This is a genomic window from Acrocarpospora macrocephala, from assembly GCF_009687865.1.
Taxonomy (GTDB): domain Bacteria; phylum Actinomycetota; class Actinomycetes; order Streptosporangiales; family Streptosporangiaceae; genus Acrocarpospora; species Acrocarpospora macrocephala.
Map to the genome: position 1 here is coordinate 1 of NZ_BLAE01000059.1, position 57,671 is coordinate 57,671.

The 57,671-nt window shown below is 69.2% G+C and carries 47 protein-coding genes and 1 tRNA gene (1 of these 48 running past the window's edge); 19 read left to right on the forward strand and 29 right to left on the reverse strand.

Annotation, left to right across the window (positions count from 1 at the left end; translation table 11 throughout):
• From Amac_RS39720 to Amac_RS39730, 3 genes are all read right to left on the reverse strand, one after another.
• A partial coding sequence (locus Amac_RS39720) for a hypothetical protein (protein WP_218041573.1) occupies positions 1-1,040 on the reverse strand: 1,040 nt, incomplete at its 3' end.
• Between the two features lie 215 nt (positions 1,041-1,255).
• Positions 1,256-1,417, reverse strand: coding sequence for an integrase core domain-containing protein (locus tag Amac_RS58175; RefSeq protein WP_155359639.1), 162 nt, complete (start codon positions 1,415-1,417; stop codon positions 1,256-1,258).
• A 69-nt stretch (positions 1,418-1,486) separates the two neighbouring features.
• A complete protein-coding gene (locus Amac_RS39730) occupies positions 1,487-1,909 on the reverse strand; it encodes a hypothetical protein (RefSeq protein WP_155359588.1) in 423 nt (140 codons plus the stop codon).
• 216 nt (positions 1,910-2,125) lie between these two features.
• Here Amac_RS39730 and Amac_RS39735 point away from each other — a divergent pair, with 216 nt between their 5' ends.
• Positions 2,126-2,800: a hypothetical protein gene (locus tag Amac_RS39735; protein WP_155359589.1), complete on the forward strand. Its 675-nt coding sequence runs from the start codon at positions 2,126-2,128 to the stop codon at positions 2,798-2,800.
• Between the two features lie 50 nt (positions 2,801-2,850).
• Here Amac_RS39735 and Amac_RS39740 read toward each other — a convergent pair whose 3' ends face one another.
• The 5 genes from Amac_RS39740 to Amac_RS39760 all read right to left on the reverse strand — a co-directional run bounded on the left by Amac_RS39740 (position 2,851) and on the right by Amac_RS39760 (position 8,547).
• Complete coding sequence (locus Amac_RS39740) at positions 2,851-4,728, reverse strand: ricin-type beta-trefoil lectin domain protein (protein WP_218041574.1); 1,878 nt, start codon at positions 4,726-4,728, stop codon at positions 2,851-2,853.
• A 186-nt stretch (positions 4,729-4,914) separates the two neighbouring features.
• Entirely contained in the window at positions 4,915-5,928 is a 1,014-nt protein-coding gene (locus tag Amac_RS39745; RefSeq protein ID WP_155359591.1) for a LacI family DNA-binding transcriptional regulator, read from the reverse strand.
• An 84-nt stretch (positions 5,929-6,012) separates the two neighbouring features.
• On the reverse strand, positions 6,013-6,867 hold the full coding sequence (locus Amac_RS39750) for an alpha/beta fold hydrolase (protein WP_155359592.1): 855 nt from the start codon (positions 6,865-6,867) through the stop codon (positions 6,013-6,015).
• Positions 6,857-7,894 carry a hypothetical protein gene (locus tag Amac_RS39755; protein ID WP_155359593.1) on the reverse strand — a complete coding sequence of 346 codons (1,038 nt, stop codon included), beginning with the start codon at positions 7,892-7,894 and terminating at the stop codon, positions 6,857-6,859. Before Amac_RS39755 ends, Amac_RS39750 begins: the two co-directional genes overlap by 11 nt.
• Before the next feature lie 332 nt (positions 7,895-8,226).
• Positions 8,227-8,547 carry a sporulation protein gene (locus Amac_RS39760; RefSeq protein ID WP_155359594.1) on the reverse strand — a complete coding sequence of 107 codons (321 nt, stop codon included), beginning with the start codon at positions 8,545-8,547 and terminating at the stop codon, positions 8,227-8,229.
• Between the two features lie 63 nt (positions 8,548-8,610).
• Between Amac_RS39760 and Amac_RS39765 the strand changes: the two genes are divergently transcribed.
• Positions 8,611-9,504 carry a GNAT family N-acetyltransferase gene (locus tag Amac_RS39765; protein ID WP_155359595.1) on the forward strand — a complete coding sequence of 298 codons (894 nt, stop codon included), beginning with the start codon at positions 8,611-8,613 and terminating at the stop codon, positions 9,502-9,504.
• Between the two features lie 5 nt (positions 9,505-9,509).
• Here Amac_RS39765 and Amac_RS39770 read toward each other — a convergent pair whose 3' ends face one another.
• The 4 genes from Amac_RS39770 to Amac_RS39785 all read right to left on the reverse strand — a co-directional run bounded on the left by Amac_RS39770 (position 9,510) and on the right by Amac_RS39785 (position 12,659).
• Positions 9,510-10,361: a PrsW family intramembrane metalloprotease gene (locus Amac_RS39770; RefSeq protein WP_155359596.1), complete on the reverse strand. Its 852-nt coding sequence runs from the start codon at positions 10,359-10,361 to the stop codon at positions 9,510-9,512.
• Positions 10,358-10,918, reverse strand: coding sequence for a hypothetical protein (locus Amac_RS39775; RefSeq protein WP_155359597.1), 561 nt, complete (start codon positions 10,916-10,918; stop codon positions 10,358-10,360). The genes Amac_RS39770 and Amac_RS39775 overlap by 4 nt, the downstream gene beginning before the upstream one ends.
• A 63-nt stretch (positions 10,919-10,981) precedes the next feature.
• Complete coding sequence (locus tag Amac_RS39780) at positions 10,982-11,170, reverse strand: hypothetical protein (protein ID WP_155359598.1); 189 nt, start codon at positions 11,168-11,170, stop codon at positions 10,982-10,984.
• 73 nt (positions 11,171-11,243) lie between these two features.
• Positions 11,244-12,659, reverse strand: coding sequence for a pentapeptide repeat-containing protein (locus tag Amac_RS39785; RefSeq protein ID WP_170322897.1), 1,416 nt, complete (start codon positions 12,657-12,659; stop codon positions 11,244-11,246).
• Positions 12,660-12,815: 156 nt separating this feature from the next.
• Here Amac_RS39785 and Amac_RS39790 point away from each other — a divergent pair, with 156 nt between their 5' ends.
• Positions 12,816-13,175: a DUF2203 domain-containing protein gene (locus Amac_RS39790; protein WP_155359600.1), complete on the forward strand. Its 360-nt coding sequence runs from the start codon at positions 12,816-12,818 to the stop codon at positions 13,173-13,175.
• Between the two features lie 195 nt (positions 13,176-13,370).
• On the opposite strand, the gene Amac_RS39795 is transcribed toward Amac_RS39790, so the two are convergent.
• Entirely contained in the window at positions 13,371-14,285 is a 915-nt protein-coding gene (locus Amac_RS39795; protein WP_174900281.1) for a sirohydrochlorin chelatase, read from the reverse strand.
• A 79-nt stretch (positions 14,286-14,364) separates the two neighbouring features.
• Here Amac_RS39795 and Amac_RS39800 point away from each other — a divergent pair, with 79 nt between their 5' ends.
• Positions 14,365-15,261, forward strand: coding sequence for a ribokinase (locus tag Amac_RS39800; RefSeq protein ID WP_174900282.1), 897 nt, complete (start codon positions 14,365-14,367; stop codon positions 15,259-15,261).
• Here Amac_RS39800 and Amac_RS39805 read toward each other — a convergent pair.
• Positions 15,240-15,542 carry a diol dehydratase reactivase ATPase-like domain-containing protein gene (locus tag Amac_RS39805; protein WP_155359602.1) on the reverse strand — a complete coding sequence of 101 codons (303 nt, stop codon included), beginning with the start codon at positions 15,540-15,542 and terminating at the stop codon, positions 15,240-15,242. The two genes, Amac_RS39800 and Amac_RS39805, sit on opposite strands and share 22 nt — an antisense overlap.
• Positions 15,543-15,705: 163 nt before the next feature.
• On the opposite strand from Amac_RS39805, the gene tnpB reads away from it, so the two are divergent.
• Complete coding sequence (tnpB, locus tag Amac_RS39810) at positions 15,706-17,088, forward strand: IS607 family element RNA-guided endonuclease TnpB (RefSeq protein WP_155359603.1); 1,383 nt, start codon at positions 15,706-15,708, stop codon at positions 17,086-17,088.
• Here tnpB and Amac_RS39815 read toward each other — a convergent pair.
• Positions 17,003-17,344, reverse strand: coding sequence for a propanediol/glycerol family dehydratase large subunit (locus Amac_RS39815; protein ID WP_155359604.1), 342 nt, complete (start codon positions 17,342-17,344; stop codon positions 17,003-17,005). The genes tnpB and Amac_RS39815 overlap by 86 nt on opposite strands.
• A 159-nt stretch (positions 17,345-17,503) precedes the next feature.
• Between Amac_RS39815 and Amac_RS39820 the strand changes: the two genes are divergently transcribed.
• Entirely contained in the window at positions 17,504-18,697 is a 1,194-nt protein-coding gene (locus Amac_RS39820; protein WP_155359605.1) for a DNA polymerase domain-containing protein, read from the forward strand.
• On the opposite strand, the gene Amac_RS39825 is transcribed toward Amac_RS39820, so the two are convergent.
• The 3 genes from Amac_RS39825 to Amac_RS39835 form a co-directional block, all read right to left on the reverse strand.
• Complete coding sequence (locus tag Amac_RS39825; RefSeq protein WP_155359606.1) at positions 18,694-20,847, reverse strand: GMC oxidoreductase; 2,154 nt, start codon at positions 20,845-20,847, stop codon at positions 18,694-18,696. The genes Amac_RS39820 and Amac_RS39825 overlap by 4 nt on opposite strands.
• Positions 20,834-21,934 carry an alpha/beta fold hydrolase gene (locus Amac_RS39830; protein WP_155359607.1) on the reverse strand — a complete coding sequence of 367 codons (1,101 nt, stop codon included), beginning with the start codon at positions 21,932-21,934 and terminating at the stop codon, positions 20,834-20,836. Before Amac_RS39830 ends, Amac_RS39825 begins: the two co-directional genes overlap by 14 nt.
• A gap of 81 nt (positions 21,935-22,015) precedes the next feature.
• Complete coding sequence (locus Amac_RS39835; RefSeq protein WP_155359608.1) at positions 22,016-24,751, reverse strand: helix-turn-helix transcriptional regulator; 2,736 nt, start codon at positions 24,749-24,751, stop codon at positions 22,016-22,018.
• Between the two features lie 231 nt (positions 24,752-24,982).
• Between Amac_RS39835 and Amac_RS39840 the strand changes: the two genes are divergently transcribed.
• Positions 24,983-25,753 carry a VOC family protein gene (locus tag Amac_RS39840; RefSeq protein ID WP_155359609.1) on the forward strand — a complete coding sequence of 257 codons (771 nt, stop codon included), beginning with the start codon at positions 24,983-24,985 and terminating at the stop codon, positions 25,751-25,753.
• A gap of 26 nt (positions 25,754-25,779) precedes the next feature.
• On the opposite strand, the gene Amac_RS39845 is transcribed toward Amac_RS39840, so the two are convergent.
• On the reverse strand, positions 25,780-26,898 hold the full coding sequence (locus Amac_RS39845; protein WP_155359610.1) for a 5-methyltetrahydropteroyltriglutamate--homocysteine S-methyltransferase: 1,119 nt from the start codon (positions 26,896-26,898) through the stop codon (positions 25,780-25,782).
• A gap of 281 nt (positions 26,899-27,179) precedes the next feature.
• Here Amac_RS39845 and glnII point away from each other — a divergent pair, with 281 nt between their 5' ends.
• The 7 genes from glnII to Amac_RS39880 all read left to right on the forward strand — a co-directional run bounded on the left by glnII (position 27,180) and on the right by Amac_RS39880 (position 34,511).
• A complete protein-coding gene (gene glnII / locus Amac_RS39850) occupies positions 27,180-28,199 on the forward strand; it encodes a glutamine synthetase (protein ID WP_155359611.1) in 1,020 nt (339 codons plus the stop codon).
• 212 nt (positions 28,200-28,411) lie between these two features.
• Positions 28,412-29,314 (forward strand): MurR/RpiR family transcriptional regulator, encoded by a 903-nt coding sequence (locus Amac_RS39855; protein WP_170322898.1) that lies wholly within the window; start codon positions 28,412-28,414, stop codon positions 29,312-29,314.
• A 206-nt stretch (positions 29,315-29,520) separates the two neighbouring features.
• On the forward strand, positions 29,521-30,429 hold the full coding sequence (locus Amac_RS39860) for a carbohydrate ABC transporter permease (protein ID WP_155359613.1): 909 nt from the start codon (positions 29,521-29,523) through the stop codon (positions 30,427-30,429).
• The gene (locus tag Amac_RS39865; RefSeq protein ID WP_155359614.1) at positions 30,426-31,244 is read left to right on the forward strand and encodes a carbohydrate ABC transporter permease; all 819 of its coding nucleotides are present in this window, start codon (positions 30,426-30,428) and stop codon (positions 31,242-31,244) included. Before Amac_RS39860 ends, Amac_RS39865 begins: the two co-directional genes overlap by 4 nt.
• 28 nt (positions 31,245-31,272) lie before the next feature.
• Positions 31,273-32,571: an extracellular solute-binding protein gene (locus tag Amac_RS39870; protein WP_155359615.1), complete on the forward strand. Its 1,299-nt coding sequence runs from the start codon at positions 31,273-31,275 to the stop codon at positions 32,569-32,571.
• A complete protein-coding gene (locus Amac_RS39875; protein ID WP_155359616.1) occupies positions 32,568-33,704 on the forward strand; it encodes an ABC transporter ATP-binding protein in 1,137 nt (378 codons plus the stop codon). Before Amac_RS39870 ends, Amac_RS39875 begins: the two co-directional genes overlap by 4 nt.
• A 27-nt stretch (positions 33,705-33,731) precedes the next feature.
• Entirely contained in the window at positions 33,732-34,511 is a 780-nt protein-coding gene (locus tag Amac_RS39880) for an HpcH/HpaI aldolase family protein (protein ID WP_155359617.1), read from the forward strand.
• 256 nt (positions 34,512-34,767) lie between these two features.
• Here Amac_RS39880 and Amac_RS39885 read toward each other — a convergent pair whose 3' ends face one another.
• The 4 genes from Amac_RS39885 to Amac_RS39900 all read right to left on the reverse strand — a co-directional run bounded on the left by Amac_RS39885 (position 34,768) and on the right by Amac_RS39900 (position 39,745).
• Entirely contained in the window at positions 34,768-35,328 is a 561-nt protein-coding gene (locus Amac_RS39885) for an HNH endonuclease family protein (protein ID WP_155359618.1), read from the reverse strand.
• Positions 35,325-36,668 (reverse strand): AAA family ATPase, encoded by a 1,344-nt coding sequence (locus tag Amac_RS39890; RefSeq protein WP_155359619.1) that lies wholly within the window; start codon positions 36,666-36,668, stop codon positions 35,325-35,327. Before Amac_RS39890 ends, Amac_RS39885 begins: the two co-directional genes overlap by 4 nt.
• Before the next feature lie 86 nt (positions 36,669-36,754).
• Positions 36,755-38,398, reverse strand: a complete 1,644-nt coding sequence (locus Amac_RS39895) for an FG-GAP repeat protein (protein WP_155359620.1) — start codon at positions 38,396-38,398, stop codon at positions 36,755-36,757.
• Positions 38,399-38,506: 108 nt separating this feature from the next.
• The gene (locus Amac_RS39900; protein WP_155359621.1) at positions 38,507-39,745 is read right to left on the reverse strand and encodes an FAD-binding protein; all 1,239 of its coding nucleotides are present in this window, start codon (positions 39,743-39,745) and stop codon (positions 38,507-38,509) included.
• Positions 39,746-40,117: 372 nt separating this feature from the next.
• On the opposite strand from Amac_RS39900, the gene Amac_RS39905 reads away from it, so the two are divergent.
• Complete coding sequence (locus Amac_RS39905) at positions 40,118-41,266, forward strand: methyltransferase (RefSeq protein WP_155359622.1); 1,149 nt, start codon at positions 40,118-40,120, stop codon at positions 41,264-41,266.
• 115 nt (positions 41,267-41,381) lie between these two features.
• Positions 41,382-41,594, forward strand: a complete 213-nt coding sequence (locus tag Amac_RS39910) for a propanediol/glycerol family dehydratase large subunit (RefSeq protein WP_155359623.1) — start codon at positions 41,382-41,384, stop codon at positions 41,592-41,594.
• Here the strand turns inward: Amac_RS39910 and Amac_RS39915 are convergent.
• From Amac_RS39915 to Amac_RS39935, 5 genes are read right to left on the reverse strand one after another with little or no spacing between them, the layout of a single operon-like run.
• Complete coding sequence (locus tag Amac_RS39915; RefSeq protein ID WP_155359624.1) at positions 41,552-42,913, reverse strand: condensation domain-containing protein; 1,362 nt, start codon at positions 42,911-42,913, stop codon at positions 41,552-41,554. The genes Amac_RS39910 and Amac_RS39915 overlap by 43 nt on opposite strands.
• Entirely contained in the window at positions 42,910-45,825 is a 2,916-nt protein-coding gene (locus tag Amac_RS39920) for a condensation domain-containing protein (protein ID WP_155359625.1), read from the reverse strand. Before Amac_RS39920 ends, Amac_RS39915 begins: the two co-directional genes overlap by 4 nt.
• Positions 45,822-47,636, reverse strand: coding sequence for a non-ribosomal peptide synthetase (locus Amac_RS39925; RefSeq protein WP_155359626.1), 1,815 nt, complete (start codon positions 47,634-47,636; stop codon positions 45,822-45,824). The genes Amac_RS39920 and Amac_RS39925 overlap by 4 nt, the downstream gene beginning before the upstream one ends.
• A 1-nt stretch (position 47,637) precedes the next feature.
• Entirely contained in the window at positions 47,638-49,020 is a 1,383-nt protein-coding gene (locus Amac_RS39930; protein WP_155359627.1) for a condensation domain-containing protein, read from the reverse strand.
• Positions 49,017-54,302 carry a non-ribosomal peptide synthetase/MFS transporter gene (locus Amac_RS39935; protein ID WP_155359628.1) on the reverse strand — a complete coding sequence of 1,762 codons (5,286 nt, stop codon included), beginning with the start codon at positions 54,300-54,302 and terminating at the stop codon, positions 49,017-49,019. The genes Amac_RS39930 and Amac_RS39935 overlap by 4 nt, the downstream gene beginning before the upstream one ends.
• 439 nt (positions 54,303-54,741) lie before the next feature.
• On the opposite strand from Amac_RS39935, the gene Amac_RS39940 reads away from it, so the two are divergent.
• Together Amac_RS39940 and Amac_RS39945 are read left to right on the forward strand one after the other, a co-directional pair.
• Positions 54,742-55,197 (forward strand): hypothetical protein, encoded by a 456-nt coding sequence (locus Amac_RS39940; RefSeq protein WP_155359629.1) that lies wholly within the window; start codon positions 54,742-54,744, stop codon positions 55,195-55,197.
• A gap of 125 nt (positions 55,198-55,322) precedes the next feature.
• The gene (locus Amac_RS39945; RefSeq protein ID WP_170322899.1) at positions 55,323-56,804 is read left to right on the forward strand and encodes a serine/threonine-protein kinase; all 1,482 of its coding nucleotides are present in this window, start codon (positions 55,323-55,325) and stop codon (positions 56,802-56,804) included.
• Between the two features lie 9 nt (positions 56,805-56,813).
• Here the strand turns inward: Amac_RS39945 and Amac_RS39950 are convergent.
• Positions 56,814-56,886, reverse strand: a tRNA-Met gene (locus Amac_RS39950).
• 303 nt (positions 56,887-57,189) lie between these two features.
• Here Amac_RS39950 and Amac_RS39955 point away from each other — a divergent pair.
• Positions 57,190-57,671, forward strand: partial view of a vWA domain-containing protein gene (locus tag Amac_RS39955; RefSeq protein WP_170322900.1) — the 5' portion only. Its footprint extends 244 nt past the window's final position; only the first 482 of its 726 coding nucleotides appear in the window; it begins with the start codon at positions 57,190-57,192; its stop codon lies off the right edge, out of view.

Sequence of the window (57,671 nt, forward strand, 5' to 3'; positions counted from 1 at the left end):
ACCCTGGGCAGATAGGTCTCCTGGAGATGCCCGTTCGAGGCGTTGATGGTCAAGACGCTGGTGTAACCCTCATGCACCACCACGGCAGGCGTCACATTGGCCGCGGCCGGAGTGCCGGCGCCGGCGCTGAGGTCCTGGGTCACCCAGGCCGCGCCAACCCTGGGCAGATAGGTCTCCTGGAGATGCCCGTTCGAGGCGTTAATGGTCAAGACGCTGGTGTAACCCTCATGCACGACCGCGACCGGCTTGGTCGCGGAAGCCGGAGTGCCGGCGTCGGCGCTGATGTCCTGGCTGTACCAGGGAGAGCCGATCCCCGGCAGGTACGTCTCCTGGATATGACCATCGGCGGCGTTCCGCGTGAACATGCTGACGAAGCCCTCGTGCACCACCGCCGGACCGCCGGAAGGACTGCCAGGGAGAGGGTCGTCCGTGGTGTTGTTGTAGTGGATCGCGTGCTCGAAATTGCTCGTGATGTCGCTCCGCGACCGGAATCCCAGGTTCCCGAAGCTGCTGTTCGCATACGGGTTGCGAACCGTCTCGCCGGTGCTGTTGAAGGAGTAGAAGTAGGCGCCCTGGGCGTGGTCGGCCGCGTTCTTCCAGCGGGCGAACACTTCGACGTGATCCGACAGGCCTTTGAAATTCACCCGCAGGACGGCGTCTCCCGCATCGAGGTCGTCGAAGCTGGACAGGCGTGTGATCCGGCTGCCGATCCAGCTCTCGTAGACGCTGGTGTCGTAGTAGCCCTCGGGTAAGTGCCAGACCATCGACACCAGCCCGGAACAGTCGCGGCGATACCTGTCGGGGCCGTCAGGGCCAGTCCGCCATGTGCTTTTGTCCGAGCTGTTTAAGTAGGTGTATCCCTGGCTGACCCAGTATTGGGCCCGGGAAAGGATTTCGGAGCGGATGATTTGGCCGCCAGGTGTGGAAGCGGCGTGGGCGGGCACGGCGGTGGTGACGGTGGTCACCGCGACGCCTGTGAAGGCAAAGGCCGCCGCCGCCATGATGCTGAGGGCGCGGGGGATCAGGCGGTTGAGTTTCATAAGTACCTTCCGGCGGAAGAGTGTTCTCGTCCTTACGCCGGAAGGTTCGAGCGGCGTGCTGAAAATCCACTGAAAATCCGTGGAGGCCGGATTTCAGCGCGCGGCCGCGTCCCGCAGGTGGCCGTCGACCAGGTGGAGCTCGCCCAGGGGGCGCAGGATCAGCCTGTCGGTGCCGAAAATCGTGTCACCTTATGCGACCTGGGAATACTCATGGATCAGTCCGCCGAGGTGGTCGCGGCGAAGAACATGCGCGGTGCCCGGATCGGATCGGTTGCCGCTGGGTGGGCTGTTCGCCCGTTGGGCGGTGTCTGATTCAGGGTTCGGTGCGGCCGGTGGCGGTTGTAATGATCAATATAGTCGGCCAGGACGGCGTGCAGATGTCCCGATGATCAGAACCTCGGCTCTCTTCGAGCAGCGGGTATACCGCGAATCGCGGGCGTAGGCCCTCAGGAATTCTTCCAGAACTGGAATAGATAGTCCTCTGGGTAGTTCGAATCGGAGGTGGGGCGGCGATGGGCCAGGACGTTCCAGACGGTGTCCTCCTCGCCGAGGAGCAGGTAGGCGGTCTGGGTGTTGAGGAAGACGTCGCTGACGCAGATTTCGCCGAATTCTGAGAACAGCTGGGACGATATCGGGTCGTCGCTCCAGTCGTCCGGGTCTACCGGATCCGGGGGCTCGGACCAGAGTTCGAGTTTGACCGACGCGTACATGCCGGATGTCATTCCGAGAATGAGTGCGCAATTGTCCATGGTCTGGAACCAGGCGTCACCGGCGAATTCGGTGATGTCGAATTCGGTGCCGACGTCGTGGATGAAGAATTGTCCGTAATCTAATCCGACGCTGTCCTCGCTGCTTTCCTGTAAGGGCATGGGTGGTTCCTCGGGGCGGGCGCTGAAGTCTGGGAGCCCACGAAACAGGACGTGGGGGACGATCGTGCCGCAACGCGTGATCGATTGGGTAACTTCGCGTGCCGATGGAACGGGGTGGAACGGGATGGAACGCCTTAAGGCAGGGCGGAGCTGTTTTCGTGATGCCTGTCCCACCGTGTTCGTCTTATCGCGAAGAGTGATCAGGGAGTTCTTCTCATGGGGATATGGCATCGGCACGCGCGAGCGGGCTTGATGATCGCCGGGGTGGCCGTCGCGGGGGTCGTGCTCAGTGGATGCGGGGCTCTCGGGCTGACTTCCACCGCGCCGAGCAATGACAGCCCGTCGACCGCGGAGGACCCGGTGGCCAAGCAGACCGAAGATGCTCCTGAGGTTCCGGCCTTCGCGACCGACCTGGAGCGCGTGTGCGCGGACGGCCTCGGGTTCTCGGGGCTGCCGGAGTATCGCCGCTCCGACAAGGGCCTTCATCCCGCCGTCCTGATGCGCAAGTCCGACGATTCCTGGACGCAGAACTCGATCTCGCCGGGGGATTACCCCAAGGGCTGGATCCTCGACTTCGGCGACGACGTGTCCAAGACCCAGCTGGTCGCCTGCTACGAGCAGACCGGCACCACCCCGGCCGGAAAGGTCTGCGACATGGAGGAGAAGGAGACGAAGAAGGCGTACAAGATGACGATGTACAACACGTCATACCTGGTCCGTGTCGTGGACGCCCGCACCGGCAAGACGATCTCCCAGCACAAGGGCAGGGCCGCCTCCACCACCTGCCCGATAATCACGTTCTTCAGCGAGGGCGACGACAAGTCGAAGTACTACACCGAGGCCTCCGCCAAGGACTACCGCATCTTCCTCAGGCGTTACATCTCCACCTGACCGGCGAATGGGTGCAGGTCCCCCCCCGAGGGACCTGCATCCGGTTTGGGTTAGGAGAGGTTCCACTTCTGGTTGGCGGTGCCGGTGCAGGTCCAGATTTGGAGGCGGGTGGCGTCGGTGCTGGTGTTGCCGGTGACGTCTAGGCACTTGTTGGCGGCGGGGTTCACCAGGTCGCGGGCGGCTGTGTAGGTCCACTGCTGGTTGGGGGCGCCGGTGCAGGTCCAGAGTTGGGCCTGGGTGCCGTTGGCGGTGCCGTGGGAGACCAGGTCGAGGCACTTGCCCAGGGCGCGGAGGGTGCCGTCGCCTGGGCGGGTCCACTGCTGGGCGGCGGTGCCGTTGCAGGTGTAGAGCTGGACGGGGGTTCCGTCGGCGCTGCTGGCGCCCGCGACGTCGATGCACTTGCCGGCCAGGCCGGTAATGGGCGTGCCGCCGCCTCCGCCGGAGCCGGGGGTGCCCGACCAGGTGAAGGTCGCGGTCGTACGGGCGGGCAAGTTGTACACGAAGGACTGGTTGCCCCAGTTCACCCGTACAGACTGGGCGGATGTGCCGCCGTTGTGGGCGATCAGGGCCTTGGAGCCGTCGGGGTTGCGCCAGGCGACGTTCTGGATGGTGGCGTTGTTGGTGGAGTCGATCCGGAACGCGCCGGGCTTGACGAACTTGGACAGGTGGCCGGTGGTGTAGTACTCGATCGTGTAGTCGATCTGGCCCGCCCGCGCGCCGCCCTCCTGCACGGTGATCAGGCCGGTGCAGACGTCGCAGCCGCCGTTGTGCGGGCCCTGGAACTGGTTGAGCGCGAGGCTCCACTTGACCAGGCTGCCGCTCCAGTTGCGGGCGTAGGTGACGATGTCGGTCAGGTCCTCGTTGTGCTGGTTGCCGATCCAGTTGCCGCCGGAGTGCTCGGTGCTGAACTGTTTCACGGCCGGGAACTGGTTGTGGACCTGGGTGCCGACGGCGGGGTCGCCGAAGTAGCCGTGCCAGGCGACGCCGCCGAACAGGGGGTCGTTGCGCACGGCCGCGTCGTTGAGCACGCCCGAGCCCATGGTGGCCCAGTCGCCGTAGTTCCAGTCGTGGATGAGCACCTTGGTGGTGATGCCGGCCGCCCGGAACGCCGGGTAGATGTGGTTCTTGGTGAACTCGGCCAGGCCGGAGGAGTTCCAGCTCATGCCCGGGTAGTTCATCGCGGGCGGGTTGGCCGCCTGGCAGCAGTTGGGCTCGTTCTGGACGGAGATGTAGTCCACCGGGATTCCGGCGGCCTGGTAGCTCTGGATGTACTTGACGAAGTACTGGGCGTACATCGGGTAGTACGAGAACTGCAGCCAGCCCATCTGGTCCATCCGGCCGTTGTCCTTCATCCAGCCGGGCGCGCTCCACGGCACCCCCTTCACCCGGAGCGCCGGGTTGAGGGACTTGGCCTGCTGGGTCAGCAGCCGGACATTGGTGTCGTAGCCGTTGGCGCCGAAGTCGTTGAGGTTGCAGCAGGTGTCGTCCAGCGAGACGTTCCCCGGGCGGGACAGGTCGGAGGCGCCGATCGGGTTGCGCACGAAGCCGAGCCCGATGCCGTCGACCGGGTGGAACAGCTTGCGCATCGCGGCGTCGCGGGTGGTCGCGCTCACCGGGCCGCCGCGCAGCAGGTAGGCGGTGGTGTCGGTGATCGACGCCCCGGCGCCCTCGAACTGCTGGTACGTGGTGCCCTCGTTGACGGTGATCGTGTGGTTGGCGCTGCCGCCGGCGGGGCCGAACGTGATGGGGGACTGCTGCTGCAGGCCGCGGGTGACGTTGCGGCCGCCGGAGTCCGAGGTGGTGGTGAGCCAGATGTTGACCTGTTCGTTGGCGGCGTACGCGGGCGAGGCGATCACGGGCCCGGCGACCCAGACGATGGAGGCGAGGGCCACGCCGAGGGTGACGGCCCTGCGAGACGGACGGAACACGAAGGATTCCTTTCGCGACAGGCTCCGACGGGCCGGGAACCGTCGGCGTAACAAATGAAACAAGGCTTGAAACATGTCTTGTTGGAGAAGGACAACACGTGGGGAACTTGGTGTCAAGGTCCGTATATGTCGCATTCAGAGCCCGAAATAGGGTCACCATCGCCCTGTGAAACAAAATGAAACAAACTAGGCGGCCGGGCCGGTCGAGCCGCGGATGATGAGCTCGGTGCCCAGCGAGACGTGCAGGGCTTCCAGGGTGTGGCGGTCCAGCAGCCGCATCAGGAGCGTGACGGCCATGCGGCCCATTTCCTGCAACGGCTGGCGCACGGTGGTGAGCATCGGCCGGGTGGCGCGGCTCACGTCGATGTCGTCGAATCCGGCCACGGACAGGTCGCGGGGGATGCTGAGGCCGCGTTCTGCCGCTGCCCACATTGCGCCGACGGCCATCTTGTCGTTGAACCCGACCAGCGCCGTCGGGCGTTCGGGGAGATCGAGGAGTTCGCAGGCGGCGCGGTAACCGTTCTCGGTGTTCGGTTCGACGACCGTGCGCAGCAGCTGGGCGGCGGGCAGCACGCCCGCGTCGGCGAGGGATGCGGCATATCCGGCGAGCCGGGCGTCGCTGGCCAGCCAGTCCTCCGGGCCGCCGATGATGCCGACCCGGCGATGGCCGAGTTCCACCAGGTGGGACATGAGCTTGCGGGCCCCCGCGAAATGCGCGGCGGAGACGGCCACGATGTCCTTCGGCGGGGGCGTACGCGGATCGATCACCACGAACGGGAACTGGCGGTCGCGGAGCCTGACGAGCTCTTCCGCGGGTTCCGGCGGCAGGATGAGGATCGCGCCCGCGATGTCGGGCCGGTCGCCGAGGGTCGGCAGCACGGCGGTGCGCTGGGCGGCCTCACCCGCGCCGAGGATCAGCTGCCGCCCGTGCAGCTCCACGGTCTCGGCCACCGAGGAGACGATCAGCCCGAAGTAGTCGGTGAGCAGGTAGGGGCAGCGGACGTAGATCCCGCCCGGGACTGCGCCACGCCGCCGCGGCGCCTGGTCGCCGAGCCGGTCCACCGCGCGGAGCACGAGCTCCCGGGTGTGCGCGGCGACATTCGCCTGGCCGTTGAGCACCCGGGAAACGGTCGCGATCGACAGGCCCGTCTCGGCCGCGACATCCCGGACCGTCGCCCGATTTCCCGCCGATCTGGCCACCGCCACAGCATATTGACTCCCTCAACTTAAGCACCAGAATGAGCGGCTCCAGCGCCTGGACCTGCCTCCCGGAGGAGACGCGGGTCACCGGCGGTGGGTCAGGAAATCGCCGACCGCGGTCTGGAACTCGGCGGGTTTCTCCACCCAGGGCAGGTGGCCCGCGTTTTCCAGCACGACCCGGGAAACGCGCGGCAGCGCGTCCGCCAGCGAATTCACCGACCAGCGGGGGCGGATGTCCTGTTCGCCGTCCACGATCAGCGCGGGCACCTCGCAGGCCCGGCAGCGGTCGTGGAGTTCCGCGGTTCCCCAGGTGAGCTTGTCTTCGGCGTTGATGGCGGCGTTGTAGCCGAAATTAACGCCGAACCAGGGACTGGCCATGCCCTCGGCGTGTTCCAGCCCGTTATCGGCGAAATCCGCCGACCATTGGAGCACACACAATTCCCGCTCCTCGGCCTCCGAACGCACCCGGCCCTTCAATTCCGCCCACCGAGCCAGCCGCCCGCCCATACGCACCTGGAAATTCTTCTGGTACGGCTCCCGCCACGTGGCCACCGGATCGATTCCCGTACCCGCGATGTAGATCAACCCACTGACCTGCCCGGGATTATCAAGCGCATAACGCAACGCCAGCTGAGCTCCCCAGGAATGCCCGGCCAGCACCATCCGCTCCAACCCGAAATATCGCCGTACGGCCTCCAGGTCCGCGAGCGCCCGACCCCACGCGTACGGCCCGCGCCGATCCGATCGCCCGCATCCCCGCTGATCCCACCGATGGACCGTAGCTAAATTTTTCAACAGATCGGCCATGCCGCCGAACATGTCCCACAATCCCGGGCCACCGTGACAGAGCACCACAGGAACCCCCTGGCCGACCCGCGTCGCCCACAACCGCACGCCGTCGTCCGTCTCCACGGTTTCCCCCGGAAATTCAGAGGCCAAGATAATCCTCGATCAGATGCTGGCATCGATGCCATTTGTAGGTGATCGTCCCCACCTCCCGCCAGCGCCGGTTGAGCAGCAGCAGCCGCAGGATCGGATACGGAAATATCACCCCTTCCTGGGCCGTCAGCTCCCGCCATTCGGCCCGTGTCGGCAGGTAGACCCGCGCCCGCGCCATCCGCCCGAACCCGGGCCCCAACTCCACGATCTCCGCGTTCAGATCGGCGTGGATCGACTTGATCTCCGGCATGAGCGGCCGTAACCCCGAGAAATAGAAAGCCGCCACCGCCCCGATCGTCTGCGGAACCGACAGATCCCGATCATCAAGATCAGCGGCCTCCTCAATCAGCTCAATCAACCGATTGAAACAGCCGTTTATGCGGATAAATCGGGCGAGTTGTGGGTCATCGTGGTCGTCAGGGCCGTCATTCAGGGCGGGCAGCCTCATCCGATGCCCGAGCGTCAGCAGTTCCCGATCACCCCGCCCATCCGACCGTGCCGCCAGAACCAGCACCCCGACCACCAGCACCACCGTGACCACCGTCACCGCGATGATCAGCCACACCACGATCGTGGCGATCGCCCCCGCCACCGCGGTCAGCGCCGAGGCGTAGCTGACCGCCGTCCAGCACACGGCCACCACCGCCGCGCAGAACATCACCGCCTTGACCAGCCGCCACCCCGACTGCGTCCCGATGAAGGCGAGCACCACGGCCAGCACCAGCGCCACCAGCGGATCCCGCAGCCACCCGACCACCCCGTCCGCGCTCAGCCCGTCGACGAGCCCCGACCCCGGCGTCTCCCCGGCGGGCAGATTCACCGCCACGGCCACCAGCACCCCAGCCGCCGCCCCGAACAGCAGCACTTTCAGCAGCCGCGACGACACGAGCGCCGACAGCACGATCAGAACGATCGCCGTCACCGCTCCCGGCACCGGCTGGGTCACCCAGGCGACCACAACGCCCTCAGATATCAACCAGGTCCCATAGCCAGCCGCATAGCCGTCGACCAGGCGATTCACCGCCACGGCCGTCAGATTACGGCTTTCTCATTTACAGGAACGCCCCGAAGAAAATTGTCCGAAGGCCCCCCGGTCCTTCGCGCCTCAATTCTTGGCAAGCCACGCCCGGCGGGCAACCCGTTAACGGAAACAGTTCGTCCCGACAGCGGAGCTGGCGGAACGCGAACAGGGCGGCTGGCGATTAACCGTTCATTGCGGAGCAGGCGGAGCGTGAGCAGGGCGGCCAGCGATTGACCGTTCATTGCCGGCGGAGCGCGAGCAGGCCGGTCGGCGATTGACCGTTCATTGCTGGCGGCGGAGCAGGCGGAGCGTGAGCAGGGCGGCTGGCGATTGACCGTTCATTTCCGGCGGCGGAGCAGGCGGAACGCGAGCAGCGCGAGCAGGGCCACCAGCAATTGACCGCCGAGGACGAGCCGCCCGACATCGAGCGCCGGTTCCCAGCGGACCTCGCCGTCCTTGATGACATAGGCCCCGATCGGCCGTCCGGTGATGCCCCCGCCGCCGCCTTCGCCGGAGCCCAGCTCTCCATTGCCGTTGCCGAAGCCGCCCCCACCTCGGATGACGGCGGCGGGGATGACCGTGATTCCGTCGCGTTCGTACGGTTCGCCGTACACGCGCTGAGCGCCGGTGAGGCCGGACAGGAGCTCTCGAATATCCATACCCAAGTGTGTCCCCAATTCCATAGCAAGTGGTCGCCAAGTGGCCCGGCGTACAACGGAGGCATGGAAATCAGGCATCCGAAGCCCGCTGACGCGGACGCGATCTACGAACTGGTGGCCGAGCACGACACCCGGGTGCTCGGACGGCCGGACTTGACTCCGGCGGACGTACACGATCAGCTCACCGAGCCCGACTTCGATCCGGCCGCGGACGGCTGGCTCGCCCACGAGGGGGAGCGGCTGGTCGGCTGGGGCTGGGCCTGCCGCAAGGGGGCGAGCGACCGGGTGGACATCGACGTCCGGGCCCGCAGCGACGAAGCCGAGGAGGCGCTCTGGGAGCTGGTGCTCGGCCGGTTCAGCGGCGTCACCGCCGACATCGGCATCTACGCCCAGGACACCGCCCAGCAGGAGGCGGCCAGGGCGCGCGGGTTCGCGCCCGCGACCAGCTTCCACCGCATGCGCATCGACCACAACGGCGAGCCCGCGCCCTCGTTCCTGGCGGGCGTGACCGTCGAGACCGGCTCGGGCGACGACGAGGAACTGCTGCGCGCCGCCCACGCGATCAAGGAGGAGGCGTTCGCCGAACATTTCGGGCACGTCCCGCAGAGCTTCGAGGAGTGGGCCGACGCGCGGGAGGCCTCCAGCGCGCACGACTGGGGGCAGGTGCTCGTCGCGAAGGTGCACGGCGTTCCCGCGGCCGTGGTGGTCGGCACGAACCACTTCGTCCCCGACGAGAACTGCGGCTACGTGCTGACCCTGGCGGTCCGGCCCGCCTTCCGCGGCAAGTGGCTCGGCAAGCTGATGCTCCGCCGCGCGTTCGCGGCCGACTGGCGTCGCGGCCGCACCGGCACGATCCTGCACGTGGACTCCGGCAACACCACCCCGGCCCTGGACCTCTACCTGTCGGTCGGCATGCGCCGCATCCTCGCCATCGACATCTGGCAGAAGGCGCTCTGAACGCGTCAGGCCGCTTCCTGAACCTCGGCTTGGGCGGTGCACGGGACGCGGTGGCGCTCGTTGTGGCGGGCCAGCAGGAAGACGATCAAGGCCACCAGCAGCAGCGGGAGGCCCTTGATCAAGAAGGCGCCGGCGAGGGCGGGGGAGTCCCACCAGGCGTGCATGAGCATGGCCAGGGCGAGGCCGCCCGCGCCCACCAGGACGCGGCGCGGCATCGGCCGGCAGACGCGGCCGAAGAGATAGCCGAGGCCTGCGCCGCTGACGGCGGTCATCGCCCAGTGGCTCCACCAGGCGGAGAGCGCCACCCGGACGAACAGCGAGCTCAGGCTGTCGCTCACCTCGTGGACCCCGCCCGCGGCGGTGATCGTGTTGAAGACGTAGAGGAAGTCCTCGACGACCTGGAAGCCCAGCCCGACAAGGGCGCCGTAGCCGAATCCGGCGAGAGGCCCGCTGATGAGATGGGGAACCATCAGGGCGAGCAGCGCCACTCCGGCCACCTTGGCGAGTTCTTCGTCGATGGGGGCGACGATCATGTTGCCCCACCGGTCGGCGAACTCCAGGCCCACGGTCTTGCGCAGCAGGCTGAGGAACGCGGTGTTGGCCGCGAAGGCCACCCCGAAGGCGCCGAAGCCACCCCAGGCCACGGCCATCAACGCGTACCTCACCGGATGCGAGCGGACCGGGCGGATGCGATGGAACAGCCAGAACCCCACCAGCAGCAGGGGTACGAGCACGACCAGGCCGATCAGCGCGCCCGAGCTGAAGACGCCGGCCTGCGGCACAATGGTGATCAAGGTCGTGTACGCGCCGAGCGCGCACCCCACCGCCCACACCCAGAACGCCGGACGCCCCGTCATGCCCCGGCTCCGGCGAACCTGATCGAACGCAGCATCGCGCCGACATCCGCCCCCATGACCTCGGCGGGCGGCCCTGCCACCACGACGTCGGCCCCCAGCGCCGCGGCGGCGAAGACCGCGACCATGGCCATCCGATCCTGGAAGGTGACAGGCCCGGCCAGCCCCGGCACGCCCTGCGTGGTCGTGATGGTCACGGTCTCGCCCTGGCGGGCGTGGATGCCCCCGGCCTGCTCGATCCGGCCTAAGCCGTGCCACAGCTGCTCCGGCGTGGCCCCCTCGGACATGATGACGCTGAGCTGGAACGAGGTGGAGCCGTTGAGCAGCGCCACCGACTCCGACAGTTCCGTGGCGTCGATATCCAGCGCCCACCCGTCCGGCACCTGAACCGAGACCGGCCGCTGCTCGTCCTCCCCGAGCGGCCCCACCTGGATCCGCGCGCCCGCGGGCAACGGAACCGCGCCCGCGGAGACCCGCCGATCCGCCATCGGGAGCCCGACACCGAGCACGACCAGCACCGCGGCGACCGCCAGCGTCCCTGGCCATCCCTTGCGGTCCATCCGGTCCCCTCGGTCAGGAGGGGGATGCCTCAGTCATAGCCTGCCTGTTCCGGATCAAACGTGTTATGTCTTCCGCCGCGCCGCCCACACTGCCAGGGCCAGGCCGACAATGACCACGATCGGCCCGATGATCGCCCACGTGGTGTTGTCGCTCATGAAGCTACCGCCGATGAAGCCGAGGCCCTGCAGGGTCCAGACGGCCCCCATAAGCACCAGGAGGGCACCAAGACCGATCAAGAAGGGTTTTCCCATGCCCCCAGTCATAGCGCCTCTGAGGCGATCTTGGCGAGGTGCTGGGCGGTTTGCGGGGTCGGCGGCTTGAGAGTCAGCGGCGGACGCGGCTTCGGACGGCCAGCAGTGCCAAGGCCAGCAGGAGCGGGGCGAGCAGGCGCAGCACGAGTTCGATCCACTCGCCGGCCGGGGTGAGCGGGACGTCGGTGCCGCGCAGGAGCGAGGTCGCGGCGCGGACGCTGAAACGCACGGCGTCGCCGTACGCGAGGGGAGCGCCAGGGAAGCCCCACTGGACCAAGGCTGCGGACGTGGTGACAATGACGACCGCCAGGGCGGTCAGGGCGCGCCAGACGCGCACGCCGTAGCCGGACAGCAGCCAGTAGAGCGACACCAGCAGCCACTCGCCTAGCGTGGCTGTGACCCCGCGCCACCAGCGCTCGCGCAGCCGGACCCGGAACTCCTGCCAGAGCCCGATCCGGCGCATCTCCATCTCGCCGTAGTAGAACTCGGTGACGGCGGGCTCGTCCTTGGCCTCCTCGTGCATGCGGCGCAGGGCGTGGTAGTCCCCCTGGATGTTGCCGCTGACGGCGGCGTCCTGGTCGTCGCCGGGGATCGCCCAGCGCCGCCGGCGGCGGGCCGACCCGGTTCTGGCGCGGAAGCGGCGTTCGTCCGCCAGGGCGATCCGGCGGGTCACCCAGAGCGCGCGCGGGGTGTGGCCCCACGAGTTCCAGTCCTCGACCGCGAGCTGGTGCAGGTTGTGGGCGCCCGCGAACGAGCAGCGGGACAGGTCGACCGAGGAGAGGGTCAGGCCGGTCAGGTCCGTGCCGAGCACGCTGAGCAGCCGGGGGCGGTCGGCGGGGCGGTACTCGGTGATCGTGGCCGGGGCGGCGGCGATCGCGGAGGGCGCGCCGAAGTGCACATCGTGCAGGACGATCTCGGCCGGTCCCGACGAGGTGAGCCGGACGCCGCTCTCGAAGACGGTCCGGTCACATTTGAGCGTCCTGTCGGCCACCTCGATCCTGGCGCGGCGGCGGAACGTGCTCAGGCTGAAGTCCGTCAGGGGGGCGTCCAGGGTCAGGCTGGCGGCGCCTTCGAACAGAGCGCGGGTGAGACGGGCTCGGCTCCGGAACGTGACCCCGTCGAAGAGGACGTCCCCGTGGAAGCTCACCTGCTGGAACCAGGTCTCGCCCTCGAATTCCGCTTCGACGAAGCGCGTGTATCTGGCGAACGACGCGTCGCGAAAGGTCGCCTCGGCGCGGAAAACGGTGTTCCTGATCGTGCTGCGATGCTCGAATGTGGCGTGTGCGAACAGGGCCGGGCCGTTGAAGACCACGTTGTCCAGGGCGAACCGGTCGGCGAAGGTGGCGCCGGTGAAGTCCGCCGGGCCGTTGAAAACCAGGTCGGTCGAGTCGAATCGGCCCGTGAAGGTGCTGCCCTCGAAGGACGCGGGGCCCTCGAAGACCACCCTGCCGGATCCGAATCCGCCCAGGTCCTGGCCGCTGAGATCCACGTCGCGGACGATGGCACGGCCTTGGTCGTCATGCTCGCCCGTGCCGAAAGTATGCGCCAGGCAACCCTGGCTTCCGCGCAGTGCGTTCTCTGGACATTCGGTGCACGTCGGCATGAGAGAACAAGCTACTCGGAGGTCGCGATAACCTCCTCAGACATGGAGAGGATCTTCAGTGTCGAGGGTGCCCGTTCCCTCATGCCCGAGGCGCGCGAACTCGTCGGGGAGCTGATCGAGCTCCGCGCCGACCTGGCCGAACTCGGCTACGACCTGAAACAGTCCGGGACGTCGACGCGGGGTGGCCTGGCCGAGGCCAAGGGCCTGGAGGCCAGGATGGCCGAGATCGTCGGCTGGTTCTCCGACCAGGGCATCGAGCTCAAGGGCATCGCCCCGGTCCTGATCGACTTCCCCGCCGTCCTGGAGGGCATGTCGGTACGGCTCTGCTGGATCGAGGGCGAAGGCGAACTCGCCTGGTACCACCGCAGCGAACTGGGCTTCGCCGGGCGCCGGCCGCTCTGACCCGAGGCGGGTAACCGCAGCGGACTTCGCGGCCCAAAGGGGTAGCCGTGGTCGGGTCTGAAGGGGTGGCATTGGTCGGGTTCGCGGAACGACGGCTGTCTCTGACCTTCGGCCGGGAGCGGGGAGCCCACCAGCCAGACCTGGGTGTACTGATTCTCGGCCGGGAGCGGGGAGAGCCCGGGACGAGCTGAAGTCCTAGCCCTCCGGGTATTCCTCGCCAAACTCTCCGAGTTCCTCGAAGTCCTCGTTCAGGTTGCCCAGGATCGCGCCGTACCGGACGGTCACCATGCGGGCGACCGCCTCGTGGGCGCCCAGCGGTGACGCGCAGCCCATGCACTCCGCGGCGGCGGCCGTGATCCGGTCGGGGTCCACCTCGGGGCCGATCACGAAGGGCGCCAGCGCGATCCGGGACGCGCCGATGTTGCGCAGGCGGTCGGCCGCGTCGGCGACCGTGGGGCGGCCGTCGAAGGCGGCGGGGACGACGGGCAGGGCCAGGCGGGCGGCCAGCAGGACGGCGGTCGCGTCGGCGGCCCTGGCGGATTCGTCGCCGCCGACGGTGGCCACGATGATGCCGTCCACCGGCGAGGTCACGTTGAACAGGCGGATCCGGTCGGCGCGGGCCAGGCCGCGCTCCGACAGGCGTACGTGCAGGGCCTCGGCGAGGAAGGGGTGCGGGCCGAGCGGGTCGGTGACGGTCACCGGGGCCTCGCTCTCGGCGACCGCGTCACGGACCGAGCGCATCACGCGCGGGTGCGAGCCGGTGATCAGCGGGACCACGATGGCGGCGCGCGGGCGGGGTTCGTCGTCGGCTTCGGCGGGGAAGCCGCGGGTGGCGCGTTCGGCGGCGATGGAGGAGAACTCCTTGGCGAGGTCGGCGCCGCCGTCGGTGAGCGAGATGAGCCGGAGGTCGAGTTGCGGGTTGTCCACTCGGATGATCGAAGCCAGCTCGGTCACAACGTCGTCCACCGCCCCTGGGACCGCGAGCACCAGGGTGGGCGCGTCCGCGGGCAGGTTGACGGGCAGCGGCCTGCGATGGCGGCCGCCTCCGCCTGGGCGCGACGAGCGTTCCCGGATGGGGAGCTTCGCCGGAACGTCTTGACCTTCGTTCACACCGGCGGATTCTAGGACTAATCAGCCGAATTAGTGGAGTCGACGGGCCGATGCGTTCCCTGGGAGGAACATAGGAAGCGTGATCACGGTATTCGGCAGCGCCAACATGGACCTCGTCGCCTACGTCCCGCAAGCCCCTCACCTGGGGGAAACGGTGTCGGGAACCGAGTTTCGCACGGTTCCCGGCGGAAAAGGAGCAAACCAAGCGATCGCTGCGGCGCGGGCCGGCGCGGAGGTCGCCTTCGTGGGCGCGGTGGGGTCCGACGCGTTCGGGCCCGCGTTGCGGGCGGCGCTTGATGACGCTGGGGTGAACACCGAGGGGCTTCGGGTGGTCGACGGGCCGTCGGGGATCGCGCACATCGTGGTCGAGGAGGGCGGCGGGAACTCGATCATCGTGGTGGCGGGGGCGAACGGGACGGTCACCGGGCCCTCGGACCGGGATCTGGAGGTGATCGCCGCGTCGGACGCGCTGCTGCTCCAGCTGGAACTGCCGATGGAGGCGGTCGTCGCGGCGGCGGTCGCGTCGCCCGCGCCGGTGATCCTCACGCCCGCCCCGGTGGTGGAACTCCCGGACGAACTGCTCGACGCGGTCGCCCTGCTCGTCTGCAACGAGCACGAGGCCGCCGCGATCACCGGCCTGGGCGTGCCCGACAGAGCCCTGGAAGCCCTTCTGGAGCGCGTTCCGGAGCTTGTGGTCACTCTGGGGTCAAAAGGGGCTCTGTACGGCTCACGCGACGGCTCACGCCTCTGGGCGCCCGCCGTGCCGGTCAAAGTGGTGGACACCACGGCGGCCGGGGACACGTTCGTGGGCGCGCTGGCGGTGGCGCGGGCCGAAGGGCGCGGCCCGGAACAGTTCCTGCGGTTCGCCTCGACGGCCGCGGCGCTGTCGGTCCAGCGGGCGGGGGCGTCCACGTCGATGCCGCTCCGGCACGAGATCGACCAGGCGCTGGACGATCAGCCGCTGGCCAATCCGTAGGCGACGGCGTGCCGATGCCCGAGCCGTCCGGCGACGTCACCGCGCCCGACCGGCGTGGCCAGCTCGCGCGCCAGCACCGCGAGCACTTCGTCGTCCCCTGCCTGGCCGCCGATCACGACCGCCCGCTCGTACGGCACCGCGAGCTCTTCCAGCGCCCGCCTGAGCGTCGCCCCCAGCACCGCACGCTTGATCGACAACCGCAGCGACCGCCACTCCGCCGGGCTCATCGCCGCCGAGAACGGCAACAACCCCGCAGGCCCCTGTACGGCCAGCCACCCCACCGCACTCCCCGCGTTTGGACCGGTTGTCGAGGACGCGTCAGGTGATCCCCAGACAGGCGCACGCTTGTTCGCTGCTCAGCCTGTCAATCACAATCACCCTGGTAAACTGTAGTCACTTGTTCACCATGGGTTTACATAGGTTTGCCATGGCTGGGGAGGGTTGATGCAGGTCGTCCAGGCCTACCGGTACGCGCTCGACCCGACCCCGCGCCAGGAACGTCTGCTCCGTTCCCACTGCGGCGCCGCCCGCCTGGCCTTCAACTGGGGTCTGGCGCGGGTCAAGGCCAATCTGGCCCAGCGGGAGGCCGAACGCTCCTACGGCATCCCGGATGCTCAGCTGACCCCGCCGCTGTCGTGGTCGATGTATTCGCTGCGTAAAGCCTGGAACGGGGCCAAGCAGGAGGTCGCGCCGTGGTGGGCGGAGAACTCCAAAGAATCTTACGCATGCGGCCTGGATCGGCTGGCCACCGCGTTGACGAACTGGAGCGAGTCCAGGAAAGGCACCCGTAAGGGCCCGAAGATGGGATTTCCCCGATTCCGGTCCAAACGCAATCAGGCCATGTCGGTGCGGTTCACCACCGGGGCGATCCGCCTGGACGGCCGCACCCACGTGCTGCTGCCGGTACTCGGGCGTATCAAAACCCACGAGTCCACCCGCAAGCTGGCCCGCCGGATCGAGGCGGGCACCGCACAGATCCGCTCGGCCACCGTCCGCCTCGAAGCCGGGCGCTGGCTCGTCTCGTTCTCCGTCCAGATCGAGCGCGCCGCAGCCACGCCGTCGCGGCCGGAGGCGGTGGTCGGGGTGGACTTGGGCGTTAAGACCCTGGCCGTCTACTCCGACGGCCGTCCGCCCACGGCCAACCCCCGGCACCTGGCCGCCGCCTCCCGCAAGCTGCGCCGCCTGTCTCGGGCGGTGTCCCGCAAGCAGGGCCCGGACCGGCGCAGCGGACAGAAACCGTCCGGCCGGTGGCGAAAGGCCGACGCCGCGCGCAACCGGATCCACCACCGAGTGGCCGCGCTGCGCCGCGACGCCATCCACAAGCTCACCACGACACTGGCAGGCGAATACGGCACGCTGGTGGTCGAAGACCTCCACGTCGCCGGGATGGTGAAGAACCGTCGGCTGGCCCGCGCGATCTCCGACGCCGGGTTCGCCGAGATCCGCCGCCAACTCGCCTACAAGACCGCGTGGGGCGGCGGGCGGTTGGTGGTGGCCGGCCGCTGGTTCGCCTCCAGCAAAACGTGTTCCGGATGCGGCGCGGTGAAAGCCAAACTCGCCCTCTCCGAACGCACCTACACCTGCACCGCCTGCGATCTAGTCCTGGACCGGGACGTGAACGCCGCGCTCAACCTGGCTTCCCTGGTGAAGCACACCGTCGCCGGGAGTGGCCCGGAGACGCTAAACGGACGTGGAGCCGACCATAAGACCCCGCCTGCCGGGGCCGGTGGCTGTGAAACGTCTACCCCGCACCGGGCACCGCCCAGACCAGACGGGGACCTCCGCCCAGCAATGGACGGATCACTGAGAAACACTGAAACTCAGTGAACGGCTTCGTAGATGCGCATCGCTCAAGCTCCAGCGCCTCCTCCACCGAACACTGCACGAGCACGCCGGGCGCGCCCACCGCCGACCCGATCGACCCCGCCACCGCGTCGGACGGTGCGTCGGTCAGCACCGGCACGGTCGTCTCCAGCTCCCCGAACCCGAACGCCGCCGTCGCGGCGTCGGCCGCCAGCAGCAGCGGATCGTCCAGCCGGTTGGTGACATGCGCCCGTACTGATCCGTGCGCGAATAGTGACACCCAAGGAGGTTGTCAAGCTATACGACATGTAATGCAAATGCTTACAAATCGAACGATTGACAAAAGGCAGAAAATGTTCCGAAATCGCGCCTTAAATGGACCGATAATTGGTTTGGGGTCGCGCGCATTGTGTCGGTGCCAGGTCGTATCGTGGGCGCTATGTCCGATGCGGAGATCATTGAGGTCGCCGGCCGGGAAGTGAAGATCACCAGCCCTGAGCGGGTGGTCTTTCCCCGCACCGGCCACACCAAGCTGGACCTGGTCCGTTTCTACGCCGCCGTGGGGGAGGGCGCCCTCCGCGGCGTCGCCGACCGCCCGCTGGTGCTCAAACGATTCGTGCACGGCGTCGACGAGGAACCGTTCTTCCAGAAGCGCGCCCCGGCCAAGCGCCCGGCCTGGATCGAGGTGGCCGAGCTGCGCTACCCGTCCGGCCGCTCCGCGGAGGAGGTCGTCGGCCGCGATCTCGCCGCCGTGCTCTGGACCGTCAACCTGGGCTGCGTGGACCTGAACCCGCACCCGGTCCGCGTCCCCGACCTGGATCACCCCGACGAGCTGCGGATCGACCTCGACCCGGTGCCCGGCGTCGCCTGGGACGAGATCGTCGACGTCGCCTTCCTGGCCAGGGACGTGCTCGGCGAGCACGGCCTGACGGCCTGGCCGAAAACCTCGGGCTCGCGCGGCTTCCACGTCTACGCCCGGATCACCCCCGGCTGGACCTTCCCCCAGCTGCGCAAGGCGGCCGAGGCCGTGGCCAGGGAGATCGAAAGCCGTGCCCCCGGCCTGGCCACCAGCCACTGGTGGAAGGAGGAACGCCAGGGCGTCTTCGTGGACTTCAACCAGAACGCCCGCGACCGCACGGTCGCCTCCGCCTACAGCGTGCGCCCGACCGGCCTGGTCTCCACCCCGCTGCGCTGGGAGGAGGTCCGCGGCTGCCGCCCCGAGGCGTTCTCCCTCGCCACCGTCCCCGCCCGCTTCGCCGCCGAAGGGGACCCCTGGGCGGAGATGGACTCCGCAGCGGCCGAGGGATCCCTGGATTCGCTGCTCGCGCTGGCCAAGGAGCAGGGCCCGCGCCCCAAGGCGCCCAAGGGCACCGGCCGCCGCCAGCCCACCATGCCGCTGATCGAGATCGCCCGTGCCGAGACGAAGAACGAGGCGCTCGTGGGCCTGGACCGCTGGAAGGCCCGCCACCCCGAGGTCGCCGCGCTGCTGGAGCCCGCCGACATCCTGGTCGACTCCATGCGCGGCCGCAGCTCCGCCTGGACCCGGATCCGGATCAACCTCCAGCATGTCCCCGAATCTGAGCGTCCGGCCCAGGAGGCGCTGGAGGTCGACTACGACCCCTGGAAACGCTAGTTGCCGGGGCCGTACACGTCCCAGAGCTCGCCCAGGAAGAACGCGCCGAAACGGGCCAGCGCCGCCGCGCCGCCGGGACCGGCGGTGTGGAAGGTGGTGAGCATCCTGGTCAGGTCGGCCGGCGAGATGCGCAGGGTTCCGGTGCCCAGGACGCTGCCTTCCTCGCCCTCCTCGACATAGCCCTCCAGCAGGGTGCTGTGCAGAGTAGAGGTGTCCAGCCACAGCCGGGTCGGCGGGCCGTGCTTCACGTGCTTCACGCCGAGCAGGGTGCGGGGCTGGTTCTCGCCGTCGCGGAAATGCAGCCGATAGCGCATTTCCCGGTGCTCGGGCGACTCTCCAGGCGCGAAGAGGTTGAACCAGCCCCGCTCGATCGGGCGCCGGCCCCCGCAAATGGCGGCGTCGATCCATCCTTCGGCCCGGGCGAGGTGCTCGGGCTCGGTGAGGAAACGGTCTACATCGTCGGCGGTGATGGTGATGTGGAACGCGAAGCCGTCGCCGCCGTTGAGCGTGCCGCGCATTTCCTCGGTGAACGACAGGGCGGTGCGGACGGGCATTGGCGCGTTCTTTCTGGTGGTGATCCGGTCCGCCATCCGGTCGGCCATGGCGGCGATGGTGAGCGAGGGGTTCGGCCCCACCGGTCCTGGCATGGCCGCGCCGTCGGCGACGTACAGGCCGGGGAAGCCGAACACCTCGCCGCGCGAGTCGCAGACGCCCTCGCCGATGTGGCGGCCCATCGGGGCGCCGCCGAGCGGGTGCGCGGTGAGCACCCGCCGCAGCGGCGCGTCGGAGTATTCGGCGCCGAGGACGTCGCCGATACGCCGCATGGTGCCGCGCAGCTCCGCGTAGTACTCCCTGCTGGTCTCCGCGTCCCAGTCCAGGACGAGCCGCTCGCCGTGCAGCCGCAGCACGCCGTCGGGGACGTCCCGGCCCATGCCGAGGATCGGCAGCGACCGGTCGGACAGCTCGCCGGTGCCCAGCAGCCGGGACAGCTCCGCGGACAGGTTGTGGTCGCGGGTGATCAGGCCCCGCAGCCGCTCCCAGACGAACCGCACGGCCCGCTTGAACTCATCCCCCACGTCGGCGGCCTCGGCGATCCAGTCCACGAAGGCGGGGAAGCCGCCCTCCTGGATGTAGGCGCCGTCGGGCAGCCGGATGGAGCTGGTGATCACCGGCCCCCGGCTGGCCGCGATCGGCCGGTCCTGGGCGCGCAGCAGGAACGAGATGATGTCGCCGTTGCCGGAGAACCGGGTCCCCAAGGTCTTGCTGATCCCCGGCAGCTGGTTCTTGAGCAGGAGATAGGTCGTGCCGTAGGTTCCCGCGGCCAGCACCAGCCGGTCACAGCTGATCGTCTGCAGTTCGGTCAGCGGATCGCGCTGGACGAAGCCGACCTCGTAGCCGCCGCCCGGCCTCGGGGTGATCGTCCGGACCTCGTGCAGGGTCCGCAGATCCGCCCCGTGCCGCCGGGCCGCAGATAGATAGGTGTGATCGAGGCTGTTCTTCGCGCCCTCGTTGCAGCCGATGTCGCACTCACCGCACAGCTTGCAGGTCCGGCGGGGTACGCCGTGCAGGTTGCCGTACTCCGGATCCACGATCTGGAGCCCGATCTCCGGCCGCGCCCCCGGCTTCGGCGCGAAGCTGACCGCCAGCGGCGGCAGCTGCCAGTCCAGACCCAGCTCGGCCGCCGCGTCCTGCATGGCCCGCGTCTTGGCCGTGTCCTGGTAACCCTTCTTGTCGAGCGGGTACGCCGCCGCCCCCATCATGCGCTCCACCGCGTCATAGTGCGGATCCAGCATGTCCCTGCTGATCGGCCAGTGCTCGTAGCCCCCGCCCGGCAGCGGCGACTCCCGCACGAACCACTTCTCCTCCTTGCGGAGCAGCACGTTGGCGTAGATCAGCGACCCGCCGCCGAGCCCGCTGGACACCACCGAGTCGCAGTCGCCGAAGCTCCACACGTCGAACAGCCCGTGCAGGCCCGCGGCCGGATCCCAGAACGCTTTCCCCATCTGGGCGGGGCTGCGCGGGAACGAACCGGGCGGCCAGGCCCGGCCGCGCTCCATCACCACCACCTCGAACCCGGCCTCCGCCAGCCGGTAGGCCGCCACCGAGCCCCCGAACCCGGAGCCGGCGACGAGGACGTCAACGTGCTCCATCACGCCCGCCCTCGCTGTGCTTGCGCAGGAACTCCAGGATGTGCGGGAAGACGTCGCGGGCGGCGTCCTTGCCGATGATCGGATCGACGTGGCCGTAGCCGGGCAGCACCTGCAGCTCGTGCAGCCCCGGCCGGGCCTTCGACATGATCTGGTGGCAGACGATGTTGGAGTCGCGGAAGACGTGATTACGGTCCCCGGTCAGGAACAGGACCGGCGTGTCGATGTGCTCCGCGAGCTCCAGATAGTCCTTCGGCAGGGCCGGGAACCGGTCGTCGTGCCGGACGGCGTGCCCGGCGCGGACCATCCGCCGCATGTGCCGGTAGTAGTGCAGCCCGTTCGCGCCGAACAGGTCGGCCACCCGGGCGTGCGTCGCCGGGTCCAGGTTCTCGTGGCTCCACAGCCCGGGATTGCCCGCCCCCCACATGAAACTGATCATGTGGCAGGCCCGGAAGTCGCACTCGCGGTGGAACAGGGACACCGCGCGCGAGATCATCCAGCCCCGGGTCAGCACCGGCGCGTCCCCGAACCGCGAGTCCAGGAACGACACGCCCGCGATGTAGTCGAAGAAGCCCGGCCCCAGTGCGAGCTTGATCTTGGACCAGCGCGGCACCCGGGTGACCAGCGCCACGCTGTTGGAGGTCATGCTGGCGATCTCGCCGACCAGGCCGGCGGCCAGGCTCATCATGAACGACACCGAGCCGAGGCACTGCGCGATCACGTGCACCCGCTTGTTCCCGATGTGCTTGCGTAACTCCCGCAATGCGGCCGGATGGTCGAACAGGGCGATGTCGTCGAGGGTGAACCGGTGTGTCTCGGTGTCGTACGGGAAGCGGTTGCTCATCCGGAAATCCAGCGACCACACGTCCGGGTAGCCGCTGTCCAGCAGGAACGAGACCAGGTTGCGGTGCTCGGGCATGATGAACATGTCCGTGGACGCCGGGAGCCCGTGCAGCAGCAGGATCACGTCGTCGCTGTCGGCCCGGTGGAAGCGGTGCAGCTCCAGGCCGAGCCCGTCCTCGGTCGCGAACGGATGCTGCGACACCTCGGCGTTCGGCACGCCTTCCGTGGTGAAACGCGCGATCCGCATGGTTCCGCCCTCCCGGGTATTTCCGAGATCACACCATCCCAAGAGCGGCCACCGGCGGGCATCGTGGAAAACCCGTATCTTTCACTTCAAAGCCAGCGCCAGGCCGATCCTGGACGACACCCCTAGCTTCTCGTACGCATGCGAAAGGTGCGTTTCCACCGTCCGTACGCTGAGGAAAAGGCGTTCGGCGATCTGCTGGTTCGTGCACCCTTCGACGACCAGCTGGGCGACTTCCAGCTCCCGGGGCGACAGCCCGTGCCCGCCCGTGCCCCGGCTCTTCGCGGCCACCCGCTTCCCGGCCCGCCGCTGTTCCCGTACGGCTTGCGCCAGCAACCCCGGCGCGCCGCACGCCTCGAACAGATCCCCGGCTTCGGACAGATGGGGGAGTGCCTCCTTCTTGCGGCCCGCGGCGATCAGCGCCGTCCCGGCCCGGAGCAGGGCGCGCCCGGCGGTGAGCCGCTGATCGGCGGCCGCCAGGACCTCCGCCGCGCGCAGTGCCAGCTCGGCGGCGGCCGCGCCCGACGCGGCGTGGGAGGCGGCCAGGTCGACGATACCCGCGTTGAACTCCAGCTCCGGATGGGCGACCTCGGCCGCGCGCGCCGCCCACACCCCTGCCTCGTCGCTGTGGGCTGCCATCGCCTCGCAGAACGACAACATGCTGAACTGGTCCAGCCGCCCCGCCGCGAACGCCTCCTCGATCGCGGCCACCGGAGCCTGCCCGGCCCGCCCGGCGTGCGCGAGCGCGGTGCCGTAGGCGTACAGGGCCTGGGCGCCCGGCCACTCCCCGGCGCTCACCCCCGAGGTCGCCGCCGCCTCGCCCAGCCGCACCGCCAGCGCGTCGTGGCCGGTCGCGGCGGCCAGCAGGCTCTGCTGGGCCTGGGCCACCACCTCCGCGTAACCCGAGTGCAGCAGCCGGGCCACCTCCGCCGACTCCTCGGCCGCGACCGTGGCCTCGGCCAGGCGGCCCACCACGCCGTACGCGCGACCCTGACCGGCCAGCATGTTGGTCACGATGAACGTCTGCCCGGTCGCCTTCGCGATCGCGATCGCCCGCTCGAACCGCGCCACCGCCGACCGGTGGCCGCCCAGCCACAGCTCCGCCCAGCACAGCCAGGCGATCGTGTCCAGCCACTCCAGCAGCTGCACGTCCGGCGTGGCCGACACCAGCGCGTCCGCCCGTTCCAGATGATCGATCGCCGCCGGGATGCGGCCCGCCGCGTAGGCGGTCATCGGCCGCAGCGCGGCCACCGCGACCACCAGGCCATGGTCGGCCGGGTCGCGCGGCATGAAGTCCAGCACCGCCTGGGCGGCCCGGTGGTCGCCGCGCATCAGGCTCTCGGCCACCAGGCGCAGCCGCATCGGCAGCGCGGCAGGCAGCCGGGGGTCGGGCATCTCGCGCAGCTCGGCCAGCAGCACCGCCCTGCCCTGCGCCGGGCGGTCCAGCAGGCGCTCCACCAGGGCGCAGAAGCGGGCCGCGAAAGCGCGTTTGGCGTGATCCTCGCGCGGCAGCAGGCGCAGCACCTCGTAGGCGGTCTCCCGGCCCTCGGCCAGCCAGCCGGACACCACCTGGCCGCGGGCCAGCTCCAGCAGCAGGTCCAGGCGGTGCTCCCGGCCGTCGGCGTCGTCGGGCAGCAGCCGGATGGCGGCCTGGAGCCAGTGCGCGGTGGTGGCCGGCGCCGTGGTGGCGACCGCGCGGGCCGCCTCCACCAGGACCGCCACCGCCTCCCGGTCGCCGAAGGTGGCCGATCGTTCGATGTGGTGGGCTCGTACGGTGGCCGGGGCGCCCACCGCCGCCAGGTGCTCGGCGAGCCTGGCGTGGGCGGCCAGGCGCCAGCCGGGGGCGGCGGATTCGTAGGCGGCCTGCCGTACCAGGGGGTGGCGGAACCGGAACCGGTTGCCGGGGCCGACCGGGCGGACCAGGTCGCGGGCGACCAGCTCGTCCAGGGCCTTCAGGATGGCCGAATCGGCCAGTTCGGCGGCGACGGCCGCGAGCGGGGGCTCGAACTCGTCGGCGGCGACGGCGGCGGACTGGGCCACCAGCAGGGCGTCGCCGGACTGGTCGGCCAGCTCGCGCTGGAGCGCCGCGTGCAGGGTGGTGGGCAGGTCGCCGGCTTCGATCCTGGCCAGCGCCTGCAGGTAGAAGGGGTTGCCGCCGCTCGCCTCGTACAGGGCCCTGCGGCGGCCCCGGCTGATCTCCGGGCCGAGCAGCTCGTCGGCCTCGGCCGCGCTGAGCGGCCCGACCACGATCTGCCCGCCGCCCGCGGCCAGCCGCGGCGGCGCCTGGTTCGGCCGGTACGCGACGGTGATCAGCACCCGGGCCCGGGGCGGATGCCGGACCACGTGGTCGAGGAACTCGATCGTGCTGCCGTCCGCCCAGTGCACGTCGTCCAGTACCAGCACCAGCCCCGACGGTTCCGCCAGCCGCTCCAGCATCCCGATGATCGCCCGGTAGAGCCGGTATCTGGCCAGGCCGCTGCGGTCGTCGCCCGGCTCCTCGGCCGCGCCCAGCGCCGGGAAGACCGTGGCCAGCAGGGGATCGTGCTGCTCGTCCCCGGTCTCCAGATGGCCGTCGAGCGCGTCCACCAGCGCGCTGAACGGGATCACCTGCTCGAACTCCGCCGCCCTGCCCCACAACGCCAGGCAGCCGCGCGCGCGGGCCGCCGTGTCGAGCTCGGCCAGCAGCCGCGTCTTTCCCGCTCCCGGCTCGCCGACCAGGGCGAGGAACCGGAACGCGCCGTCCATGCTCGCGTCCAGCGCCCCATGCAGGTCCCTGAGGACCTCGCCCCGGCCGACCAAGGGGGCGGTATGACCATCCATGCCCACTCACCCTGATCATTTGCCCGCTGCTACAGGGGCACTTTACAGAGCGACGACTAACCTGGAGGGACATAGGGCGATCAACGCCGATATAAAACAAACTGTCATCGGCAGCGTTCAGCTGTCCTGTCACTCATGCTTCATCCGTCTCGCGGCTTTCCCTCACCGGAAATTGTCGTTGCCGCATGACAGTGTGTGGCTACCCGACACGGACATGCGAAGGAGCATTCCATGCTGACCACCGACTTCTACCCGGGCGCGCCCAACTGGCTCGACCTCGGTTCCCCTGACACCGAGGCCAGCGCCGACTTCTACGGCTCCGTCTTCGGCTGGACCTTCGCCTCCGCCGGTCCCGACTCCGGCGGTTACGGCTTCTTCCAGCAGAGCGGCAAGACCGTCGCCGCCCTCGGCCCGCTCACCGAGGCGGGTGCCCGCTCCGCCTGGACCATCTACTTCCACGTCCCTGACGCCGACGCCGCCACCCAGCAGGCCCGCGAGAACGGTGGAACGGTCCGGGTCGAGCCCTACGACGTCTTCGACGCCGGCCGGACGGCCGCGTTCACCGACCCCGGCGGCGCCCAGTTCGCGATCTGGCAGCCCGGCAAGACCATCGGCCTCGACGTGGTCACCGAGCCCGGCTCGCTCGGCTGGACCGAGCTGTATGTGCCGGATCCCAGCGCCGTCCGCGACTTCTACACCACCCTGTTCGGCTGGACCATCAAGGAGGTGCCCTTCGGCGGCGGCATGACCTACGTGCTGGCCTCCACCGCCGAGGGCAAGGAGCCCGACATCGCCGGGATCATGCCGCTCCAGCAGGGCGACACCCCGCACTGGCTGCCCTACATCGAGGTCTCCGACACCGACGCCACCCTGGTCCGGGTCGACGCCTCCGGCGGCGCCGTGCTGATGCCCGCCATGGACGTGGAGGGCGTCGGCCGGTTCGCCGTCTGCGCCGACCCGAATGGAGCCAGGTTCGCGGTGATCACCAGTTCCGAGACGTGAGAGCCCGGCCCAGGAGGCCTGGTGACCTAGCCCCAGACCTCCTGGGCGGTCTCCACGATCAGGCGGATCTTGGCGAACTGCTCCTCGTGGGTGAGCGTGTTGCCCTCCACCGTGGAGGAGAAGCCGCACTGCGGCGACAGGCACAGCTGGTCCACGTCGATGAACTTGGACGCCTCCTCGATCCGGCGCTTGAGGTCGTCCTTCGACTCCAGCGCGCCGTTCTTGGTGGTGACCAGGCCGAGCACCACGTATTTGTCCTTGGGCACGAACCGCAGCGGCTCGAACCCGCCGGAGCGCTCGTCGTCGAACTCCAGGAAGAAGCCGTCCACCGCGAGCTCGCCGAACAGCGCCTCGGCGACGAAGTCGTAGCCGCCCTCGGCCGCCCACGAGGAGCGGAAGTTGCCCCGGCACATGTGCGTGGTCACCCGCAGCTCCCGGGGCCGGTTGGCCAGCGCCGCGTTGATCTGCTTGATGTAGCGCAGGTGCAGGTGGTCGGCGTCGTCGCCGCGCGCGGCGATCTCGGCCCGCTGCGCCGGGTCGTTGAGGTAGGCCAGGCTGGTGTCGTCGAACTGCAGGTAGCGGCAGCCGAGCTCGGCCAGCCGCAGCACTTCCTCGTTGTACGCCGCGGCCAGGTCCGTCCAGAAGTCCTCAAGGTCCGGGTAGACGCCGGGATCGATGGAGGCGGGGCCGCCCCGGTAGTGGACCATGTTCGGCGACGGGATCGTCAGCTTGGCCGTCTGCCCGGGCTCGACGGTGTCGCGCAGGAACGTGAAGTCGTCCGCGAAGATCGTCTCGGTGAGCCGGATCGGCTCGGCCACCCGCATCGCCGGGGGCGCGAACTCCAGCTCCTCCTGGTCGTTCCTGAACCGGACCGTGATGCGCTCGCCGGTGGCCTGGGTCACCCCGCCGAGCCGGTAGATGAAGTCCATGTGCCAGGACGCCCGCCGGAACTCCCCGTCGGTCGCGGACTGCAGTCCCGCGTCCCGCTGGGCCCGCACGACCTCCCGGATCGCCGCGTTCTCGACGTCCCTGAGCTCGGCGGTCGTGATGGTGCCCTGGCCGAATTCGTCACGCGCGCGGAGCAGCTCGGCCGGTCGCAGCAGGCTGCCGACGTGGTCCGCACGGAAGGGGGGTTCACTGCGCATGCTGGATCATCTCCACACGTTCGGTGTGCGAATGCTCGTTCGTTTTCAGGCCCCGATAGGGCCGACGCTAGCGCCATTGCGTGCCCCAGGCGATCAGAACTGACAATGATCGCGACATTTCAGTTGATTCGCGGGTTTGTGGTGACTTAAGTCACAGCGGCAACTCGGCTTGGTCTTTGTCACACCGTGTTCACAAACGGGCAATGGATGCGAAACGGGGGGTTGAAAGCCTCGGGCGTGGCGAGCTTACGACCTGGCTCGCGTCTGAGGAAGGGAACGACGTGGCTTTCAAGGCTGAGTACATCTGGATCGACGGCACGGAGCCGACGCCGAAGCTCAGGTCCAAGACGAAGGTCCTCGCGGACGGCGCCGACCTGCCGATCTGGGGCTTCGACGGATCCAGCACCAACCAGGCTGAGGGCCACTCCTCCGACTGCGTGCTCAAGCCCGTCTTCTCCTGCCCGGACCCGATCCGCGGCGGCGACAACATCCTCGTGCTCTGCGAGGTCTACAACGCCGACGGCACCGCCCACAGCACCAACACCCGCGCGCTGCTCACGCCCGTGGACGAGAAGTACGCCGCGCAGGAATCCTGGTTCGGCATCGAGCAGGAGTACACCTTCTTCAAGGACGGCCGTCCGTACGGCTTCCCGGTCGGCGGGTTCCCCGGGCCGCAGGGGCCGTACTACTGCGGCATCGGCGCCGACGAGGTCGTCGGCCGCGACATCGTCGAGAAGCACCTGGACGCCTGCATCGAGGCCGGGCTGAAGATCTCCGGCATCAACGCCGAGGTCATGCCCGGGCAGTGGGAGTTCCAGATCGGCCCCGGCGGCCCGCTGGAGGCCTCCGACCACATGTGGATGGCCCGCTACCTGCTCTACCGCATCGCCGAGGACTTCGGCGTCTCCGCCACCCTCGACGCCAAGCCCGCCAAGGGCGACTGGAACGGCGCCGGCGCCCACACCAACTTCTCCACCCGCGCCATGCGCGAGAGCTACGACGCGATCATCACCGCCTGCGAGTCCCTCGGCGCCGAGGGCAAGGTCGAGGAGCACATCGCCGGATACGGCTTCGGCATCGAGCAGCGCCTCACCGGCCTGCACGAGACCGCCCCCTACAACGTCTACAGCTACGGCGTCTCCAACCGCGGCGCCTCGGTCCGCATCCCGTGGCAGGTCGAACTCGACAAGAAGGGCTACATCGAGGACCGCCGCCCAAACGCCAACGTCGACCCCTACGTGGTCACCCGCCTGATCACCAACACCTGCTGCGAGGCCCTGGAAAAGGCCGGCCAGGTCTGACCTGTCGCAAACGGCTCCCGCCCATCGATGGGTGGGAGCCGTTTTCATGCGCGCCTTACGGCAGCATCAGGTCGACGTCGTATGCTGTTGCCGCAACGGCGTTGCCTGGAAGGACGACATTCCCCGTCCGCGGTTTCGTCGAGCCGGAGCTGTGGGAGGTCGGGATGGCGGCGAAGCCGGCACAGGCACGTGGAGGCCGGTCGGCTTCCGCTGTGGCGGGCGATGCGAAAGGTGCATCGCCGACCGGTGCCGGGCCGCTGACCAGCGGGGCCGTGCTCGCCAAGATCCAGGCGGCGGCGCCGTCGCTGGTGCCGAGCGCCCGGCGCGCGATGGAAGTGATCATCGCGAACCCGGAGGCGGTCATCGGCTACGCCGCCGCGGACGTGGCCGCCCGCGCCGAGACCGCCGCGTCCACCGTCGTCCGGGCCTGCCAGCAGGCGGGTTTCAAGGGCTTCCAGGATCTGAAGCTGGCCCTGGTGCGCGACCTGGCGGCGCGGGGAACGGACCAGTTGAGGTACGCCGACGAACTGGACTCCGAGTCCGCTCCGGCCGAGGTGTTGCGCACCATTCTGAATGCCAGCAGCCACGCACTGTCCGATGCGATGACGACAGTGGATCCGGTGGCCTTCACGGGCGCGCTGGAGACCCTGCACAGCCGGGACCGCGTCCTGCTGGTGGGCAACGGCCAGTCGGCGGCGCCCGCCCACGACGCCGCGCACCGGTTGCAGGCGCTGGGGCTGGCGACCTTCGCGCCGGCGGACGCCATCGGGCAGCACCTGGTCGCCCGGCAACTGGACGAGAGGGCCGCTTGCGTCGCGGTGAGCCACACCGGCGCGACCCGCGAGACCCTGCTGGTCGCGGAGACCGCCAAGTCGCGCGGCGCCTACGTGATCGCGGTGACCAGTTTCCGCCGGTCGCCGCTGGCCGATCTCGCGGACGCCCCGCTGGTCGCCGGGAGCCCGAAGCAGGGGTTCCGGCTGGAGGCCACCGCGAGCCGGCTGGCCCATCTTGCGATCATGGACGCGTTGTTCGTCGGGCTGGCGCTCAAGGACCCCAAGCGATCCACCGCGTACCTCGACGCGATGGCCGACGTCACCGCCGAACACACCATGTGAAACCCGTCGCGGCTACCCCCGCGTCACCGGCGATGTGAGCGGCGGGCTCACGCGACGAGGCTCTGACGATCTCCATTCGGGCACGCGAACGCCCTGTGAACATTCCGCTCACACGCTTTCCAAGGCAACGAGATTGCTGGAAGCTCCAATTGTCAGGTAGTAGCGTTCCCTGGCGTCGCACCGGTCCAGCACTCCGTAGGACGGTCATGAACTCGCTCCACACGCGGCTGCCGCGTCCGCATATCGGCCTCCGTCCACCGCCATCCGCCCTGCTCATTCCGGCGTACACCCTGCTGTTCCTGCTGATCGTGGGACCGGTGCTGGTGGTCGTCACGCTTTCGCTGTTCGACTACGACCCGCTGCTCGGCGCCGCCGGCTTCGTGGGGATGGACAACTTCGCCCGCGTCCTGCCGAGTGACGACTTCCGTACGGCGTTGGTCAACACGGCCGTCTACATGCTCCTGACGGTCCCGGTGACGCTGACGGCCTCGCTGCTCGTCGCGCTCGGCATCCACTCGGTGCGGTTCGGCGCCGCGCTGTGGCGCAGCGTGTACTTCCTGCCGGTCGCCGCCACGCTGGCGGCGATGGCGGTCGCCTGGCGATGGCTCTTCTACGCCGACAGCGGCCTGATCGACGCGACGATCGGCCAGGTCCTCGGCCTGCGGGACTGGCTGCACTCCACCACGCTGGCGCTCCCCGCGGTCTCCGTCGTCGGCACGTGGGAGAACATGGGCTTCGCGATCGTGATGTTCCTCGCCGGCCTGTCCGCCGTCCCGCCGCACGTGATGGAGGCGGCGCGGCTCGACGGCGCCGGGCCGTGGAACCGATTCTGGCACGTGACCTGGCCCGCGCTCGGACCGGCGACGGTGTTCACGCTGATCATCTGCACCCGGAACGCGCTGAAGGTGTTCGACCAGGTCCAGGTGATGACCAAGGGAGGCCCGATCAACAGCTCGACGACCCTGTCGTACCTGCTCTGGGAGCGCGGCATCCGCTTCCTCGACATCGGCGGCGGCTCGGTCATCACCCTCATGCTGCTGGCGCTGATCCTCGGCGTCACCGTGATCCAGCTCAGCGCGGTCGGCCGTCGCTGGGAACGGGCCGGTACCCGATGACCGCCAGAACCGTCACCCGTGAGACCTTGACACACCTCGCGCTCGCCCTCGGCGGCGTGATCATCCTCGCGCCGTTCGCCATCATGGTGTGGACCGCCTTCGTACCCGAACGACTGATCTTCACCGGCGCCGGCCCGGGCGACCTGACCCTGGAGAACTTCCGGATCGCCCTGCGCGAGTGGGACTGGCTGAGCGCCTATCGCACGAGCGTCGTGGTGGCCGTCATCACGTTCGTGGCCCAGCTCGTCACCTGCCTGCCGGCGGGTTACGTGCTGGCGCGGCACCGCTTCCGCGGCCACGGGGTCGCCACGTGGGTGATGCTGGGGTGCCTGATCGTGCCGGGCCAGGTCATCGCGATCCCGACGTACGTGGTGATCTCAAGGGTGGGGCAGCTCGACACGATCCTCGCGCTGGTCTGGCCCTCCCTGACGTCGGCCTTCGGGATATTCCTGTTCCGGCAGTTCATACTGACCCTGCCCCAGAGCATCTTCGACGCCGCCCGGCTCGACCGGGTCAGCGAGTTCGGCATGGTCTGGAGGGTGGTCCTGCCCAACGTCAAGCCGGCGATCACCGCGTTCGGCATCTTCAGCGTCGTGTCGAGCTGGAATGACCTGTTCTGGGCCTCGGTGGTGCTGCAGAGCCCGGACAACGCCACCGTCCCGTTCGCCGTCACCCGCTTCACCGACCCGGAGGCGGGAATCCAGTACGGCGCCCAGATGGCGGCGGCCAGCCTCGCGGTCCTGCCATTGATCATCGCTTTCCTGGTCGCGCAACGGCAGTTCATCCGCGGCATCAACCTGAGCGCGACCGACTGACGACAGTCCCCACCCCTTACGGAGCATCATGACCTCGTACGTCTCGACCCGCCGCCGCGGACACCCCGGCCGGTGGCTCGCCATCGCAATGACGGCCGCGTTGATGGCTACGGCCTGCGGCACCGACGACACCCCGGCCGACGGGCCGGTCACCGTGAACGTCCTGATTCCCGACTCGAGCTCGAACATCGTCGATCCCGCGTACAAGGTGCTCAATCCCGAGTTCACCAAGCGCACCGGCACGAGCGTGACGTTCGTCAAGTCCGGCGGCGACTACGGCGCCGTCGAGGAGCGCATCCTCGCCGCCCGGATCGCCGGGAACCTCCCGGACGCGGCGATCATCAGCTCGGCGTCGATCCGGACCTACGTCGACGCCAAGCTGGCGCAGCCGTTCGACTCCCTGATGAAGGCCGACACCTCCTACGACCCGACGACCGCGGAGCCGTCGCTGCTGAAGTTCGGCGCCCGCGACGGCAAGACCTACGCGCTTCCCCTGACGGCGTCCTGGGTCGTCATGTACTACAACACCGAGATCTTCAAGAAGGCGGGCCTGAACCCCGACGATCCACCCGAAACCCTGACCGAGCTGGGCGCCGCCGCACGTAAGATCGTCGACTCCGGCGCGGCGAAGCACGGCCTGGCGTTCCGCCTCTCCGACGACCCCAACATGTGGCGCCTGCAGAACGTCGTCGCCTCCGGCGGCGGATCGCTGATGAACGACGACGAATCCGAGCCGACCTTCGACGACCCCGCCCTGCTCGGACTGGTCAGATTCCTCGCCGATCTCGCGAAGGACGGCGTCATCGCGCACTACGACGCCGAGTCCATGTCGGAGGCGTACTACCGGGGCGACGTCGGCATCGTCTACGACGCCAGCTCGGGAGCCCGCACGCACGCCAAGAGCGCCAACTTCGACTACCGCATCGCCCCCTACCCGATTCCCGACGGCGGCCGGCGGATCCTGTCGGCGGGCGGCGCCTCGATCGTGATGTTCACCGACGACCCCGTACGCCAGCAGGCCGTCTGGGAGGCGGTACGCGAACTCGTCGGCCCCGCCGGCGGCGCCGCCTACCTGGAGGAGCAGGGCGGCGGCGTACTCGTGCTGGACGCCGCGGCCAACAAGTCCAAGGCCAAGGAACACGCCGAACTGGCGCTGAAGCCGGAGGACGTCGCCGATTTCGCGCCGATGGTCCAGTTCCCCGGCCGCTCGGCGCAGGAGATCTGGACCATCCTCGGCGAGCAGATCCTCGCCGTCCTGCAGAGCGGCAAGGACCCGGCCACGGCGCTCGCCGACGCCGAGGCCGCCGCCAAACCCCTGCTGCCATGACGACCTCCCCGACCTTGAATCCCTCGGTCTTGACGCCGCTTGCCCTGCCCAAGCCGCCGAACGCGGTGGACGTGTCCTGCCACAACCTGGTGAAACGGTTCCCCGACGGAACGGTCGCCCTCGACGACGTCACCATCGAGTGCCCGCCCGGCGGCATCACCGTGCTGCTCGGCCCGTCCGGCTGTGGCAAGACCACCCTCCTGCGCTGCGTCGCCGGCCTGGAGACGCAGACCACGGGCACCATGTCCATCGGCGGACGCGACGTGTCGGCGGTCGACGCCGGGCTGCGCGGGGTGGCCATGGTCTTCCAGAACCACGCCCTCTACCCCGACAAGACCGCCGAGGGCAACCTCGCCTTCCCGCTGCGCATGGCCGGGGTGCCCAAGCGGGAGCGGGCCCGGCGCGTCGCCGCGATCGCCGAGCTCCTCCAGATCGACGGCCTGCTCAAGCGGCGGCCGGGCCAGCTGTCCGGCGGGCAGCGGCAACGCGTCGGGATCGGCCGGGCACTCATCCGCGAGCCCGACGTGCTGCTCATGGACGAGCCGTTCTCCAGCCTCGACGCCGAACTGCGCGTCGAGATGCGGGCCGAGTTCCTGGCCCTGCAGCGCCGGCTCGGCATGACCACCCTGTACGTCACCCACGACCAGGCCGAGGCGCTGTCGCTGGCCGACCGGATGGTGGTCCTGCGCGCGGGCAGGATCGAGCAGGCCACCTCCGCCGAGGAGATGTTCCGCCGCCCGGCGACCAGCTTCGTCGCCGGCTTCCTCGGCGGCATGAACCTGCTGGCCGGCACGCTCGACGACGGCACCCTGCGCGTACCCGGGCATCCGCACGGCCTGCGGCTCCCGGCGCTCCCGGCCAACGGCTCCCAGAACCTCACGCTGGGCGTACGGCCGGAGGATCTCAAGCCAGGACCGGGAGGCCCGGACGACCTCTCCTTCGAGATCACCACCATGCTCACCGAGCTGCTCGGCCGGGAGCGGCTGGTCCACGGGCACCTGGGCGACCGGCGGCTCAAGGTGCGGGTGCACGCCGACGTCCCGGTCGGCGAGCGCCTGACCGTCCACGCCGCCGCGGCCGACCTCCACCTGTTCGACCACGACGGCGCCCGCCTGCCGGGCGCCGGCGACTGATCCCATGTTCCAAGCGAGGAGACCTGCATGAAAGTCAACGCGATGAAGGCGAAGATCCTCCGCGGCGAGGCGGTCTTCGGGCTCGCCCTCGACACACCCGACCCGATCATGGTCGAGTACGCCGCGCTGGCCGGCCTGGACTTCATCCGCATCGACTGCGAGCACGGCCCGGTCACGCTCGAGAACATCGAGCATACGGTGCGCGCCGCCGAGGCCGCCGACATCACGCCCACCGCCCGCATCGCCGTCAACCGTCCCGACATGGTGACGCAGATCCTCAACCGCGGTGTGGCCGGCATCACGTTCTCCCACATCAGCACCGCCGAGGACGCCGCCGCCGCGGTCCGTTCGATGAAGTTCGCCCCCGACGGCGATCGTGCCATCACCAGTTCCGGGGGACGCGGCATGCACGCCCGCTGGGCACTCGGCGTACCCGCCGACGAGGCGTACGCCTTCGCCAACCGCGAGACTCTCGTCACCTGCCTGATCGAGGATCCGATCGGCGTCGAGAACGTCGAGGCCATCGCGGCCGTGCCGGGAGTCGACGTGATCACGTTCGGTGCCGGGGACCTGTCGGCGACCACCGGCCACATCGGCGACTCCAGCCACGAGAAGGTACACGAAATGATGCGGGACGGCATGCGCCGCGCCCGCGCGGCCGGCAAGCCGGTGGGCGTCTCGGTGGGCAACAAGTCCATGGAGCGCGCGGCCGAGTTCATCGACGCCGGCGTCCGCGTGATCCAGCTGATGCCCGCCCCACTGATCGTCAACGGGGTCGCCGCCATGCGCGCGGCCTTGACCCCCTGACCTGGGCGGACGCATGCCGTTCGCGGAACTGGGCGGCGGCCGGCTCTGCTACACCGACGAGGGAGCCGGCCTGCCGCCACTGCTGCTGATCCACGGCTGGACCTGCGATTCGCGTCATCTCCTGGCCCGGCACCGGCCACTGGCTCCACCAGGAGAGACCCACCCAGTTCAACACCATCGTCCTGCAATGGCTCGCAGACCTGCCCGACCTGCTCCAGCCGTGATCGGATTCGTGGTCAGGGCAGGCAAGGTCTTCTCACCGCAGCAGCTCCTCGCGTAACTCCGGCCTGCTCAGCAGCGCGACTCGGCCCTTCGTGAGAATGGGGCGGTTGAGTCCGCACACGTCGATAGTCGTCTGGCCTTTGGGCGATCCGCCTTTGGCGCGGTACACGCCGAGGGTGAGGGTCAGCTGGAGATGATCGAAGGGATCCTCCGTCGAGGGGTCGATCAGCAGCGGCTGACCATTCCGGTCGAGCGGGAATCGGTCGCGCTTCTCGTGGCTGTTGCAGTACGTGCAGGAGAGGAGGTGGTTGAGCCAGTCGAAAGTTCGCAGCGGATTCCTGGCCATCGGCTCGTGGTGGTCGATTGCCGTGCCCTGGCTGTCGCCGCAGTACATGCAGCGCTCCATTCCGGGAGCCATCTGCCGGAGAACGTCGGTGAGCGGCCGGTGGACGTTCCTTCGCTGCGCCGAATGTTTCCACAGCTGACGGGCTCCATTGAGCCGGTCGGCGTCGTCGCGATCCGCGACTTGCTGCGTCAGCGCGGCAAGTCGGGAGTTGAGTTCGTCGGGGATGCCCAGTCGGGTCAGGCGGATCATCTCTCGGGCGGTCCCGTCAGGCCCAATCTGGCAGCTACTTCGTCCGCTCGTGTCGCTGGCGAGCTGGACAGTTGCCGCTTGAGCTCAAGGTAGCGTTGCTGCGCGTCCTCGTCGGCGTGACCTTCGAGGACGGCGGCTTCGAGCGTGACGAGTTCCTCGCGGAGGCGCTCAGTCGCCGCCGAATAGGGCGTGTCGAGACCAAACAATTCAGACAGAACAGCGTCGTCGCCGCTGCCATGGACGATTCTCTTGTAGAGGCTCTCGGGAACGACGCTGGGCGCTTCTGTTTCGTTCGGGCCCGGGAGGCGAATAAGCCCGCCCTCGTCGGCGTCCTGACAGATATAAGGACTATGCGTGGTGACGATGAACTGGATGTTCGGGAAATGTGCTTTCAACCAGCCACCGAGCCGTTGTTGCCAGGACACGTGCAGATGAGCATCGACCTCATTGATGATCACAACCCCCGGATTGAGAACGACGTGTGGCCAGGCCTCGTCCGTCAACAGGTCACTGCTTTCGAAAATACGTCGGATCAGGTCGGTCACCAACGCCGCGACAGTGCGGTAGCCGTCGCTCATCTCCCGGAGTGGGAATCGGCGACCGTCATGAACTACCCATAGCCCATCAGAGTCGATGTCGTCGATGCGGTAACCGTCAGGAAGAAGCCCGTCGCCAAGGATCATCATTGCTGCGTCCTTCACCGCCTGGGCGCCAGGTCGACCTTCAAAGGCCCGGAGATGCAATTCAATGAGCCATGTCACTCCCTCCGCGAGGGATGCGTCCTCGTGGAAGAGACTCGCCATTCTGGCGACCCGTTCGGGGCCTAGCATCAACCTTTGCGCATCTCCGGATCCGCCGATCAGGCGACGAAACGGGCCATATGCGGCACAGAACCAACCTGGGCTGTTCTCATCCCAAGGGCCGGTTTCAGGACTTTCCGCCGGATAGCCGGAAAGAGTTGGCTGGAGTCCGCGACGAGCGCTGAACTTATCCCGTGGGGCGGGCATTATCCAGTCAATTCCGACATTTAACTCTTCCGGCAGATAATCGCCAATCCAGAAATCATAACCGTCATCACCAACCAAGCCGACGCGTACTGACGCTTGATCTTCTCCGTGGGTGATCCAGTTCTCGAAGTCTGAAATGAGAGTCCGGGCCACATAAGGTCCGCTCACCGCCATCGCGATCGCGCGGAGAAGCGCGGTCTTCCCGGATCCGTTTCGTCCCGCGATCACCGTCCATCCCGCGTAGGAGCCATCGGGCCGCGTCAGATCCAGGTCAACGGTTCGCGGCCCCGTGAAGCCTTTGACGTTTTCGACCCGCACGGACGAGATGTACATGGGACGACTTTAGCTTTGATCGTCTCGGTGTTCCGAGGACATGACGACCTCTCCGGTTCCCGCCGGAGAGGTCGTCTGGGAGTGGGTTAGCGGGCGGATTCGCCGAAGTTGTCCAAGGGTTCTGTGGTGTCGGCTATGCCGGGGGAGTCCTGGTGGAGGAACTGGCCGTCGTCGGGGTCGAGGCCGCCGAAGCCGAAGATGCCGAAGGCGTCCTTGCCGAAGACGAGGTTGAGGGCGCCAGGGCTGGTGGCGCCGCTGCCGGGGACCTCTTCGCCGGGGATGGTGATGAGGAGGTCGGATTCGCCGTTGTTGTTGTAGTCGCCGTTGGTGAGGGCCGTGCCGAGGGCGTCGTCGGTTTCGGCGGGGTCGCCGAAGGTGAGGTTGTCACCGAAGAGGAACTGCTGGTTGGCGGAGCCGAGGGCGGCTCCCCGGTCGCCGTAGATGACGTTGACCGCGCCGACGTTGGAGTTCGCGCCGTCCTCGCCGGGGACGCCGATGGCCAGGTCGTCCTGGTTGTCGCCGTTGAAGTCGCCGGCGGTCAGGGAGCGGCCGAAGGCGTCGCCGGGGTTGCCGGACTCGGAGATGCCGGCGGTGTCCTGGGACCAGATCTGGGCGCCGGTGGTGACCAGGGAGTTGCCGGAGCGGTAGATCACGTAGACGACGCCTTCGCCGGCGTCCTCGCCGGGGGTGCCGACGGCGAGGTCGTCGGGGAACTGGCCGCTCACGTTGGCGGCGTTCTCGTTGAAGTCGCCGACGGCCAGGGCGGAGCCGAAGGCGTCCCCGGCCTCCGGGCCGCCGGGGAGCGGGGCCGCCTGGTTCCAGAGCTGGTCGTTGGCGGTGGACAGGCCGGTGGCGGAGCCGTACAGGACGTTGACGGAACCGGCGTTGTCGACGGCGTCGACCTCGTCGCCGGGGACGCCGATGGCCACGTCGTCGAAGGCGTCCGTGCCGAGGTCGCCGACCGCGAGGGCGGAGCCGAAACGGTCGCCGGGGGACTGGACGCCCGCGACGCCGCCCGCGCCCTGGGTGAGCTGGGTGGTCGCGAAGGTGTCGAACCGGAAGTCGCCGAAGCCGAACTGGAGCACCCAGACCTGGCCGGCGTCGGCCACGCTGAGGTCCTCGCCGGGGGCGCCGACGAACACTTCGGCCTCGAAGTCGTTGTCCACCCGGCCCACGGCCAGGGCGGCACCCCACTGGTCGCCCGGCTCGTTGTCGGCGTCGGACAGGGAGCTGGCCAGCTCCTGGTCGAGGGTGATGCTGCCGGTGCCGGTCAGGCCGCCGGAGACGTGGCCGAACAGGACGTGGATCGCGCCGGAGTCCTGGGTGAGGCCGCGGTCCTCGCCGGGGACGCCGATGATCAGGTCGTCGATGCTGTTGCCGTCGACGTCGCCCACCGCGAGGGCCGCCCCGAACCGGTCTCCCGTCTCCGGTCCGGGGTCGTCCATGATGCTCGGGTCGATGCCGGGGCTGTTCTGCTGGAAGGTCTGGCTGCCGCCGCTGCCGAGGCCGTCGGGGCCGCCGTACAGGATGTGGACGAGGCCGGCGTCTTGGATCGCTCCAATGTTCTCGGAGGGGACGCCGATGGCGGCGTCCGCGTACCCGTCGCTGTCGAAGTCGGCGTGGAGTTCGACGCTGACCGAGTCGGCTTGGGCCGGTGGGGCGAGGGCGGCGGAGCCGCCGAGGGCGACGATGACGGCGACCGCCGCCCGGGTGAGATGGCGATGGATCATGAAATGTTCCTCCTTGTCAGGGGTGAAAGCTCGACAAGGGAAACAGCCGTTATTCCGCTTGATCTGCGGAAATGTCCGCAGTTGTTGGGTGCAAAAGGACGTCGTGCGTCAGGCGAATAGGTATTTGTCCGTGAAGGGGTTGCGGAATTTTCCGGATGGGTCGAGGTCGTCGGCCAGAGCTTGGAAGTCGGGGAGGCGGGTGTAGAGGGGGCGCAGGGCGTCCGGTGGGGTGGTGAAGATCTTGGCCCAGTGCGGGCGGGGGGCGAACGGCGCGAGCGCCTCTTCGATGCGGGCGACCGCCGGGAGCACGGCCGGGGTGTCGGCGATCCAGGTGAAGTGCAGGGCCACGGTGTCCCGCTCGTAGCACGGGCTGAGCCAGAGCCGGTCGGCGGCGATGGTACGGATCTCGCAGATCCGCAGGACCGGGTGGATATGGTCGCGGATCGTGTCGAGCGCGCCGAGCGCCGCGACGGCGTCGGAGGCGTCGATCATGAATTCCGATTGCAGTTCGTCACCCGCGCTGGGAATCCGGTCGGGCCGGAAGTGCGGCAGCCGCTCGAACCAAGGGCCGGGAATGTCCGATTGTACGGTGCAGCTGTCGGGCGACATTCCGGGCACGGGATGCCGTGGCCCGTCGGCGGGTTCTGCCGGGATCGGCACGACGGCTTCGCCGTCCCGCCGCTTCACCCACACCTGATTGATCACCGGCCCTCGCCAGTCCGTGAAAAGACTCACGCTGTACGCACTAGACACGATTTCCTGAAATTTCGGGAAAAGGGCGTCCAATGGCAGCGCTTCGTAAACACGTTGCCGCACCTGAAAGGACGGAACCAGGTCCAGTTCCAGGGCGACCACTACGCCCAGCGCCCCAAGCCCGACCACAGCCCCGTCGAACCCCTCGTCCCCCCGCCTTAGCGTGACGAGATCACCCTCAGCTGTGACCAGCTCAAGCCCCGCAACGGCCGCCGAGAGATTCGCGTTCCCCACCCCCGACCCATGCGTCCCGGTCGCACACGCCCCCGCCACCGAGATATGCGGCAACGACCCCAGATTCCCCAGCGCGAACCCACGCTCATCGATATACCGCGCCACATCCGCATACCGCAGCCCGCCACCCACCCGCACCCGAGCCCGGTCCGCGTCCACCTCGACAACCGGCTCCAGCCCCCCAAGCTCCACCAGCTCAGCGGGAGTATCACCGACCTCGTTGAACGAATGCCGAGTCCCCAGCGCCCGAATCCGCGGACTCCGCGCCACAACCCCCTGCAACTCCGAGACCGACACCGGCCGATGAACCCGCGCCGCACTGTAGGTGAGATTCCCCGCCCAATTGACTTCCATCGCCATGGCCACGACCCTAACCACCTCCCCACAACCCACGGAGAGCGGGTCGGTAGCCCAACAGGCTCGGCACTCCCACGACGCGAAAGACCGCCCGGCGGCACGCGCGGAGCGCCCAACCGAGTGCCGCTGTCGCCGGGTTTCGCGCCGTATCCGGCGCCGTTCACGCAGGCGGTGGTCCTCGCCGCCCTGGCGCCGAGTGGTTGCGGCGGCTAGCAGGACGGGCCCTGCTCTTGCGCACGCTCGCCGCTTGGTTGCCAAAGGTGCAGTCGGCTACAGCTTTCCTTTGGCACGCTCGCCGGCTCAGTGCCAAAAGCGGCCGGAGGATGGGCGCACGTTGCCTGCCGGGCCGTGGGGGAGCGCTAGCCTGGGTGGGCGATGAGTAGTCTCGTGACGCCGGTGGGGGAGTTTGAGCTCGTCCGAGCCACCGGGAATGGTCGTGATGGGCTTCGGGCCTGGGATGCGGCTGATGAGTATCTGTTGCGGCATCTGGCGGAGACGGTGCATCTGGCCGGTGAGGTGGTGGTTTTCGGGGATCGGTGGGGGGCGATTTCTACCGCGCTGGCGGAGTGGGGGCCCAGTCAGGTCAGTGATTCGTTTCTTGGTCAGCGGGCGACGCGGTTGAACCTTGAGCTCAATGGGGTGGCGGGACCGCGGCTGCTTTCGACGTTGGATTCGCTGCCGGAGCGGATCGATGTGCTGGTGGTTCGGGTGCCGAAGAGTTTGGCGCTGCTGGAGGATCAGTTGCACAGGCTCGCGCCCTCGGTTCATGAGGGGACGGTGATCGTCGGGGCGGGGATGGTCACGGAGATTCATACGTCCACGTTGGCGTTGTTCGAGCGGATTCTTGGTCCGACCAGGACGTCGCTGGCGGTGAAGAAGGCGCGGCTCATCTTCTGTGCGCCGGACATGGGGATCAAGCGGACCGGCAGTCCGTGGCCGCGTACCTACGATCTCCCGGAGGGTGTCGGCGTGGTTTCGGGGCGGACCGTAACCAATTACGCGGGGGTGTTCTGCGCGGATCGGCTCGATATCGGGACGCGGTTCCTGTTGCGTCATCTCCCGGTGCGGAGCGGGCAGGTCGTGGATCTCGGCTGCGGGAACGGGGTGGTCGGGCTGGCCGCCGCGCTGGCCGATCCGGGTGCGGAAGTGACGTTCGTGGACGAGTCCTACCATGCGGTGGCCTCGGCGGAGGCGACCTTCCACGCCAATACAGCAGCCCCCGGCCGTTTCCTCGTCACTGACGGCATGTCGGAAATATCGCCCGGCAGTGTGGATCTCGTCCTGAACAACCCGCCGTTCCACAGCCATCGGGCCATCGGCGACGCCACCGCCTGGGAGATGTTCACCGGCTCCCGCCGCGCCCTGCGCCCCGGCGGCGAACTCTACGTCATCGGCAACCGCCACCTCGGCTACCACGTCAAACTCCGCCGCGCCTTCGGCAACTGCGACCTGGTGGCCAGCGACCCCAAGTTCGTCATCCTCCGCGCAGTCAAAAGCCCTGCCGCCGGACGATCCGAAAGGTAAAGCCGAGCGCAATGCGCCACTTACTTGGCGCGCCACCAGAATGACGCAGGTCACCAAGTCGCTCGCCGTTATCCGGCGCCCAAGGCGGTTCCGTTAGGGGTACGAAAGGTAAGAGATGACGGAAGTCGGCCGGATCCGGTTCATGGACGCGCAGCCCGTCAATCTGGACGGGTTCGCGGTGGAGAACGCGGAGCTGGGCCTGGTGGCGCTGGCCTCGCCGCACGATCCCGAGCCGGGCCTGGTCGTCCGGGATGGCGTGGTGGCCGAGCTGGACGGCGTGCGTTCCTATTCGGGGTGGGTGAACGTGGCGATTGTCGCGGTGAACTGATTGGCGAGGGCTTGCATTGATGAGGCTTTGAAGAGGTCGGTGCTGTAGTCGAGGATGCCGGCCAGGCCGTCGCCCAGTGGCCACATCTGTACGGCGACCTCGGCCTTGGTGTAGCGGGAGCCGGGGCCGGGATAGAACTCGGCGGTCAGGTCGCCGAGTGAGGGGCGGAGCATGTCGTTCTGCGGTGTGTTCTGTAGTGCGAACATGGCCTGGCACAGGGGTAGCCTGCTCAGGTCGCGTGGTAGTCGCAGTGCGGTGATCACCTTCTCGTATGGCGTGTCCGCTCGTGTCATTGCCTCGATCACGATCTTCCTGACCCGTTTGGCCAGCTCTCCCGGCCCTGGATTTCCTGATAAATCCGCTCGAATCGCCAGCGTGTTGGCGAAGGAGCCGATCATCGGCGCGTACTCGGCCTTGGATCTTCCGGCGACCGGCACGCCGACGCAGAAGTCCTTCTGTCCGGTCGCCCGTCCGAGCGTGGCCTGGAAGGCCGCCATCAGGACCATGAACGGCGTGCACCGCTCCCGACGCGAGAACCGCTCCAACCCTCGGACGGTCTCGCCCGTCACCTGGAACCGTACTGCGGCCCCCCGACCGGTCCACCGTGACGGCCGCGCATGGTCGATGGGCAGGTCCAGATTGGGCGTCCCGGCCAGTCGCTCGGCCAGGAACGTCACGGCAGGCCCGACGTCTCGTTCCCGCTCCCACGCTGCGAACGCCGTATACGGCATCACCAGTTCCGGCAGTTCCGGCTCCCGCCCTTCCACGGCGGCGGCGTAGCACTCGGCCAGTTCCCGCATCAGCACGTCCAGCGCCCACCCGTCGGCCGCGATGTGATGCAGCACGATGCACAGCAGCATGTGATCGTCGACCACCCGCAGCAGCGCCACCCGCCACGGCGGCTCCATCTCCAGGTCGAAAGGACGGTTCACGAACGCGTCCACCACGACCGCCGGATCCCCTAGCAGTTCCCTCCGTTCCAGGGTGACCGGCCCGGGCGGCAGGATGAACTGCCGAGGCCCCGCGCCGGTCATCCGAAAACGGGCCCGCAGCACCTCGTGCCGGGCGGCGATCCGGGTGAACGCCGCCGCGAGCAGCTCCGGCCGTACCGGACCGCGCAGCCATACGCACCACGGCACGTGATAGCTGGTGTCCTCGGGGTCGAACGCGCTGAGGAACCACAGCCGCTCCTGCCCGGTCGACAGCGGCGCCATCACCCCTCTCTTCTCCCCGAGGGTGCGCCGCAGTGCCTCCCGGCGCTCGGGCGGCACCCTGGCGAGCCGGTCCAGCAGGGCGGCCCGCAGATCCGGCGAGATCACTCCTCCGCCATCTCGGCCAGCAGCAGATCCTCCAGGACCTCGGCGAGCTCCGCCACCGTGCTCTTGTCGAACAGGGTGCGGATCGGCACCTCCACCCCGAGCCCGGCCCGGATCCTGGCCGCCATCCGGGTCGCCAGCAGCGAATGCCCGCCCAGCTCGAAGAAGTCCTCGAACACTCCTACTTCGGGCACTCCCAGCAGCCCGCACCAGATGGCGGCCACGAACCCCTCCGCGTCGGTGCGCGGCAGCACCCGCTCGGCCGCCCCCGGCCTGCCCGGCTCCGGCAGCGCCGCCCGGTCGACCTTGCCGCCCTTGGTGAGCGGCAGCGCGTCCATCCGGGCCCACACGGTCGGCACCAGATGCCGGGGCAGCCGCGCCACCAGATCGGCCCGCAGGTCCACCGGATCGGCGGTGCCCGCGTAGTAGGCTACGAGATCGTCCTGCCGCGCCGTCACATATGCCTGCGCCACCTCGGGATGGGCGAGCAGATGGCTCTCGACCTCGCCCGGTTCGATCCGGAAGCCGCGTACTTTGAGCTGGTCGTCCGTCCGCCCGAGGAACTCCAGCCGCCCGTCGCTCCGCCACCGCGCCCGATCCCCGGTCAAATACCGCCGCCCGCCCGGATTGTACGGATCCGGCACGAACCGGCTCGCGGTCAACCCCGGCAGCCCGGCATAACCACGCGCCACCCCGACCCCGCCAAGAGCGAGCTCACCCACCACCCCGGCCGGCGCCGCCAAACCCTGATCGTCGAGCACGACCGCCGACGTCCCGCCGATGGCCGCCCCGATGGACGGCCGCCGCCGCGCGTCCTCCGCCCCCAGGTCGGCGATGGTCGCGATCACCGTCCCCTCAGTCGGCCCGTACGAGTTGACCAGCCGCACCGTATCCCCGAACCGATCCCGCCACCGCTCCACCGCCGCCGCCATGACCTGCTCGCCGCCCAGGACCACCAGCCGCAACCCCGGCGGCCAGGCGATCTCGTCGAGCACGTCCACCAGCCGATGCCAGTACGCGGTAGGCAGATCCAGCACGGTCACCTCCGGCCCCGACCGCAGCAGATCCGGCAGGGTGGCCGCCCCGTCGGGCAGCAGCACCAGCGCCGCCCCCGCCGCCAGCGCCGGAAACACCTCCTCCACATGCGCGTCGAAACTCAGCGCCGAGAACTGCACCACCCGATCCCGCGGCCCGATCTGGTACGCCTCCCGCATCCACGCGACCCGCGCCTCAACCCCGGCCCGCTCCGCGACCACCACCCGCGGCACCCCGGTCGTCCCCGACGTCGGAATCACGTACGCGGCCCCCGAATACCGGAGAGTGCCCGCACCCCGAGTGACGCCTTCGGAGGTGACGATCCAGTGCGCGGGTCCGGCCAGCAACGCGATGCGATCATCCGGATCGTCCGGATCCAGCGGCAGATACGCGGCCCTCAACCGCCACACCGCCAGCAACGTCGCGATCGCCTCCACCGACCTCGGCAGGCATACCCCCACAAGATCCCCGGGCCGTACTCCGGAGAGCCTTCGGGCGATCTCCTCCACCCGCGCGTCGAGCTCCTCGTACGTCACCCGCTCGTCCCCGCAGATCAACGCGACCGCGTCGGGCTCCCCACCCAGCGCGAACGCGGCCTCCCGTACCGGCTCCACCACCGGAGCGGCCACGGGATCCGCCATCGCCAGCCGCGACACCGGCACCTGAGGATCCGCCGCCGCCGACTCCAGCAGCCGCAGGAAACGTTCGCCCATCAGCCGGACATCGGCCTCGCGGAACAGCGCGGTGTCGTAGTTGAACGACACCAAAATCCGGCTGCCGTCATGCCAGGCGTCGATGTTGAGGTCCACCTTGGCCTGCCGGTACCCCGACTCGAACTGGCTCATGGTGAGCCCGCCGAACGAGCCGTCCTTGCCCGGTGTCTGGTTGTGCAGGATGAACAGGCTCGGCACCAGCGTCTCGGCGGGCTGCGCGAACCGCTCGAACGGCACGCCCGGCCGGCCGAGCGCCGTCACCGCGTCCGCCCGGGTCCGGTCCACCAACTCGGCGAAGCCGGGGTCGTCGCTGAGATCCCCGCGCAGCGCCACGACCTGCGAGACGAACCCGACGATCGCCTCAAGCCCGGCCCGTTCCCTGGCCGCCACCGCCGTGCCCACCAGCACGTCACGCTGCCCGGTATGCCGGGAGATAAGGGCCATGTACGCGGCCGTGAGCACCATGAACAGCGTCGCCCGCCGCTCCCTGCCCACCCGCTCAAGCCCGCGCACCACCTCAGGCGGAATCTCCATCAGATGGAACCCGCCCCGCCCGCTAGCCGCTCCCACCGCACGGAACGGAAGGTCGGGCGGCGGCGGATCGGCCAGCCGTTCCAGCCAGAACGGCACCGCCCGCTCGTCCCGCCTGCGCTGCCAGCGCGCGTAGTCGCTGGGCTGGATCGGCAGCGGCGCCAGCCTGGGCTCCCGCCCCGCCACCGAGGCGTCGTAACATTCGGCCAGGTCGGCCAGGAGGATCTGCAGCGACCAGCCGTCCACGATGATGTGGTGCGGCACCACGCACAGCACGTGCTCCAGCGGCCCGAGCTCGATCATCGAGATCCGCACCGGCGGCCCCGCCGACAGGTCGAACGGGCGCCCCACCAGCTCGGCGACCAGCTCCTCCGCCTCGGCCTCACCGCCCGCCCGCCGCCAATCCACTGGGGGCGGCGGGCCCGCCACCGCCCACGGCACGCCTTCCTCGTCGACGAAGCGGGTGCGCAGGCTCTCGTGCCGGGCCGCGACCAGGGCGACCGCGCGGTCCACGGCGGCCCGGTCGAGCGGGCCGCGCAGCCGCCGTACCAGATGGCAGTTGTAGGCGGAGTTGTCGGGCTTCAGCCGCTGGAGCACCCACAGGCGCTCCTGGGCGGGGGAGAGGGGCGCTTTCATGACCCGGCCGCCAGGTCGTCGAAGATGGCGGCCAGATCTTCCGCGCTCAGCCCGTCCAGCTGGTCGCGGAGCGCGGCCACCTCGTCCAGGTCCAGCTCGTCCGGGTCGAACAGTTCCATCTCGCGGGCCAGGGCGGCGACCGTGGAATGCTCGAAGAGCAGCACGATCGGCACCACGATGGCGAACCGCGCCTGGATCTTGGCGATGATCTGGGTGGCGGCCAGCGAATGCCCGCCCAGGTCGAAGAAGTCGTCGTCGGCGCCGATCGGCTCGGCCACGCCGAGCACCTCCCCCCAGATGGCGGCCAGCTCCTGCTCGACCGGGGTGGCCGGCTCCCGGTAGGGGACGGTGCCCACCCTGGTCCAGGCGGGTGGCGGCAGCGCGGCCCGGTCGAGCTTGCCGTTGGGGGTGAGCGGCAGCGCCTCGAGCACGACCAGGTGCGCGGGCACCATGTATTCCGGCAGCGTCCTGCGCAGCCGCTCGCGCAGCACCGGCCAGAGCGCGCCGGGGTCGGCCTCTTGTGGCACCACGTAGGCCACCAGCCGGAGCGTGCCGTCCGGGCCCGGGTGGACAGCCGCGGCGGCCTGGCGCACCTCGACGCCGGAGCGCAGCGCGGTCTCGATCTCGCCGAGCTCGATGCGGAAGCCGCGCACCTTGACCTGCTGGTCGGCCCGGCCGAGGTATTCGAGCCCGGCCCCGGTGCGGCGGACCAGGTCGCCGGTGGCGTACATGCGGGTGCCGGGACGGGGGCTGAACGGGTCGGGCCGGAACCGCGCGGCCGTCAGGCGCGGCAGGCCCCGGTAGCCGCGGGCGACGCCCGCGCCGCCGATGTGCAGCTCGCCCTCCTCGGCGGGGGAGCCGTCCTCGGCGAGCACGTACAGGCCGGTGTCGCCGACCGGGTCGCCGAGGGTGACCGGGGCGGGCGCCGGCGCCACCAGGCCCGCGGCGGACCAGACCGTGGTCTCGGTGGGGCCGTACACGTTCCACAGCCGCACCCCGTCGGCGAGCAGCGCGTCGGCGAGGTCGCGGGGCAGCGCCTCGCCGCCGCACAGGCGGGTCGCGATCTGTTCCGGCACGCCGCCGGACTCGAGCAGGACCCGCCATCCGGCCGGGGTGGCCTGCATGATCGTCGCCCCCTGGGCGATCGCCAGCTCGCGCAGCGCCTTGCCGTCGGCGGTGTCCGCCGCGATCACCACCCGGGCCCCGCAGGCCAGCGGCAGCAGCAGCTCGAGCACCGAGATGTCGAACGACAGGGTCGTCACCGCCAGCCAGACGTCGCCGGGGGCCGGCTTCAGCGTGTCCGCGAACGACTCGATCAGGTGGGTGACCGCGCGGTGCGGCACCGCCACCCCCTTCGGGCGGCCGGTCGAGCCCGAGGTGTACATCAGGTACGCCAGATCGCCGTGCGGCCAGAGGCCCGGCTCGGCGTCCCCCGCCGCCAGCCCGCCCTCGCTGATCGTCAGCACCTCGGGCACGCCCGCGACCAGCCGCTCGTCCACGCCCGGCTGGGTCAGCACCAGCCGGATCCCCGCGTCCTGGAGCATCAGCCGCAGCCGATCCTCCGGGAAGGCCGGGTCGAGCGGCACGTACGCGCCGCCCGCCGCCCACACCGCCAGCACCGCGACCAGCATGCCGGTGGTCCGCTCCAGGCAGAGGCCGACCGGCACTTCCGGCCCGACCCCGCGCCCGCGCAGGACCCCCGCCAGCGCGCTCACCCGGCGATGCAGCTCGGCGTAGGTCAGGTCCCCGCCGGGGCCGCTCACCGCGACCGCGTCCGGGGTCAGATCACGCCATCGCGCCAGCAGGCTCATCTCACATGCCTTTCAGTTGGGATAGGCGCAGGTCCGGGTGCTTGCCCGCCCGATGGACCAGGCCGGTGAAGGTCTCCCCGATCAGGTGACCCGTCTCGGCGGAGAACAGGTCGCTGTTGTATTCGAGCCAGCCGCCGACGCCGTCGGCGTCCCGGTAGATCTCCCCGAAGACCTCCGCCCTGGCCTGGGTGACCCGCAGCGGCTCGCACGTCTCCACCCGCAGATCGCCCAGCGTGGTACGGAACAGGTCGGCCTTCGGCAGATCGTGGGTGAGGTTGAACACCACCTGGCAGAGCGGCGGGCGGCTCAGATCCCGGGGCGGCTGGACCGCGTTCAGCACCCGCTCGAACGGCGTGTCGGAGTTCTGCAGCGCCCGCAGGAACGGCCCCTTGGCCCGGCGCAGCAGCTCCCGGAAGGTCGGGTCGCCGGACAGGTCGGCGCGCAGCGCGATCGTGTTGGAGAAGCAGCCGATCAGCGGCGCGAACTCGGCCCGGCCGCGCCCGTGCACCGGCACGCCCACGCAGAAGTCCTGCTGCCCGGCCAGCATGCCCATGCTCGCCTGGAACGCCACCACGAGCGCCATGAACTGGGTGCAGCGCTCCTGCTTGGCCAGCTCCTCCAGCCTGGTCGCGGCGTCGTCGGGCACCGAGACGTACTGGCGAACCGCCCGCCCGCTCCACCGCTTCGGCCGCGGCCGATCGGTGGGCAGGTCCAGCGGCGGCACACCGGCGAGCCACTCGGCCCACCACTCCAGGGCGCGCGGGTCCTGCCGCTTCCGTTCCCACACCGCGAAATGCCGGTATTGCAGGGGAAGGGCGGGCAGGTCGGCTTCCCGGCCTTCCCGGTAGGCGGCATAACATTCGGCCAGCTCGCGCATGAGCACGTCAAGCGACCAGGCGTCACCGGCGATGTGGTGGATCACCATGCAGAGCAGGTGCGCGTCCCCGTCGGCGATCAGCGCCACCCGGATCGGCAGGTCCCTGCTCAGGTCGAAGGGCCGGTTGACGAACCCGACCACCGCCTGCTCGCCGCCGTCCATCCGCTCCACCGGCACCTGCTCCGGCTCCCGCACCACCTGCGCCGGCCGGTCGCCCCGCAGCAGGAACCGGGTGCGCAGCACCTCGTGCCTGGCCACGATCCGGGAGAACGCCCAGACCAGCCCCGCGTGGTCCACCGCGCCGTGCAGCCGGACATGCCACATCATGTGGTAGCCGGTGTCGGCCGGGTCGAACCTGCTGAGGAACCACAGCCGCTCCTGGCCGGAGGAGAGCGGCCAGGCCATCCCGTCCGCCTGCTCGGCCAGCGACCTGCGCAGCGCCTCCCGCCGCGCCTGCGGCAGCTCCGCCAGCCGTTTGACCAGCTCCGCGCGATCCTCGGGGGTCATGACGTGACCTTCTCGAGCCGGCGCTGCAGCGCCTGTGTGCCAACCAGGTCATCGGGCACCGCGTCCGGCACCTCCTCGTCGAAACGGGCCAGCCTGCTGATCCGCAGCGCGGCCAGCGCGATGACCGCGATCGCCAGGCCGCAGACCAGATAGAGCAGGCCGATGCCGCGGTCCGCGCCGATGCCGGCCGCCGCGCCGATGTGCTTGAACAGCTCCGACCCGTACGGCACGACCACGATGTAGCCGAACGGCAGGGTCGACCAGGCCACCAGCGTGTTCAGCGCGATCACCCGGCCGTGGAACCGCTGCGGCACCTTGACCTGGATGATCGTCGCGTACTGGCCGTTGATCAGGGTCATGCAGAACGCCATGCCGAACGCGCCCGCCGCGATCAGGGTCAGATCCGAGCGGAACCCCACCACCCCGCAGAACACCGCGAAGCCCAGCGTGGCCAGGAACACCCCGCGCAGCCGGTGCCTGCGCGGCCCGCCCCAGACGCTCATCACCAGGCCGCCGAGCAGGCCGCCCACCCCGCCGGCCAGCGACACCCGCGCGATGTCGGCCAGCGTCGCGAAGGACAGCACCAGCGGCGTGAACATCAGCCACAGCGGCGCGAGGAACACGTTGAGCACCGCGAACCAGAGCAGCATGGCGCGGAAGCTGACGTTGCCCCACGAGTGCCGGACGCCGCCCGCGATCTCGGCGAGCAGCCCCTCCCTGCGCCGCCACGCCATCGTCCTGGGGAACTGGACGAAGACCACCACGAGGGTCGCCACCACGTAGCTGAGCACGTCCAGCGCCAGGATGCCGCCGAGGCCGATCACCGACAGCAGCCCGACCGCGAGCAGCGGCACCAGCAGCATGGCCGACCCGCTCACGGTCGCCACGACGCCGTTGGCGTGGCCCAGGTACTGCTTGGGCACCAGCTGCGGGACCGCCGACATGTACGCGAACCGCTGGAACGTGAGCGCCAGCGACAGCGCCACGATCAGCGGATAGATATGCCACACCTGGAGGTTGCCCGTCCACGCCAGGACGCCCAGGATCAGCTGCACCCCGCCCGCGGCCAGATCGCCGAGGATCATGATGGTGCGCCGGTCGTACCGGTCCACGATTGCCCCGGCCAGCGGCGACACCAGCATGCCGGGCACCAGCCCGAGCACCGCGAACATGGTGAAGTCGGCCAGCGACCCGGTGGTGATGTAGATCCACACCGGGATGGCGAAGTCGGTCAGCGCCGAGCCCGTCCACGAGATCAGCTGTCCGGCGGCGACGGCGAAGAAGCGGCGCATGCTCGGGCTGGGGCCGAGCGCGAGCCCGTCCTCGTCGGCCGCCACGTCCTTGCGGGACAGCCCCTGCAGCCACCAGGTGGACCGCTCGGTGCGGCGGAGCGGCTCTGTGGCGTCCTCCGCGATCGCCCGGTGGGTGCCGGTGACGATCGCGGCCAGCTCTTCGGCGCGGTACTTCAGGTAGAAGTGCCCGGCTTCGTCGAGCACCACCCCGGCGGCGCAGTCGCTCAGCAGGTGCCACTCGCGGTAGCGCTCCTGGTAGAACTCGCAGGCCGGGTCGCGTTCGCCCGCCACTGAGATCACGGGGGCGCGCAGGCGCGCGATGCCCTGCTCGAACAGGTTCGTGAAGTACTGCTCGGCCTCGCGGGTGCCCCGCCTGCGGTTCTCGATCACGAGCTTGAGCTGGGCGGGTTCGAGGTCGTCGAGGTCCAAGCCGGCCGCTTGCAGGGCGTTGGCCCAGATCTGGTCGCTGCGCAGGCGCTCCATGACGCGGGAGAGTCCGGCCAAGCGGCCCCTCGGGCGGCCGAACGGGAAGATGCCGCCCAGGTAGACGGCGTCCACCTCGCGGCCGGCCGCCTCCAGCTTGCGGGCGATGTCCACGGTGAGCATGACGCCCAGGCCGCAGTGGCCGTACAGGACGAGCGGGCCTTGCACGTTCGCCAGGATCTCCGCCACGCAGCCGTCGGCGACCTCCGGGATCGGGCGGCCCTCTTCGCCCAGCTCGTGGCCGGGGACGGCGATCGAGAGGAGCTGCCAGTCGTCCGGCATCACGTCGGCCAGGGGTTTGTAGATGACCGCGCTGCCACCGCCGTACGGCGCGCAGACGAGGGTCCCTTTCGTCTGCTTCCGGGGTGGTGTGAACCGGTGCAGGAAACGTTTCGGGCCGCTGTCGCCGGTGTCGAGGAGGCGGGCCAGGTCGCGTACGGTGCGGTGTTTGAACAGGTCGAGTACGGTCACGGTCCGGTGTGGCACGGCCTTGCGGAGGCGGGCGATCACGCGCATGGCCAGCAGTGAGTGGCCGCCGAGGGTGAAGAAGTCGTCGAGCGCGCCGACCTGGTCCGCGTCGAGCAGGTCGGCCCAGATGGCGGCGACGATCCGCTCGGATTCGGTGGCAGGGGGGATGTGCTCGCCCGCTGGGAGCGCGGCGAGTTCGGGGAGTTTGTCGCGGTCGATCTTGCCGTGGGATTTGAGGGGGAGTTCGGCCAGCCAGATGAACTGAGTGGGGATCATGTAGTCGGGGAGGGTTCGTGCCAGGCGGTCGCGGAGTTCCTCGTCGGGGACGGGGTCGCCAGTGAGGTAGGCGACCAGGCGGTCGTTGCGGGGGACGACCACGCAGGCGCCGCCGATGACGGCTTCGATCTCGGCGGGTTCGACGCGGTAGCCGCGGATTTTGAGCTGGTGGTCGCGGCGGCCTAGGAAGTCCAGGTCGCCTGAGGGTAGCCAGCGGGCCAGGTCGCCGGTGCGGTACATGCGGGCGCCGGGCTCGCCGTACGGGTCGGGGAGGAAGTTCTCGGCGGTGAGCGCTGGGCGGTTCAGGTAGCCGCGGGCCAGGCGGGGGCCGCCGAGATAGACCTCGCCGGGGACGCCCACGGGGACCGGGCGCAGGTGCCGGTCAAGGACGTGCACGCGCGCGCCCGGGAGGGGCTCGCCGATGGGGAGTGTGCCGTGGTCCTGCGGGAACTCGATCTTGTACGTTGTGACGCCCACCGTGGCTTCGGTCGGGCCATAGTGGTTGACGACCGGGCAGATCTGGGCGAGTTCGCTTGCCCAGGTGGCGTCGGCCGCTTCGCCACCGAGGATCAGCAGCCGCCGGGGGAGTAGCTCGGCGGGTGGCGTGTCGGCGGACAGCGCGGCCAGATGTGATGGCGTGATCTTGAGATAGTCCGCCGGTCTTTTCCGGAAATATGCGGCTAAATCGGGGCCTGCTGTGCGGGAGGGGATCAGATTGAGGGTGCCGCCGGTCATCAGGCACAGGTAGAAGACCGTCACCGCGAAGTCGAACGCCAGCGATTGCAGCAGCGCGAATGACGCGCCCGGTTCTATCCCGAAACGTTCGTGCACGCCCGCCAGATATGTCATGACTTCGCGATGCTGAACGGCGACACCCTTCGGCCGCCCGGTCGTCCCGGAGGTGTAGATCACATACGCGAGATCCGCGCTTCCAGCGCTTCGGTCGATGTTCGCCCCGTTTATCCCTTCGCCGACCAGGACCGGGCTGACCCCGCCAGGAAGGCGATCGAGCAGCGTGCTGTCCGTGACGACCAGCTCCGCCCTCGCGTCCGACACCACGAACGCGAGCCGCTCCTTCGGATGTTCGGGATCCAGCGGCAGATACGCCGCGCCCGATTTGAGCACGCCGAGCACCGCCACCGCCGACTCCACCGACTGCTCCAGGCAGATCCCCACCCGGCTTCCCGGCCCTGCCCCCAGCCGCAGCAGCCGGTTCGCCAGCTCTTCGGCGAGCCCGTCCAGCTCCGCGTAGGTCAGCGATTTCTCGCCGCAGACGACCGCCGTGGTCAGGGGCGTACGAGCGGCTTGCGAGGAAATCGCCTCGTGCAACGTTCCCGCCGATGTGAACGGCGTCGCCGGCTCGCTCGCCCCGAACGCCAGGACCTCGGCGGCCTGCTCCTCCGCGAGCATGTCCAGCGCCGAGACCCGCACGTCCGGATCGGCCACGATCGACCGCAGCAGCCTGCCGAAACACGCGTTCAGCCGCTCCATCGTCGCGGGCCGGAACAGCGCCGTGGAATAGACGAACGTCCCCGTCAGCCCGCCCGGCGTCTCGAACAGATACAGCGCCAGGTCGAACCTGCTGGAAACCGTCGGAACCGGAAACGCCTCCAGCGTCAGCCCTGGCGTCTTCAACCCGCTCGACCGGTAGTTGTGCAGCGAGAACAGCACCTGGAACACCGGCGGCCGGGACACGTCCCGCTCGACCGCCAGCTCGGTCACCAGCCGGTCGAACGGCAACTCCTGATGCGTGTACGCGTCCAGCGCCGTCTCCCGGGTCCGCCCCAGCAGCTCCGCGAACGTCGGATCCCCGGACAGGTCCGCACGCATCGGCAGTGAGTTAATGAAAACCCCCACCATCCGCTCAAGCTCGGGCAGATCCCGCCCCGACACCGGCGACCCGACCGCGAAGTCCTCCTGCCCGGAGAACCGCGACAGCAGCACCTGGAACGCGGCCAGCATCGTCATATACCTGGTCGCGCCATGCTTGCGCCCGAGCAGGGTCAGCGCCTCGGTCAGCTCGGCGTCCACCCAGACGTCACTCGCCGCGCCCTCCCACCGCTGCTCCGGCGGCCGGGGAAAGTCGGTCGGCAGGTCCAGCGGCGGCAGGCCCGCCAGCTGCCCCCGCCAGTAGGCGATGTCCTTGTCGTGCGAGCGGTCCCGCTGCCAGCGCGCGTAGTCGCCGTACTGCACGGCGATGGGCGCCAGCCGCGCCTCGGTCCCCGCCCGCCTGGCCGTGTAGAGCGCGAACAGCTCCTCCATCGCGATGTCGCACGACCAGCCGTCGGTGACGCTGTGATGCATGGACAGCAGCAGCACCGACTCGCTCGCGCCCAGCCTGATCACGAGCACCCGGATCAGTGGCCCGCGCTCCAGGTCGAAGGGCCGGTCCAGCTCCCGCGGCAGCCGCGACAGGTCGTCCACGTGGAACTCGGCGTCGGGGCCGTCGAGCAGGACCTGCGGCTCGCCGTCCTCGGTGGCGGTGAACCGCATCCGCAGGGCTTCATGCCGGGCGGTCAGGTCCTTGAGCGCTTTGGCCATCGCCTCTTCGTCGATCGCGTCGTCCACCCGGACGGCGAAAGGGACGGTGTAGGCGGGGGTGTCAGGGGTGTACTGCTCCAGGAACCAGAGGCGCTCCTGGGCGTACGACAGCGGGGGAGGCGTGTCCGCGGGGCGCCGCTGGATCGACAGCGCCGCGGCCCCTTGCCGGAACCGTTGCGCGAGCCGGGAACGCTGGGCAGGCGAGAGTTCGGCCCGCGTCACGGCATGATCCCCGACTGAACTCCACGGGCACGAAACACTGGGAGCGCTCCCATCTTGCTTGGTACGGTTTTACTTGTTCCGGCACGACCAATATCGGCAGACCAAAAACACGGAGCCACAAAAGCAACCCCGTTCCACTCGAACTCGCGCACCTATGGGAACGCTCCCACCCTTACCGCAGGCGGAACCAGCGCGAGTTCTCCGTCACGGTATACATCACACGACGTTCCAGCCACCTGTTGGCGTGAGGAACTTGCTCCTGCTCCCTGCGGGGTTCTCCGGATCTGGGAAGATTCCCGGCCGGGCGGGCGGTAAAGGCCGGGTGCATGAAAATTACATTCGCCCGGCCCGATGGTTTCGCTTGGGAGGCGTGGGTAGGTGGCCAGGTAGGGGACTAAACCACTACAAAGGTGGATATTGCCGAGGGGAGGGTGTGTCGATGACCGATACTGACCCGAGAGCGGTGGCCGAGCCGGTTACGGCAGGCAAAGTGGGAGCGCGGCGGGCGGAGATGGGCCAGCAACTGCCGGACAGCGTCTCGCTCTCGCTCAACGTGCCCCAGATTCGGCCTGCGGCGACCGCCCGGCCGGAGGCGGCAACCCCGTCCACCGCCGACCCGACACCCGCCATGCTGATCTGGCCACCGATCGAACCACCACGCCGGCCCGACATATCCGACGACCTTGCCGAGAACGCCAGGCGCATGAACGAAGCGCCTCCCGTCAACGACGTCGTCGCCGCCCACACCCGGCATGACACATCACCGGAGACCACCCCTGCCCGGCCGGCCTCCGAAACGCCGCCGCGAAAGCACCGCGCCCGCTACGTGACCGCGGCCGCCGTCGCGGCGGGCGTGGCCGCCCTGATAAGGCACCACAGAAGGGTCCACCACTAGAACTTCGCTCCTTCAGGATGAGCCGGGACCGTGTGATGAAGTACGGTTTGACCCGCCGGAAAACACCTGAGGAGAAACACCGTGGCGGACTTTACCGATCCCCGACCTATGTGGGGATTCGCGAAGTGACCCTGCTCGCCGAACGGTACCGGCTTATTGCGCCCATCGGCCAGGGTGGCATGGGCACGGTCTGGCACGCCATGGACGAACTCCTCCGCCAAGAGGTCGCGATCAAGGAAGTGCTGCTTCCGCCTGACCTCGGCGAAGCCCAGCTGGTCGAGATGCGCGAGCGCACCCTGCGCGAAGCCCGCGCCGCCGCGCGGCTGCGTTCCCACCCGTCGATCGTGACCGTGCACGACGTGGTCCTGGACGGCGGGCGCCCGTGGATCATCATGGAGCTGGTCCGGGGGCAGTCCCTCGACAAGATCGTCCGTACCGGCGGGCCGCTGCCGCCGCAGCGGGTCGCCGAGATCGGGCTGACCATGCTGGACGCGCTCAACGCCGCCCATTCCATGGGCATCCTGCATCGGGACGTCAAACCGGGCAACGTGCTGATCACCGGCCAGGGCCGGGTCCTGCTCACCGACTTCGGCATCGCGACCGTGGCGGGCGACGTGGCCCTGACGCAGACCGGCCTGCTGAGCGGTTCGCCCGGATATATGGCTCCAGAACGCCTGCGTGGCGAGCCTGACGGGCCGCTGGCCGATCTGTGGTCGCTGGGCGCCACGTTGTACACGGCTGTCGAGGGGACCACGGCGTTCCACCGGGAGAACCCCGCGGCGATCATGGCCGCGGTGCTGATGCACGAGCCGCATCCGATGCGGCTGGCGGGGCCGCTGGCGCCCGTACTGGCCGCGATCCTGGAGAAGGACCCGGCCCGCCGCTGCCCGCCCGGCTATGCCGCCGCCCAGTTCCAGGCGATCGCCGGAGGCGGCATCCCCACCGGCCCCACCATGCCCGCCCCGCTGGCCCCGCGCCCCCGCCGTGGCTCCCCGACGCCGCTCATCGTCGGCGGCGTCCTGGGGGTGACATTGCTCGCCATCACCGGTGTGGTCCTGTGGCGCGACGACCTGATCCCGTCATTCGCCGCCACTCCCAGCACGAGCAGCTCCGCCAATGGCACCGGCACCGGCGAACCGTCGTCCGAACCCACGGCCGAGGCGACCCCGCTGCTCCGCGCCGACCCCGAAGCGTGTGACCTCCTCACCCCCGCCCAGGCGCGGGTCCTCCTGGGCGGCGCGGTCAAGCGCCAGTTCCAGACCCACGGCTCGTGCATGTGGACGGGCCCCAACAACACCTCGTTCATCAACCTGCAGAAAACCCAGTTCGTGAACCTGGAGGTCACCCAGTCGGCGTACGACGGGATCCGGGCGACCATGGAGGACGAGCCCAAGCGCTACCCCGCCACCCGCCTGCGGGCCACCCGGACCGTCGGCAACGCCACCTACAGCTGGACCCGCCAAGCCGACGGCTACCACCAGACGACCGTCATGTTCAAAACCGCCAACGTGACAGCGTCCCTGTACTACTCGGGCCCTCGACCGGGTTTCGCCACCGCCGACCGCGCCGCCAAACTCGTCAACGCCGCGATCCTGGCCGCTCACTGAGCACGCGGGTGGCGGGTGCGGGGATCGAACCCGCCTTCAGCGGCTTATGAAACCACCGGGCACACCAGCGCCCCCACCCGCCTCACCTCCTGGGCACTCCAAGCTTTGCCCACGCACCATCTCCCCTCAACGGATTTTCTCGCCGCCCACACGGCTGAGAATGCCCCAAGATATGGTGATTTATCCGAATATAGCTGACTATGGAGATAGCTTCTGTAGCTATATCAAGAAAAATGTGTGCCAACAGGTAAACCTGTGATGGATCCCGCGCATCTTACGGACAGGAACGCTCCAACGGAGTGCCCCTAGGTCCGTGACGGCCATTCAACAGAGGTGATCAATGTCGCAGCCCTCCGGGACATACCACCCGACTTCGCCTTACACGGTGAATCTGGAACCCGTCTACGGGTTGCGACCACGGGCGTTCCCCTTCTACATCGTCTGTGACGTGTCCCATTCCATGTGGGCCGAGCGCTCCGACGGGCCCGCACCCTGGGACAGCCTCGCCCCCTGCGTCCGGAAGCTGCTGTTCGAGCTGGAATCCAGCAGCCCGGAGGTCAGCGAGGCAGCCCATGTCTCCATCGTCGCCTTCCACGATCAGGCGGAGGTGATCCTCCCGCTGACCCGGCCCGTCAACGCGATCAATGTGCCGATCCTGCCCAAGGGCGGCCAGACGAATTACGCGGATGTGTTCGAAAAGCTTGCCCCGATCATCGAAGCCGACTGTGTCAGGCTGGAGCGCGATCACCGGCGGAAGATGCCGGTGGTGTTCTTCGTGACCGACGGCAATCCGTACGTCGGTCACGAGGACCAGCCGGCGGAAGTCTGGCTGCCGATGCGCGACCGGCTGGTCGACCCGGCCAGGCC

Bases quoted from the DNA above. Each gene is read 5' to 3' on its own strand.
- Amac_RS39730 (WP_155359588.1), bottom strand. From the start codon at position 1,909: ATGCCCTTACAGGAAAGCAGCGAGGACAGCGTCGGATTAGATTACGGA.
- Amac_RS39735 (WP_155359589.1), top strand. From the start codon at position 2,126: ATGGGGATATGGCATCGGCACGCGCGAGCGGGCTTGATGATCGCCGGG.
- Amac_RS39760 (WP_155359594.1), bottom strand. From the start codon at position 8,547: ATGGATATTCGAGAGCTCCTGTCCGGCCTCACCGGCGCTCAGCGCGTG.
- Amac_RS39765 (WP_155359595.1), top strand. From the start codon at position 8,611: ATGGAAATCAGGCATCCGAAGCCCGCTGACGCGGACGCGATCTACGAA.
- Amac_RS39770 (WP_155359596.1), bottom strand. From the start codon at position 10,361: ATGACGGGGCGTCCGGCGTTCTGGGTGTGGGCGGTGGGGTGCGCGCTC.
- Amac_RS39775 (WP_155359597.1), bottom strand. From the start codon at position 10,918: ATGGACCGCAAGGGATGGCCAGGGACGCTGGCGGTCGCCGCGGTGCTG.
- Amac_RS39780 (WP_155359598.1), bottom strand. From the start codon at position 11,170: ATGGGAAAACCCTTCTTGATCGGTCTTGGTGCCCTCCTGGTGCTTATG.
- Amac_RS39790 (WP_155359600.1), top strand. From the start codon at position 12,816: ATGGAGAGGATCTTCAGTGTCGAGGGTGCCCGTTCCCTCATGCCCGAG.
- tnpB (WP_155359603.1), top strand. From the start codon at position 15,706: ATGCAGGTCGTCCAGGCCTACCGGTACGCGCTCGACCCGACCCCGCGC.
- Amac_RS39820 (WP_155359605.1), top strand. From the start codon at position 17,504: ATGTCCGATGCGGAGATCATTGAGGTCGCCGGCCGGGAAGTGAAGATC.
- Amac_RS39825 (WP_155359606.1), bottom strand. From the start codon at position 20,847: ATGGAGCACGTTGACGTCCTCGTCGCCGGCTCCGGGTTCGGGGGCTCG.
- Amac_RS39830 (WP_155359607.1), bottom strand. From the start codon at position 21,934: ATGCGGATCGCGCGTTTCACCACGGAAGGCGTGCCGAACGCCGAGGTG.
- Amac_RS39835 (WP_155359608.1), bottom strand. From the start codon at position 24,751: ATGGATGGTCATACCGCCCCCTTGGTCGGCCGGGGCGAGGTCCTCAGG.
- Amac_RS39840 (WP_155359609.1), top strand. From the start codon at position 24,983: ATGCTGACCACCGACTTCTACCCGGGCGCGCCCAACTGGCTCGACCTC.
- Amac_RS39845 (WP_155359610.1), bottom strand. From the start codon at position 26,898: ATGCGCAGTGAACCCCCCTTCCGTGCGGACCACGTCGGCAGCCTGCTG.
- Amac_RS39860 (WP_155359613.1), top strand. From the start codon at position 29,521: ATGAACTCGCTCCACACGCGGCTGCCGCGTCCGCATATCGGCCTCCGT.
- Amac_RS39865 (WP_155359614.1), top strand. From the start codon at position 30,426: ATGACCGCCAGAACCGTCACCCGTGAGACCTTGACACACCTCGCGCTC.
- Amac_RS39870 (WP_155359615.1), top strand. From the start codon at position 31,273: ATGACCTCGTACGTCTCGACCCGCCGCCGCGGACACCCCGGCCGGTGG.
- Amac_RS39875 (WP_155359616.1), top strand. From the start codon at position 32,568: ATGACGACCTCCCCGACCTTGAATCCCTCGGTCTTGACGCCGCTTGCC.
- Amac_RS39880 (WP_155359617.1), top strand. From the start codon at position 33,732: ATGAAAGTCAACGCGATGAAGGCGAAGATCCTCCGCGGCGAGGCGGTC.
- Amac_RS39885 (WP_155359618.1), bottom strand. From the start codon at position 35,328: ATGATCCGCCTGACCCGACTGGGCATCCCCGACGAACTCAACTCCCGA.
- Amac_RS39890 (WP_155359619.1), bottom strand. From the start codon at position 36,668: ATGTACATCTCGTCCGTGCGGGTCGAAAACGTCAAAGGCTTCACGGGG.
- Amac_RS39895 (WP_155359620.1), bottom strand. From the start codon at position 38,398: ATGATCCATCGCCATCTCACCCGGGCGGCGGTCGCCGTCATCGTCGCC.
- Amac_RS39900 (WP_155359621.1), bottom strand. From the start codon at position 39,745: ATGGCGATGGAAGTCAATTGGGCGGGGAATCTCACCTACAGTGCGGCG.
- Amac_RS39905 (WP_155359622.1), top strand. From the start codon at position 40,118: ATGAGTAGTCTCGTGACGCCGGTGGGGGAGTTTGAGCTCGTCCGAGCC.
- Amac_RS39910 (WP_155359623.1), top strand. From the start codon at position 41,382: ATGACGGAAGTCGGCCGGATCCGGTTCATGGACGCGCAGCCCGTCAAT.
- Amac_RS39920 (WP_155359625.1), bottom strand. From the start codon at position 45,825: ATGAAAGCGCCCCTCTCCCCCGCCCAGGAGCGCCTGTGGGTGCTCCAG.
- Amac_RS39925 (WP_155359626.1), bottom strand. From the start codon at position 47,636: ATGAGCCTGCTGGCGCGATGGCGTGATCTGACCCCGGACGCGGTCGCG.
- Amac_RS39930 (WP_155359627.1), bottom strand. From the start codon at position 49,020: ATGACCCCCGAGGATCGCGCGGAGCTGGTCAAACGGCTGGCGGAGCTG.
- Amac_RS39940 (WP_155359629.1), top strand. From the start codon at position 54,742: ATGACCGATACTGACCCGAGAGCGGTGGCCGAGCCGGTTACGGCAGGC.